Below are 54,729 nucleotides of genomic sequence, written 5' to 3'. Positions count from 1 at the left end.
CATGAGATGCCTGTGTATCGCTTGAACTGAGGATCAGAAAGCTTGTTTGAATCGATGTATTTCATCCGCAGATTATGCACGAATGCTAAGAAATCCGGAGTGCAAATATTAACCAAAAAGAAGATCGGTTTTTGATTTATGAAAGAGATCTATTAAATTCTTTAATTCACTTTGACATTTTTAATTTTTTAAAGTTAGAAAAAATACAAGCTAGGCTGTTATATCAATTTTTCACGTTTCCTAGCCATTAACCAATCAATTTCCATTGATCTATTTAATCTGAATTAACCTGAAGGAAAAAATAAATGCCTGAATAGTGATTAAGTTCGCATCCTCTAAGAAAGATATGTTTTAAAAGGTTATCCAAGATTAAAAAATTGCGTTTAAACCTATAAACTCTAACAAATTTTTTGAGTTAAAGAGAAAGATCAGTTGGAACAGTTTAATTTTATTCAGAATATTCGAGATTGGGCCGATCAGTACCCTTGGCTGGAAATGTTATCTTCACTGAGTATTGTGATTTTACTGGCCATCCTTGCCAATGTGTTTGCCAAACAGATTGTCGTACGTGGCATCCGTCAACTGATTTCCAAAATGCCCTTTGCCAATAATCAGATTTTTGCTGAACATAGCGTAATTCGCCGGATTTCCAATATTGTTCCAGCAGTCGTGATTATGAACGGGATTACCACAGTTCCGCATTTATCCGACAAGGTGCAAACCTTTGTGCAAATGGGTGCCCAGGCGTTTATTTTCCTGACCATTGCTCTGGCACTCGGTGAGTTACTGAATATCTTTAACCTGATTTATCAGCGTAATCCCAAGTCACGCAACAAGCCGATTAAAGGTTATTTACAGCTGGTCAAGCTGATCATCTTCATTGTTTGTGGCTTGATGATTTTAGGCACTTTCCTGAAAAAAGATGTATTCACCTTGCTCGCTGGCTTTGGTGCGATGGCCGCTGTCCTGATGCTGGTCTTTCAAAATACGATTCTGTCACTGGTGGCTTCGGTTCAGATTTCATCTTATGACATGGTGCGTATTGGTGACTGGATTGAAATGCCGACCCTAAACGCCGATGGTGATGTCATTGATATGTCATTACATACCGTGACTGTGCAGAACTTTGACAAAACAGTGACCACGATTCCGACCAATAAACTGGTGACCGATACCTTTAAAAACTGGCGCGGCATGCAGGAAGCGGGTGCCCGCCGGATCAAACGTTCAATTCATATTGACCAAACCAGCGTGCATTTCATGACGGCTGAAGAACAGAACAAGCTGAAAAATTTTATCCTGCTGGATCAATATCTGAATACCAAATCAGAAGAACTAGAGAAGTTTAACCAGCAGCTCCAGCACCATTCACAATACAACCAGCGCCGTCTGACCAATTTAGGCACGTTCCGCGCTTATCTGGAATTTTATCTGCAACAGCATCCTGGTATTGCTAAAGATTTTTCATTGATGGTACGTCAATTACAACCGACTAGCGAAGGCTTGCCACTGGAAATTTATGCTTTCACCAATACGACGGTTTGGGCAGAGTATGAAAATATCCAGTCAGATATCATGGACCATATTCTGGCGATTATTCCGGAATTTGGACTGAAAGTGTATCAGGCTCCTTCTGGGAGTGATTTTAAAGAATCTTTTAACGCGAGTTCTTCATCTCCGATTATCACTTAAACTAACCTCTTAACTTAAGCCCGAAATAATCTCTTATTTCGGGCTTTTTATTCAGTATTTAAAATGAATTCAATCTCTTATTTTTGGTCTTCATATTATTTGGTATAAATCTGGCATGAGTTTTTGCTCTGCAACCTAAAGTTTGATTTAGTTAAACATTTGTGGCAATTTCACTCAAATTCAGACTTCAAAAAGCAGAATCCTTTATAATTTCCGCAAAGAAAATACATGATAAGAGTACGTGAATGTTTCGATGGCTTGAACGGCTGGTAGACCCCTATCCCACCAAAAACCTGAATCAACCTTTACCTACCAGGTTTTTCCCCTTTGTCTGGCAGGCAGCTTATGGGGTACGCCGTTATTTGCTGATTCTAGTATTGTGTACCGCAGGTGCAGCCAGTTTTGAGGCCTTACTGTATTCAAAAATTGGCGATCTGGTGAACTGGTTGAGTCAAAGTCAGCCAGACACTTTTTTAGATCAACATGCCAGCAATCTAACCTTATTGAGTATTATCTTGCTGGCAAATATCCTGTTTGCTAGTGCTCAGTCCCTGATCAAGCATCAGATTTTATATAGTAATTTCCCGATGCGTCTGCGTTGGCGCTTCCATAATTTATTGCTCAAACAGAGTTTGGACTTCTTCCATAATGATTTTGCCGGACGTTTATCGGCCAAAGTCATGCAAACGGCGCTGGCGATCCGAGAATTCTGGGTCATTTTGGGCGATATGCTGGCCTATGTGCTGATTTATTTCATCACAATCAATATTGTCTTGGGTGCCATTTCACCCTTACTTATTTTGCCGCTTATGGTCTGGCTATTACTGTTTATCTGTGCTGCCTGCTATTTTATTCCAAGATTAAGCAAGATTTCGTCCTTACAAGCGGATGCACGTGCAGTCATGACCGGACGTGTGACTGATGCCTATACCAATATTCAAACCGTAAAACTGTTTGCGCATGCAGGTCGCGAAAGTCAGTATGCCAAATCCTCCATGCAGGAATTTATGGTTACGGTGTATAAACAGATGCGTCTGGGCGCTCAATACGAAATCAGCATTCTGATGCTGAGTGTTGTGCTATATACAGGTGTGCTGGGAACTGCGATCTGGCTCTGGATGCAAGGTCAGGCGCAGCTCGGGATTATTGCAGCCACCACAGCGATGGTATTAAAGCTGAATAGTATTGCCGAGTTTATGATGTGGCAGACCTCTGCCCTGTTTGAAAATGTCGGTACTATTCAGGACGGAATGAAAACTCTAGGTCGTCGAATCAATATTCAAGACAAAGAAGATGCGAAAGAACTGGAGCTAAAACACGGTGAGATTAAATTCGATAATGTCACTTTTGCCTATAATGAAAAACCGGTGATTGACCAGTTTAATCTGACCATTCGTCCGGGTGAAAAAATCGGGATCGTGGGGCGTTCTGGAGCTGGTAAATCGACCCTGATTCAATTGCTATTGCATTTCTATCATCTGAATCAGGGCCGTATTCTGATTGATGATCAGGATATTGCCGATGTCACTCAGGACAGTTTGCGTAAAAATATTGCGCTGGTCACTCAGGATACGTCTTTGCTGCATCGTACCGTAGCTGAAAATATCAAATACGGTCGTCCGGATGCAACTGATGAAGAGATGTTTGAAGCTGTACGCAAGGCCAAAGCAGAAGAATTTATTCCGAATCTGACTGATTTGCGTGGCCGTAGAGGCTATGACGCCTATGTAGGTGAACGTGGCGTGAAGCTTTCTGGTGGACAGCGCCAACGTATTGCCATTTCCCGGGTATTCTTGAAAGATGCGCCGATTCTGATTCTGGATGAAGCCACCAGCGCTCTAGATTCCGAAGTCGAAGCGGCTATTCAGAATAGTCTGGATGATTTGATGCAAGGTAAAACAGTTATTGCCATTGCGCATCGTCTTTCTACCATTGCGCAGATGGATCGTCTGATTGTGATGGATCAAGGTAAAATTGCCGAGCAAGGTACGCATGATGAACTGGTGGCCTTAAACGGAATCTATGCGCAGCTATGGCAGCGTCAAACCGGCGGGTTCTTGGTACAGCAACATGCCAAATCTGACAGCTTGCATGAAGCATAATTGCTCTCTATTCAGTAGTAGCTAAGCTCTACAACAGAAACCGAAGCATTCTATTTTAGTCACTTGAATAGTAATGCTTCGGTTTGCTTTTATGGGAATATCAACTATTCCACAAGCATTTTTAAATTCCAGATTATTCAAAAAATAGCCCTATTCTGAATTAATAGAAATCTGTAGGCTTAAAATTAAATCCCTAAAATATCTCTGGTTTACATTGATTTCCAACTTTAAATTGAGCTAATCTGCTTGAAGTTAATTGAAATCTTCTTGTGGAAATTGCCACCGCTTTGTCCAACAATTTTTATCAAGAAAATGGCTTTTTCATGCCAATATGAAGTGAAAATAAAAAAATTTGAATGAGTGCAACGGATCGCGCATGAAAACAATAGCTCCACGCCAAGACCAAGGTATTCCAGGTGTATACGGTCTCTTGCTTCTCGATGTCATTTCCCGCTGGGGGTATAATAATGAGTCGCTTTTTAAGCCTTTTGGCCTGACCAGTGAACAGTTGGCAGATCCTGATTACCGTATTCCGACCCCTGTGGCCAATGAACTGGTCAAGCATGCCTTGAAGCTCACTGGTGAACCGACATTGGGTTATCACTTAGGTACCCAGATGCGGATTTCAATTCATGGCTTTATCGGTTATGCCATCATGACGGCGAATAATATTACCGAAGCCCTGGTGCTGGCGAACCGATTCATTCAGTTACGTTTACCCTTCTTGCAGTTATTTTTCTCGACCTTTGGCGCTAAGGCAACCGTACAGCTGCAAACTGATATTCAGCTTGAACCGCTTCGTACCGAAATTTCAATTGCTCTGATGATTGGCCTGATCAGTATGGCAAAAGCCATCACCGGGGTTAACGATGCGACTGGAGAAATCGACTTTGATTTCAAAAAGCCGGAAGGTTTTGAACGCTTCATGGCGAAATTTCCTACACATCAGTTCCGTTTTGAACAGCCGCATTTAATTTTAAGCTTTGATAAAAGCTACCTGATGAACAAACTGGTACATGCTGATCCAATTGCCAGCCAGATTGCGATTAACCAGTGTGAAGCTGAATTATCGGCACTTGGTGAACGGCACCGGATTGCCATGCGGGTGCGAGATATTCTGACTCATTCCGAACAGCATTATCTGAGTATTGAAAGCGTAGCTGAACGCCTGCATATGTCGGATCGAACCTTAAAGCGTCAGTTGGCCGCTGAAGGTACTTCTTTCTCTACGCTGGTGGATGAAGTGCGCTACCGGCATGCCACTTCCTTATTATCCCGTACAGACTTTACTCTGGAGCAGATCGCTGATGAACTTGGCTATAGTGATGTGGCCAATTTTAGTCGAGCGTTTAAGCGCTGGAGTGGTCGTAGCCCGAGCAACTGGCGCAAAGATCCTTATTTATAAGCACGGATAAACCTTTTGTTTTGACCAAAAAGAATGTATAAAACATATCAAAAATGATCTTAAGATTTTTAGGGAGTTATCAATGAATCATCCTTCAGAATTAAAGTACGCAAGTACACATGAATGGGTACGCATTGAGGGTGATCTTGTTGTGACCGGTATTTCCGACCATGCACAGGATGCATTAGGTGATCTGGTTTATGTAGAAGCACCAGATCTTGACTCACATATTACTGCGGGCGAACAGGCTGGCGTGGTTGAATCAGTAAAAACCGCTTCTGATATTCATGCACCTGTCTCTGGTACAGTGGTTGAAATCAATGCTGCGCTTGAGGATGATCCTGACTTCATTAATGATGACCCGTACGGCAAAGGCTGGATCTATAAAATCAAACCGGACAATATGGCAGATGTAGAAAAGCTATTGTCTAATACAGAATATGAAGCTGGCCTATAAGCTACTTCGATTTAGTATGGAAAAATAAGAATCAGCCTGTGGGCTGATTTTTTACGCATTGAAAACTTCTTATTTAAAGCTCTCCATCAAATACAATGTATTCATATCGGAATTTTATTGTATTTTTCACACATTTTTCTTAAAGTCTTTGCTGTGCCTGCTATTGCTCGCATCAGATAGCTCAGGCTGCTTTATAAAAATAATACTCATGCTCACCGCAGCATTTCCCTATAGATCAATTTAGGAAAATTATGAAATCCAATCTATTGCCTTTATGGACCAAGCCTTTTATGCTGTGTCTGGCCAATAACCTGTTTTTATTTATTTTCTATTTTGCACAAACCACGATTTTACCGATTTATATCCTGAAAGAATTAGGCGGAAACTTAGCCCAAGCCGGTCTGGCCATGACCTTGTTCATGATTTCAGCGATTGCAGTACGTCCTTTTAGTGGCCTGATTATTGAGAAATTGGGTATCCGTAAAACCCTGATTATTTCTGGAATCTTTTTCAGTCTATTTTCCCTAGCCTACCTGCTTGCCGATCAGCTTACGACCTTATTTATCATCCGTTTTTTGCATGGGATCTGGTTTAGTATTTTGACTACAGTCTGTGTTCCTGTAGTGAATCAGTTTATTCCAGAACAGCGTAAAGGCGAAGGCATGGGCTATTACGTCATGTCAGTCAATCTGGGTATTGTGCTAGGACCATTGATTGGCTTAAGTCTGATTGAATACTGGTCTTATTTTCAGATCACAACATTGCTGATTGCATTAGTTTTTATCGGATTTGCTTTCTGCTTAATGATTCCGGTCAAGAAGCCTGAGCCCATCATTCAAACTATTCCTGAGAAAAAAGGACTGGCGTTGTCTGATGTTGTGGAAAAGAAAGCGCTGCCTGTTGCGGTACTCGCTGCTCTGATTTCCTTCTCTTATGCCAGCATCATGTCTTTTATTGCGCCTTTTGCTGCCAGTAAAAATCTGATGACTTATGCCAGTTTATTCTTTGTTGTATTTGCCATTTCCATGATGAGTTTGCGTCCAATTACCGGAAAAATTTATGATCGTAAAGGCCCACAATATGTGATTTATCCTGCGCTACTCATCTTTAGCTTAGGACTCTTTTTACTCAGTCAGATTCAGACATTGGGGGGATTCCTGCTGGCTGCGGTATTGATTGGTATCGGTTTTGGCAGCGCACAACCCTGCATCCAGACACTGGCCATTCAACGTGCACCGAAACACCGGATTGGTTATGCGACTTCGACCTTTTATACCTTCTATGATGTAGGAATTGCGGTCGGCTCGCTCCTGATTGGGGCGCTTATTGCGACTTATAGTTATCAGTTCGCCTTTATTCTCTGTAGTTTACTCACCTTATGCAGTATTGTTTACTTTAAACTGGTCGTTCAAGTTAAGACCGCCTAATACAAGTTAATATCTAAATATAATAAAAAACAGGCAGATGAACTGCCTATTTTAATTCTGACACGAAGATGTATTTATTCAGATGCTGAAGTATTTTCCTGTTCTTTTTCTTCAGCTTTCGGTTCTTGCATCATCGTGAATTGTGTTGCTTCTCCAGCAGCAGGATTATCCTGGCGGTTGCTTTTCAGCTTGATCTGTAAACGTAATTCATTAGTCGAATCAGCATTACGTAATGCTTCCTCATAAGAAATCGCACCCTCGTTATACAGGTCAAATAGGGCCTGATCGAAAGTCTGCATGCCCAGTTCACGAGATTTGCCCATAATGGCTTTCAGCTCATGAAACTCACCTTTTAGAATCAGATCAGAAATCAAAGGTGTATTTAACATGATTTCAATTGCAGCCCGACGCCCTTTTCCATCCTGAGTACGAATCAGACGCTGGGAAATAATCGCCTTCATATTCGAAGATAAGTCCATCAATAACTGATTACGGCGTTCTTCCGGGAAGAAGTTAATAATCCGGTCCAAAGTCTGGTTAGCATTATTGGAATGCAGTGTACCCAGACATAAATGTCCGGTTTCAGCAAAGGCAATTGCGTGTTCCATGGTTTCGGTATCCCGAATCTCACCGATCAGAATTACATCGGGGGCCTGACGCAAGGTATTTTTCAGCGCATTGTGCCAGGAATGGCAATCGACTCCAACTTCACGGTGAGTAATCATGGATTTCTTGTGTTTATGTACATATTCCACCGGATCTTCCACGGTAATGATATGCCCCGCCGAATTTTCATTGCGGTAGTCAATCATCGCTGCCAGAGAGGTCGATTTACCTGAACCCGTTCCTCCTACAACCAGTACCAGACCGCGTTTTTCCATAATCACGTGTTTCAATGATTCTGGTAATTTCAGTTTCTGGAAATTTGGAATTTCTGCCGTAATGGTCCGGATTACCATCCCGACCTGAAGCTGTTGTACAAAAACATTTACCCGGAAGCGCGATACGCCCGGCACGGTAATCGCGAAGTTACATTCCAGTTCAGCTTCAAACTCTTGACGCTGTTTGTCATTCATCAAGCTATAAGCGAACAGTTTGGTTTTTTCAGCAGTTAAGGTCTGTTGTCCAAAGGGCTTCATTAAGCCCTGATGTTTAATACTCGGTGGAAAATCTGCGGTAATAAATAAGTCTGAGCCCCCATATTCCACTACTTTGGTCAGCATGTGATGCATGAATTTTTTTGCTTCGTCCAACAGTTCTGCCGTGAACATTCTCTCCCCCTGGAAATACACAATTACATGAATTTAAATGCTTGATTCATGCCAATATCATTTGATTTTTATTGTGCAGCGTTTTTTTTAAAGCCTCAAATAGATTTGATTTATAAAGAAAATATTTTTGGAATATTATGTGATGAAGTTCAATAAAATATCAATTAACTAGGCAAAATTTGCATTTTAAAAACTACTTCATTTTAAAAGAATATTACGATGAAAAAGATCATATTCAGGATATAAATGCAGACAAGGTTAAATTAAATTCGTCAGGCAAGTAAGGATAGAATTGAATATCTAGATAGGTGGCTGAAAGCTGCCTTGCTTAAAAGCCACCATTAAAGAAGATTTATGACTCAGTTCTATTGAGCTGAATGGCAGTCTGTTTATTAAAAAGCAAAGATTAGTCAGGTGAAAGTGCACGCGATCTGGACTGTTCAAGAAGTGAAATCTGGGCATTTTCTACCTGTAAAACAGGATTGATACGACTACTCTTTAATTTGATTTATAAACGTAATTCATTACTGGAGTCTGCATTACGCAAGGCTTCTTCATAAGAAATAATGCCTTGGTTATATAAATCAAATAACGCCTGATCAAAGGTTTGCATGCCCAGTTCCCGCGAACGAGCCATAATCGTTTTAAGCTCATGGAATTCACCTTTACGAATCAGGTCAGAAACTAAAGGTGTATTTTGCAGAATTTCTACCGCCGCACGACGACCTTTACCATCTTCAGTGCGAATTAGCCGCTGAGAAATCACGGCTTTGATATTAGCTGATAAATCTAGCAGTAACTGATTACGGCGTTCTTCTGGAAAGAAGTTAATAATCCGGTCCAGTGCCTGATCGGCATTATTAGAATGAAGTGTGGCAAGGCATAGATGGCCGGATTCAGCAAAGGCAATTGCATGTTCCATACTGTCTGTATCCCTGATTTCGCCAATCACGATAATGTCAGGTGCCTGCCGCATGGTATTAATCAGTGCATTGTGCCAGGAAACGCAATCTACACCAATTTCACGCTGGGTGATCATCGACTTTTTATGCTGATAGACATATTCCACCGGGTCTTCGATCGTAATAATATGCCCCTCAGTATGCGTATTACGGTAATCAATCATAGCTGCTAATGTAGTCGATTTCCCGACACCCGTTGCACCAACTACCAGTACCAGACCACGTTTCTGCATGATGACCTGTTGCAATGAAGCTGGTAAGCCTAACTGCTCAAAGCTTGGAATATCTGTCGTAATGACCCGAATCACCATGCCTACATTGTGCTGTTGCTGGAAGACATTAACCTGGAAACGCGACACGCCCGGGATGCTAATACTAAAATTGCATTCCATCACCGATTCAAATTCCTGAATCTGTCGCTCATTCGTCAAGGCATAAGCAAACAAACGGGTCTTATCGGCTGTGAGTTTCTGCTGGCCAAACGGTTTCATTAACCCTTGCTGTTTGATACTGGGCGGGAAATCAGCTGTAATAAAAAGATCGGAACCACCATATTCAACGACTTTGGTCAGCATATGGTGCATAAATTTACGTGCTTCATCGAGCAATTCAGTTGTATACATAGCAAGCTTCCTAGGATCATGACTCATCCGCTGTTAAAAAACAGTGTCAGGCTGATCTCTAATAAATTATTGTTATTTTTTTGTTTTTTAAATTAATTATTTTTTATTCAATTTTTAAAATCGTTTTAATACTCATTGTTTTAATTTTCAAAATATCGAATTGTTGCTTTCAGCATTTAGAAAAATACTTCTGAACAACCATATCCGATCATAATATCTTTCCTCAACGAATTGAGGAAAGATAAGATCGTGAGTTTAAGCGCTACGCTTTAAACTTTCGCATCGCAGTGAATCAGCCATATTTAACAATAATTGCTCGGTTTTTGTCCAGCCCAGACATCCATCAGTCACTGACTGGCCGTAAACCATATCTTCAGAGATTTTCTGATTGCCATCGACCAGATGACTTTCGAGCATTACACCCCGCACATTGCTGTGCAAACGTTCAGCGACGATCTGCTCCAGCACTTTAGCTTGTAGCATTGGGTTTTTTGAACTATTACCATGACTGCAATCAATAACCAGAGCCGGCAAATCGGTTGAGTGTTTCGCTTTAATTTTTTCAATTTCAGACAACTGGTAGTTCGGACCACTATTTGAACCACGCAGGATCAAATGTGCTTTTGGATTCCCTTTTGAGCTCAGGATACACGGCAGACCCGATTGGCTCATGCCCATGAACTGATGTGGATTGGAAGCTGACTGAATAGCATCAAGAGCAATTTGAATCGAACCATCTGTCCCATTTTTGAAACCGATGCTGTACGGCATATGGCTGGAAATTTCACGGTGAATTTGTGATTCACTGGTACGCGCGCCAATCGCACCCCAGGCCAATAGATCATCGAAATACGCCGTTGCCATTGGACTTAAGATCTCTGAGGCAATCGGCAGGCCCATGCCAATCAGTTTTAGGTACAGTGCACGAGATTTTTCCAGACCCAATTGCATATTGGATGAGCCATCGAGTTCTGGGTCATACAGGAAGCCTTTCCAACCTACGGTGGTACGTGGTTTTTCAATATAGGCCCGCATAACCAGGAAAATTTGATCAGAAACCTGTTCCTGAAGCTGTTTTAATTTTTCTGCATATTCCAGTGCGGAAGCTTCATCATGAATGGAACATGGTCCGGTAATCACCATTAAACGGTGATCTTTACCCTCTAAAATATTTTGAATAATTTGACGCTGTTCAGCGACTTGTACAGCCAATTGCGGAGACAGTGGCAATTGCTGCTTAAGTTGCTGTGGTAAAGCTAAAATGGTTTCTGTTTGATGTTGTTGTGATGTATTTGCAATATTCATGACTTTAAATCCTGGGACTGGCAATCAGTCCAAACTTTTATTTGAGCGTTATGGGTCTAATCGAAGATGTCGAAAGCGTCATTAGCTGGCTAAAGTAAGACCAATAAAAGTTGCTAAAGTATGAATAGTTAAAGTTTGTCATGGCTGTCTCCAAAAAATTGTTAAATCACATACATAAAAAAACCTGATCAGGGTTGCCGATCAGGTATTAACTGGTGGGCAACCTTTTCATTGCCCAAACGCATTCAGGCAATTATCTAAACTGCCAGAAATAAAAATAAGCGTTTGAAATGATAGGTTGCTTTAACATGTTTATGTCTTTCATAAAAATGTGAATCTGAAATTAAAATACGCGCTCTATCCAGTTTTGACAAGTAGTAAATATAAAAAAATATTTATCAGTATTTATACTTTTACTTATCGCCCTAGAATTCTAACCTTTCAGATATAAATAATGGACAAAGTCGTGACGGTCAGCAGACTTTGCCCATTTCCTTAAAACCAAGAGCATATTAGATCTTGGTTTTGGCATTTGCAATTAACGGGTTACGCGATTCCATGCATCACGTACTGCAAATTTTGCCTGTTCCCAGTTCAGACGTGACTGGCCTTTTGCCTGTTCCCATTTTACTTTCAGATCGCTTTCTACGTCTTCAAAACGGGTATTAGCATCATATGCCCCACGGTTTTCATAACCGACACGATAGGCCGCATCATAGTCACGATCGTAATCTAAATCGCTATACGTGGTACGGGCATCTGAATAATAAGGGGTTTCAACAGCATTATCTCGCCAGAATGCTGCTTCTTCAGTCGGGTTCACAGCTTCGCCTACGCCTTTACCTGCGAGACCACCGACCACTGCCCCGACAACACCACCTACTGCTGCACCGACCGGACCACCTGCTGCACCGACCGCTGCACCTGCAGCTGCGCCACCGGCAGCACCTACGCCTGTGCCAATAGGATGTGCACCTGGCTCGCCGCTAATTGGATCGGCATTTAAATCATCACGGACATCTTTAGGAGAATTTTTAATACGATCAAATCTATCATTCGACATAGAGCTTATCCTTATTCTTTAAAATGATTCTTAAACATGGTTTTAATCGCATCTGTCTATCGATACGCTTCTATTCACTATAAGCATCTGGTATGTAATAACCTTAGAAGCCTTGTGTTTTTTAGGTAAAGCTCTGTGGTGCTTTGATAGGCAAATGTATCTGATATATCTTAATTATTAAAATAAAAAGGCCCGTGTTCACCGGCCTCTTTGAAGTCTAAATCGCTAAATCATTTTCATCAAAATGAATCACGCTGCGGATCGACTTGCCTTCATGCATCAGATCAAAGGCTTCATTGATCTGTTCTAATGGCATCGTATGTGTCACAAATGGTTCTAGTTGAATTTCGCCTTTCATGGCCTGTTCAACCATGCCCGGTAATTGAGAACGGCCTTTAACACCACCAAATGCTGTACCCATCCATTTACGGCCTGTGACTAGCTGGAATGGACGAGTCGAGATTTCTTTACCTGCACCTGCTACGCCAATAATCACAGACTGACCCCAGCCGCGGTGTGCACATTCTAGTGCTGAACGCATTACGTCGACATTACCAATACATTCAAAAGAGTGGTCTACGCCCCAACCGGTCATTTCCACAATCACTTGCTGAATTGGCTTGTCATAGTCTTTTGGATTCACAAAATCAGTAGCGCCAAACTGTTTAGCCAGTTCGAATTTATCTGGATTGGTATCCACGGCAATAATACGGCCGGCTTTGGCCTGACGAGCACCTTGTACAACTGCAAGACCAATACCGCCTAAGCCAAATACAGCGACGCTATCGCCTTCCTGTACTTTAGCAGTGTTATGTACTGCACCAATACCTGTAGTCACGCCACAGCCTAATAAACACACTTGCTCATGGTTAGCTTCAGGGTTAATTTTCGCTAGAGAAACTTCTGCAACGACTGTATATTCAGAGAACGTTGAACAGCCCATATAATGATAAATCGGCTGGCCATTATAAGAAAAACGGGTAGTTCCATCTGGCATTACACCTTTACCCTGAGTCGCACGAACCGCTACACACAGGTTGGTCTTACCCGATTTACAGAACAGACATTCACCACATTCTGCTGTGTAAAGTGGAATCACATGATCACCCGGTTTCAGACTCGTCACGCCTTCACCTACCTCAACGACCACACCCGCGCCTTCATGGCCTAAAATGGCTGGAAATACGCCTTCCGGATCATCACCAGACAAGGTAAATGCATCGGTATGACATACGCCAGTATGGCTAATTTTTACCAGTACTTCACCTGCTTTTGGTGGAGCAACATCTACTTCCACAATTTCTAATGGCTGACCTGGGCCAAATGCAACCGCTGCACGTGATTTCATGTAAAACGATCCTTTTATTACTGATTTACAGATGGTTAACAGTAACCTCTTTCTATTCGGAGATTCAACCATTAACATCACAAGTTGAGGAATAAAACCCCTATAACTAATGGAACATCAATGACTAAGCCCTCGTCAATTACATGTTTAAGTATTTTTGTTTTTAGCCTGACTATTTCTGGCTGTGAATTAGCTCCCAATACAGCAAAAGAAGAAGCTATTACTCCAGTACAATCGACCCACTGGATCAGAGAGGAACAACTGCCACATATTCAGGAAGGGAAAACGGCTTATCTGCCTTTATATGACGGTTTTATGAGTATGGCGGCAAGGTTATATCTGATTAATCAAGCCAAATACCATCTCGACCTGCAATATTACATCTGGAAAGATGACTATATTGGCAACATGATCCTCTCCCAATTATTAAAAGCCGCAGACCGTGGCGTGAAGGTTCGGGTTCAGATTGATGACCAGAACGGGACTCAACTGGATGATAAGTTGCTGGCCTTAGCCCAGCATCCTAATTTCGAAGTCCGACTATTTAATCCTTATAAATTCCGTCAATTGCGTGCCCTGGATTACGGATTCCGTATGAAATATATTAATCCGCGTATGCATAACAAACTGATTATTGCGGATGGTACGGCAGCGGTCACAGGTGGTCGGAATATCAGTAGTGAATATTTTGATGCCAGTAAGGATTTTCAGTTTAGCGATGTTGATATTTTCTTTGCCGGAAAGCCAGCACACGATGCGAATCAAACCTTTATCAAATTCTGGAACGATGATCTAAGCTATGATATCCGACAAGTTCTAAATGATTCGGGTAATCCACAACTTTTAAAACGACTAAGAACTGAATTTAAAGAAGATGAAGTCGATAAAAATGAATTGAAACGCCGAGTCGGTATTGCGGAGCAGCAGATTGATGAACAACTGAGAAAGCGCCCGATCAAATGGGGAAATGCCTATTTTGTTGCCGATGCCCCTTCCAAGGTTCGTCGTAGCGCCCAGAATGGCGATTATATTTATACCCATATGCTGGAACTCATGGGTGAACCCAAAGACCACCTGGAATTGGTTTCTTCTTATTTCATTCCTACTCAGGAAGGTGCGGATTATTTAAGTAAACGTTCCCAACAGGGGGTCAAAATCAGAATTTTAACCAATTCTTTCCAAGCGAATGATGTAGCTTTAGTACATGCCTATTATCAGCAATACCGTAAACAGCTCCTCAAGAATGGAATCGAGCTCTGGGAATTCAAACCTTATATTGAACGGCCAAAACGGACCTGGTATGAAATTATGACCGGTAATATTATTCCGGCCAAAAATAAGAACAGTTCCAGTCTGCATGCCAAATTTTTTGATCTAGATGGCATGGTATTTATTGGTTCCTTTAACTTTGATCCACGTTCTGCCTATTTAAACACTGAAGTCGGTCTGGTGATTGAATCTGATCAGCTCCAAGATGAAATTACCAAGTCCTTAAACCAGTATTTACCGAGAATGGCTTATCAGCTGAAGTTAAATAAACAGGGCGAGATCATTTGGCTGGAACATCAAAAAAATGGTTCAGTGATTCAGCATAATCATGACCCTGAGACAACACAATTCCAGCGTTATATGATGAATCTGGTGACAAAATTCCCGGGAGAATGGTTAATGTAATGACAGATACATTGCGATCAAATTACATTTAATGTGATTTTTCCTTAATTGATAGTTGGCTTTGGATATTTTAAATCTTTATTGGTGATAAGCTGAACAATATAAAATTGACTAAATCTCTAAATCGGGTTTTTATACTTATATTTTTCAGCTTATTTCTTATACATTAATCAGATCAATACCTACAAAGGTTTTACCTATTCCGTTGATTGCTCTAAAATTACACTTTTCCAGTATTTTGCGAATTTTCGCTTTCCACTCCCATGCAATTTTTTGATTTAAGTCGTCAGTTTAAACTCAGTGATATTCTCACCCCTGTTAAGACCTTGCAGGATCTGTCTCAACAAGAATGGTTTTTAGCCAAAATACGGGTTGAACATGACTGCCTGTCTAATTCGGACTTGGTCGAAGGTCAGGTCGTACTTAAATCTAATCAGAATATCCAGGTCGAACTGGAATGGCTGATTCAGGATACCGGTTATGAATTACAGGTGCTATTCAAAGGTGTTGAAACCGAAGCTTTTGAAGAAACACTGGTGATGGTTAAAGGCGCGCAACTGGTCGATGAACAACAGCAACTGATTTCTGCACAAGCTTTAAGTTTATGGATTGACGGGACATTACTCCCGATGTTGCCGAATATCCGCAAAGAAATTAAAGCGCGCTTAAACCTGTGGGATTATGTGGAATATGATGGTTAATTCATTTTTCCATTTCTAAAATTTGAAAGAGCCATATCGGCTCTTTTTCGTTTACAGGGAATTTACCTAATATATTTAATTGGTTAAATTGCCCTTGCCTGAATATTTTTATGGCAATGCCTATTTTAGACATACAGATTAAGCTTGATTAAAATAATAAAGAGAAAACATCATGATTTCCCCTTCTGAATGGCAAAATATCCGTCAAGTTGTTGCAGATGCGCAGCGTGCAGCAATGCATTGTTCGATCGCAACCGTCAATCCCCAAGGCTTTCCTAGTATTACTCCGATCGGAACTGTCTTTCTGGATCAGCAGTCTAGTACAGGTTTCTTTTTTGATACTTACTCCACCACCTTCTCTGAAAATTTACAGCATCAGCCACTTGCCTGCATTCAGGCTGTGAATAGCAGCAAACTGTTCTGGTTAAGTTCCATGTTCAAGGGAAAATTTAAGCATTATCCCGGTGTACGTTTATATGCAGAGATTGGCTCTTTACGTCCTGCAACAGCGGAAGAGATTGAGAAAGTTGAATCTCGTATCTCTACATTAAAATGGAGTAAAGGTAGCAAATTGATCTGGTCCAGATTTCATCATGTTCGGGGTATTAAAGTTAAGGATTATCGCTGGGTCGAATATCCTAATATGCAGGTAGAAAATACTTAAATACTTTCTAAAAGTAAGCTTATTTCATAAATATACTTAATATTTATATTTATTCATAACTCAAATTAGACCGACATGCTCGAACATCATCCGGTAACTATCTGCTTTCTTATCCAGAGCCAAAGGATAAGCCCGGGATGAAGATGGCATCCGGTATAGATACAAATCACGGCCAATAAAATGTGCCTGAGTAGGCTCGCCTATACTTGGTTTCAACGTACCTTCAGGCATCGATAGCATCAGGGTATCTGTAGCCTTGTCACCTGTGGTCATAATATGGTTGCAGTCTGGCATTTTCCCCAATAGATCCTGCAAATTGGTTGGCACTACAATTTCCAGAAATTTATCGGAAGCATTTCCCTTCAGGCGTCGGATCTGATAAGCACTGTCAAAAATCGCGATTCCCGTTTCCGTTAAAAATTCTCGGATTAGATGTTCCTGAAATTTTTTATTAGGTAAGTCTAAAAAGTAATCTTTATTTTTAAAGAAAATTAACCCAAATATCCGCCACATATCATTTTGATAATTCGGATAATAAAAATTCATTTTCCAGCGCGTTGCGGGTGGCGGAAAGCTGCCCAACATCAGTAATTTGGCATTGGGCGGTAAAAATGGCGGTAATGGATGGGTTTCAATATCCAACATAAACTGTTCCAGATTCAGGTATTTCAGTTATTTTAGAATGCCTGACGGATCTTGCTAGCGACTTCTTGTCCCCAAAGTGTATAAACTTCCTTACTTGGATGAAAACCATCTTTGGCCATTTGTAAATTCATGGCCCGATATTTTTCAATATCGTATTCAATCCATTGCATGTTGATCTGCTTGTTCACAAATTTTTCCAGTTGTTGGTTCATGTGTTTGGCATATTGACCAAATAACCAGGCCAAAGGATTCGGTAAAGCTGGGAACATGTTCATTGGAGGGACACCGGCTGCAATGACCAGTTTTGGATTAAACTTTTGCTGGATTTTGCCATAAAACTGTTCCTGCTTCTTGATCCAGACATCGGCAGGCATGAGCTTAGTCACATCATTCACGCCGACTGAAGTCACGACCACATCATAGGATTTAGCTTCAATCTGGTCTAAAGTACGAATGACCTTTGAGGTGGTATCGCCCGTTTTTGCCTGTAACTTCCATTCAATTTCAAAGTCATTTTTTAGCTCATTCAGAATCGCGCCAAGTAAGGCATCATTCTGATGATCTACCCCGACCCCTGCTGCTGCTGAATCACCCACAATCAGTAATGAAAGTTTTTTGCCTGTTCCTGTTTGACCTTCACGTGCACCCTCTGGTTCTGGAAGTTTTATCGTATTTTTTTTGACACGGTTACCCTGAATTACGAGCGCGGGAATTAAGGCGATAGTGGCAGCTTTGAGCAACATAATGGACTAATTTATATAAAGATATGATTAATTTTACTGCAATTTATGGATTACGAGTAATACGTCAGCAGTCATTTTTAATGAATATTCACGTAACTTTAACTAGCAAAATAAAAAAATCCCGGCGTTTAACGGGATTTTTTAATGTGGCTGATATATCAAACTTTATGATCATTCCAGCGGTTCATGCGCTTGAACGTCCCAATATCATTAAAGCGTACACCCACTTCTTTCATGACTTTATGCGCCGTTTTAGAGGTCAACTGACGTATATAAAAGGGTTCTTTGACCACAAAATGATGGATCGCATGAGTTGAACCGAAATTACAGCAAAATAACTGGAATGGCATCATCCACCATGGATTCAGTACCTGAGTCTGCTTGATGACATCGCGTGGATCAATATCACCATAATAATGCATATTGGAGCTAACGAATTGCAGGCTAAAAGAACGGATAAAATTCGGAATGATCCAAATTACTGCCAAGAAATTCACGAGCGGTATAGCTTCGATGATACTTTCCGACCAAAGCATTTCATAACCAAAGATTGGTGCAACGGCATTGCCTACATGAAAGACTACAAATAAATAGCACAGACCATAATAAATCAAGCTTAATGGCAAGAAGCCTAATAGCTGAGAAATCATGGCAACTTTACGTTCTTTTTCAGGCTGTTTTTCCATAAAAAGATGAATCATTTTAAACATCTGAAAAGGACGCAAATACACTGACATCAACTGGTCACTGATCACTAGAATGCGGCGAATCCCCCATGGCATACCATTACTGATGCCACGTTCTTCAAGATCATATTCAGTGCCTGAATATTTATGATGATGCAAATGCATGCGTCGGCGAGCCCATGGACTAATCGTATTTGGACGAGCCAGCCACACTAAAGCCAACATTAAATGATGTGCCCAAGGCGTTTTTTTGAAATACATATAATGAATCAGATCATGTTCCAATTCATGTGTCAGTGAAGCAAAAATTGCAATCAATGGAATGGTGAACCAAGCAGAAAGATAACCATATCCATATGCCAATGCACATGCAATCATCCCCGTCCAGGCAAAACCTAAAATACTCGCACCAATGAAATTCTGATGTTTGAGTATAGGATAACGGGTACGTATTTCTTCCCCGGCCTGTGTAACGATATTTCTGACCTTAGAGATTCGCTGTTGGTCAGTCATATCCGAAGATGTAGACATATGGACAACCTTTGATTTCTGAACAGTTGTACATTAAAGGAATTTATAAAAAAGAGAAGTTATCTTTCCACTTTCGCAGTGAGTATGTCCAAGTTTTGGGCAGTTTTAGTAATTTTTTTAAGATCAAGAATAAAGCAGAAAAATAAGGAGATATTTTCTATAAAATTTATCGTCTAAAAATTCTTTTCTTAAAAATTTAATCATCTCTATTCTAATAGAATTTTTATTTTTATAGTAAAATAAAATTTATTCATCATCAAAGTGTTAATGACTTTTAGAGATTTAACTAATTATCTTAGTAATTTATAACGTTTTTAAATCCGATACCAGAATTATCCTACCTACTTTTATCCAAAATTTTGAATACTAAAAAGTAAAAAAGCCCCGAATGGAGCTTTTTAAATTGAGGTTTTAACCTAATTTATTGACTAATTTTAGCGGTAATACTTTCATTGCCAAACCGAGGGGCAACCAAGGCCATTTCGGCACATAAGCTTTGACTGGTGCTTTCTCAATTTCTTCTGCCAATAAACGTGAACCAGTTTTCTCATCCACTTCAAATGGTAATTTTTTCGCGCCTTCATTAATTTCAGTACGAATATAGCCTGGGAAAATGGTCGTGACTTTAATTGGTGTATCAATTAGCTCAGCACGAATGCCTTCAGCCAGATGTGCAACCCCAGCCTTACTTGCGCCATAAGCAGTCAAGTGTTTTGGCATACCACGCATTGCGCTCATCGATGAAATCATCACCAGATGACCGGAGTTTTGTGCGCGGAAAATTTCCACTGCAGCTTCACATTGTGCCAATGCAGAAATAAAGTTGGTTTCAACAGTAGCTTTATTGATCGCAAAATTACCTTTACCAATCCGGCGGCCTTCACCTACACCGGCATTGACAATAATCCGGTCAATGGTGCCAAAGTCTTCTTTAAAGGCACGGAAAACTTCAAAAACCTGATCATAATTGGTCACATCCAGTGTTTTGGCAATGACTTTAATATCATATTGGCTCTCGAGTTCCTGCTTCAAAGTTTCCAGACGTTCCAGACGACGTGCACAAATCGCCAGGTTATACCCTTTTTTTGCAAATTCACGTGCCATACCGGCACCAATCCCTGAACTTGCACCAGTAATTAAAATCGTTTTAGCCATATTTTTACCCTATCCCTTTATTTTATAAGGTGTTTTATCTTCAATAATTTTTAAATCCAGGTTAGCAGGTCTGGACGCTGTGCTTTAATAAAATGATGTTCATTCAAACTGAGTAGCTGGGGTTCATTTCCGACCAGACGTAATGTAGTAATGCTGGTATTGGTAATTGCCCAGTTTAAAGCGAAAGTTTTCTCTGGACTCAGACCCAGGATTTTGCCTACTGCCACAGAGATGACACCACCCGAGGTATACACGATTGCATAGCGCGGTTTAGTTTGCGCAAGCTGATCACATAAGTTCTGCAAACCGGTTTCTACGCGGCTTTTAAAATTTGGCCAGGATTCATCATATTCATGGTGATAATCATCACAGGTCCAGCGAGCAATCGCTCCACTAAAGATCTTGCTCAGATAATCCCGTGGATTGGCATGTTCTGAGACATCCTGCTTAAGCAGTTCAGGCTGATTAAAACGCGGTTCATAACGGGCAAAGACCTGCTGATGATTAAACTCATTCCAGGCACTATCGGTCAAAATCTCGCTTTCAGGAAAACATTCATCTAAAGATAACTGTGCCGTCTGTTGATGACGTTGCATGGAACCAGCCACTACATACGGTGCTTCTTTCAGAATTTCATCAAAATAACGACCGAGCAATTTTGCCTGTAGTTCCCCATTTGGCGAAAGCTGATCATAACTGGCTGCCCCGAAAGATGCCTGTCCATGCCGGATCAAGTAAATGGTGGTCATTTTGGCATTAACTCTTTAAATTTCAGGATATATTTTTGTGCAATGTCATTGGCTTCAAGCTTTTGTAGACCAATCAGTTTTAAGGCACGAATATGCAAGGCATGAATGACTACCCAAAAATCCTTAAAGGCTGGATTGTTGGTTTGTTTGTGGTAATAACGGTAATAGATCTGCTGAGCAATTACCGAGAGACGGAAAATCCCAAACACTTCATAGAATGTCCAGTTTTCCGGTTGCAGACCGGTTTTCTCCAAATAGTAATCGACCACTTCTTTACGGGTAAACATACCTTTTAAATTGGTCGGCTGGCGACGTGTTGCTTTAAAAATGGCATTGTCCGTATCTTCTACCCAATAAGCCAAGGCAGAACCCAAGTCCATCAGCGGATCACCCAGGGTGGCCATTTCCCAGTCCAGCACCCCAATAACTTCAGTTGGATTTTCTGGATCCAAAATGACATTATCAAAACGCCAGTCATTGTGAATGACACAGGTTTTAGAATCAGATGGAATATTATCTTTCAGCCAGTTACGCACGTATTTAAAAGATGGAACATTTAATGTTTTGGCTTTTTCGTAACGTGCATCCCAGCCTTCTACCTGACGACGGCAATAGCCTTCACCTTTGCCTAACTTTTCCAGTTCTGTACCAGTGTAAGGAACTTGGTGTAGTTCGATCAGCTTATCAATCACATTAATACATAGAGTCTGGATATCTGGTTCAGTCAGTTGTAATTCAGGCGGCAGCTTGGCACGCGGAATAATACCTTCAATGCGTTTCATCACATAAAAATCACAGCCAATGACTGATTCATCCTGACAAAGTGCCACCATTTCAGGTACGACTGGATAGTGTTCAGCCAAAGCTTTTTGTACATGATATTCACGTGCCATGTCATGCGCAGATTTAGCTTTAGTCCCTTGAGGCGGACGACGTAGAATCAAATCGGCATTGGCATATTGCAAACGATAAGTCCAGTTTGAAGCTCCACCGGAATATTGAGTAAGCTCTAAAGGACCTTCTACATTTACTCCTTGTTGATTTAACCAATCTGTGATGGCCTGTACATCCAGTTCCTCACCTTCACGAACTGATCCACCTACATCAATGACCGCCATAATTTTTCCTTAAAATCTTCTAATACGTTTCAATGTTCTGTATATAAAGCCAGCTTATTTTTTACGACGTGTGCTATAACCACGTTTTGCCAGTTCCAGCTTGGCAATCATACCTTTATGCACTTCATCCGGACCATCAGCCAGACGTAAGGCACGGGCTTGGGCAAAGAATCCGGTCAGCGGTGTATCACGAGAAACACCCGCACCACCGTGGATCTGAATCGCCATATCCACAACTTTTTCCAGTACACTTGGCGCAACGACTTTAATTGCAGAAATTTCAGTCAGTGCTGCCATATTCCCTAAAGTATCCATTTTATAGGCAGCATACAAGGTTAATAATCGAGCCTGATCGATCGCCACACGTGCTTCTGCGACACGTTCCAGGTTACCACCCAGTTTTAAAATCTCTTTACCAAATGCGGTACGGCTCATACCCCGGTCAATCATAAGTTCTAATGATTTTTCAGCAGCACCGATGCAACGCATACAATGGTGAATACGGCCTGGCCCTAAACGCCCTTGGGCAATTTCAAAGCCTTGACCTGCACCCCCAATAAAATTCGAAACTGGAACACGAACATTATCGAAGCTGACTTCGCCGTGGCCATGTGGTGCATCATAATCACCAAAGACTGGAAGCATCCGTTCAATTTTCACGCCTGCAGTATCGACTGGAACTAAAACCATGGAATGCTGATGATGACGGTCTTTGGATTCATCCGGCGTATGTGCCATAAAAATAATAATTTTGGCATTTGGATCACCCAAACCTGAAGACCACCATTTACGACCATTCAAAACAATTTCATCACCTTCAACCACCGCTGTCGCCTGCATATTGGTAGCATCACTAGAAGCCACTGCAGGTTCAGTCATACAGAACACTGAACGGATTTTCCCTTCCAGAAGTGGCATCAACCATTGCTGTTTTTGTTCTTCAGAACCATAGCGCCACAATACTTCCATATTGCCACTATCTGGCGCATTGCAGTTAAAGACCGTAGGTGCAATCAGGCTTCGTCCAGAAAGTTCAGCGATATGTGCATATTCCTGAACGGATAATCCCTGTCCTAATTCTGGACAAGGCAAAAACATATTCCAGAGACCTGCTGCTTTGGCTTTATCTTTCAATGTTTCAAGTTCTGCCGGCCATTGCCATTTGGTCCAGTCGCCACCTTGGTTCAGTTGATGCACCTGATGCCAGAAACCAGCCTCGACAGGTTCAATTTCATCAGTAATAAACTTTTTTGTTCTATTTAAATAATCCTGTGCTCGTGCAGACAACTCAAACATTGCTTTATCCCTCTGAATATTCTAATTCATACGCTTTACAACACCTTAACCCAAAATATATTATGAATAAAATGATTTAATTCCATATAGTAGTATGCATAGTATTCATTCAAAAACCCTGATGGACCTACGAAATTTTCATCGTATTGATATTAATCTTTATCCACTTTTTATTGCCATTTACGAACAAAACAGTATTTCTAAAGCCGCGCAAATTCTATCGATAAGCCAGTCAGCGGCCAGTCATGCTTTACAACGTTTAAGACAGCATTTACAGGATGATTTATTTGTGCGAACGGGTAGCAAGATGCAGCCCACACCGTTTGCGGATCAGATCTATCCTGAAATTAAAAATGCACTTTTTGCGATTCAGAATATTTCGATGCAGCATCAGCAATTCAGACCGGAATTGATTCATAGCTTAAAAATCGCTGTACATGATGAAATTGAACCCATGATATTTCCAAAACTGGTTCAACATTTTCAAAAAATTAACCTGGATCTTCAGCTGAGTAGCATGAAACTCGACCGTAAAAATATTGCTGCAGATCTCGCCTCTCAACAGGTCGATTTTGTCATTGATCTTGAGCAAAGTAGTAGTGAAAAAATTCAGTTTGAACGACTGGTACAAGATGAATTTGTGGTCTGTACACAACAAACAGAAATGAATGAACAGGTTTATCTGGCTTCACCTCATATTGGTGTTTCCTCACGCCGTACGGGAGTTTTAGTTGAAGATATATATCTAAGTCGAAAACATTATTCCCGACAGATTTTTTTACGTTGCCAACACTATTCTACAGCTCTACAAATTCTGGAACAGCAAAAAACTGCCATGCTGACAATTCCTAAAAATGTATTGACACATCTACAGTTAGCAAACTGTCTGAATATTTTTGACGTTCCTGTACAACTGCCGAAAATTAATATAGGGATGTATTGGCATAAAGATTTGCAAGAAAATAAAAGACATCAATTTTTGAGAAATGAAATTTATAAAATTTTTGCTTAGGCTATTTTTATTATCAGGTTTTAGGATTGAGATTGGCCTAATTTGATAGTGTTTAGGCTATTTTATCGGTACAAAACTAAACACTGATTGATGGCTTTTTAAGCCCTATGCGGAGTGGCTTTGATCTAAAATGGCTCAACTTTTAGCTGTGTTTATGCGGCTGTTTTTGCTGATTTGGATCTTGCCCTTGTTACATCTCTCCACCACCTGGCAAATTGTGCTGGGCTTCGTACTTCTGTGTTTTTCTTATTATTTGCTGCATAAAATTACGGTGTATTTAAAAGACCTATTTCGCCCCTTTAAGAAAGGTAAGAAATATTGGTGCCGGGTAAGTGCGGTCAGTGATGGTGACACCCTCACCTGCTACCGTTTTAATATCCGTCGCTCTGAGACCAAATTACGTTTTGCCTATGTCGATGCACCTGAATCTTCACAGGCCTATGGTAAGGAATCACTACGCCTGGTTCAAAGTATGGTTAAAAATAAAATGATTCGGGTACAAATTACGGATATTGACCGTTATGGTCGCTGTGTCGGTGTGGTCTATCGTTATCGCAAGAATATCAATGAAGAGATTGTGAAACGTGGTGCGGCATGGGTTTATGAGGAATATATCCGGGATAAAAACCATTTACGCTATATGATGGAACTACAGAATAAAGCCAAAAAGCAGAAAAAAGGGTTATGGAAAAACAGCCGCCCTGTCCGTCCAAGTGTGTATCGTAAACAGATCAAAGCCTCATCATGATTTTAAATATCTAAAATTTAGCCTATAAAAAGGGATTTGTAATAACAAATCCCTTTTCTTTATTCAGTTTATATTATGACCTAATAGGCCAAATGCACCAGAAAGCGGAATGCTCCTGCAATAAGTGCCAGTGTCAAAAAACCTGCAAGCCATAAGCCTACAAACCATACTATCTGTTTGCGTGTCATACCTGCTCCTTAATGATAACCATCATCACCAACACGCACCTTGTGCCGGAATACCCAATAGGACATGCAGGTATAAATCACGATAATCGGAATCAGGATTAAGGCTCCAATCAAAGCAAATAACTGGCTATTTTCATGTGCCGCTGCCTGCCAGATCGTGACTGATGGCGGAATAATATATGGCCACAGACTAATCAGAAAACCGGTATATGCCAGGAATACCAGCACCAGCATATAGGAAAATGGACCTAGTTCACTGCGTCTTTTACAAGCGCGTAAGGCTAGCCAAGTAAACAATATGACTAAGATCGGTACGGGCATAAAGTAGGTGAATTGTGGCTGACTGAACCAGCGCTCCGCAATTTGCGGATGGGTCAACGGCGTATAAACACTGACAGCACCTAGAATAATCAGTAAGGCTATAATCAGCTTCGGCATCAGTTTAAACATGCGATCCTGTAAATCATCACCGGTTTTATAAATGAGCCATCCACAGCCTAATGCTGCATATAGCACCACGACACTGACTCCGGTAAAGATACTGAATGGACTAAGCCAGTCCAGACCACCACCCACATAGACACCATTTCGCGTTTCAATTCCCTGAATATATGCACCCAGAATCATTCCTTGCAAGAAACTGGTGACGATCGACCCACCTATAAAGGCTTTATCCCACCAGTGTTTGCTTTTATTCGCCTTAAAACGAAACTCAAAAGCGACACCACGAAAAATCAAGGCGATCACCATCAGGATAATGGGCATATATAGCGCTGAGAGTACCGTCGAATAAGCCAATGGAAAGGCAGCAAATAATCCGGCGCCCCCTAGAACCATCCAAGTTTCATTACCATCCCAGACCGGAGCGACCGTATTCATCATGACATCGCGTTCATCCTGATGCGGGAAGAATGGAAATAGAATGCCAATGCCCAGATCGAAACCATCGAGAATGGTATAGACCAGTACACCCAAGCCAATAATCGCAATCCAAATTAATGATAAATCAATCATTTTTTATCCTCCTGATCCGGATGTTCAGGAACCTCTTCAATACGTTCGCGAATACTGCTCAATGGTCGACGGGAAGCCTGAACCACATCGCTATCCGATTCATGGTGTGGTCTGGAATGAATAAATTCTGGACCTCTATGCATTAGGCGCAACATGTAGAAAATTCCTACGCCAAAAACAACACAGTACACCACCACAAAGATAATCAAGGTTAGACCGACCTGTTCAGCAGACACTGGTGATAATGCATCTTTGGTCCGCATAATGCCGTAGACTACCCAAGGCTGACGGCCGACTTCTGTGGTAAACCATCCTGCCAGCATGGCAAGAAATCCGGATGGGCCCATGATGAGTGCAAAACGATGCAGACCACGTGACTCATAAAAACGTCCTCGGGTACGTGACCATAGCCCCCATAGTGCAAGCAAGAGCATCAACATACCCAGCCCGACCATAATCCTGAAACTCCAGAACACGACCAGTGAATTGGGCCGATCTTCAGGCGCAAAATCTTTAAGCCCCGTGACTTTTCCGTCCATAGAGTGCGTCAGAATCAGGCTACCCAATTTAGGAATACCAATGGCATATTTGGTTTCTTCAGCTTGCATGTCTGGAATCCCAAACAGGTATAAAGGCATTCCTTCATCATGATTGGTTTCCCAATGGCCTTCCATCGCGGCCAGTTTGGCTGGCTGATGTTCAAGCGTATTCAGACCATGCATATCCCCTACAAAAATCTGTAAAGGTGCAAGTGCCAGAATTAGCCACATAGCCATGGAAAATGAAGTTTTGACTAAAGGATCGCGACGACCCTTGATCAGATGCCATGCCGCTGTTGAGGCTACAAGTAAGGCCGAAACCAGAAAGGCGGCCATTGCCATATGGGCCAGACGATAAGGAAAAGACGGGTTAAATACGATCGCTACCCAGTCTTGCGGGACGATCAGGCCATTTTCAATCGCAAAACCTTGAGGGGTCTGCATCCAGCTATTGGAAGATAAAATCCAGAACATGGAAATACAGGTGCCGATTGCCACCATTAAAGTGGAGAAAAAGTGCGCTCGTGGGCCAACCCGATCCCAGCCAAAGAGCATGATGCCCAGGAATCCGGCTTCTAAAAAGAACGCAGTTAAAACTTCATAAGCCAGCAAAGGCCCAGTCACACTTCCAGCGACTCGGGAAAACTCACTCCAGTTAGTTCCGAACTGGTAACTCATCACCACACCGGATACGACGCCCATACCAAATGCGACGGCGAAAATTTTGACCCAAAACTTGAACAGATCCTGAAAAATCGGATTTTTAGTCTTTAACCAACGCCATTCAAGAATAGCCAGAAAACTTGCTAATCCGATTGAAATTGCAGGAAAGATAATATGGAAAGATACAGTAAAGGCGAACTGTATGCGTGCTAACTCTAATGCAGTTAAACCCAGAGTCATAAACTTCACCTATGCAGTGTTATTTGGCATATCTGCCCTTCAGTTATTAAGTGATGGATTTTTCTAGTGCTTAGGTAGCTTAGGCTGAATCATTCTTAAAAGTATGTAGCCTTTTGTTGATTGTTTTTTTAATCAGGTTAAGGACTTGTAACAACTTAGTCAAAAGGACGTTAACCATGCAAAAATTTTCAAAATTCCCCTCTTGTTTAATTGAATAAAGAGACGTAGATTAGGCACAATTTAGTTAGCCAGGTTAACTATATGTTTCAACCCTCTTCCAGATTTCGTTCACTGTTGCTGCGTTGCGCACGACTCATGAGTGATGAAATCAATACTATTTTATTATCCTCCCAACTTAATTATTCCTTATGGCAAGTGCTCTACACCATTCAATCCCAACAGCAATGCACGCTGGTTGATATTTCAAGCTATTTAAATGTTTCAAAACCAAGCATAACCAAACGTATCCAGCATTTAAGTGAACTCGACTTAATCTGCCAGATCGAAACCGAAGATAAACGTCAAAAATTATTTAAACTCAGCGAGCAAGGGGTTCAAACCTTTAACCTGTGTTCTAAACAGATTGATGCTTTTGAAGATCAGTTACTGCAACAGATTGACTCAGATGATCTGCAAAGCAGTAAAAACACTTTGGTACAGCTGATTCAGCAACTACACCCTTCATCTCAGGAAACACCACAATGAGCCAAGATCAAGCCCGCTTATGGACCCCTAATTTCGTCCTGGTCAGTCTGGTTAATTTCCAGCTCGTTCTAGTGTTTTACCTGCTGGTGATTGTGATTGTCGGTTTCTCGGTCGCTGAACTAGGAGCATCGACTGCACAAGCCGGTCTGGTATCCGGTCTATTTATTGTCGGAACGCTAATTGGACGCTTATTTATCGGGAAATTGCTGAATCGTCTAGGGCTGAAAAATACCCTGGTGATTGGCCTGACTGGCTTTTTGCTATTTTCCGGACTTTATATGATTCCGGCCAAACTAGAAGTGTTATTGGGTATTCGTCTGATACATGGCTTTATGATGGGTATGGCATCTACCGTACTCGGCACAGTAATTGCGCAAACCATTCCGGCAACACGACGTGGTGAAGGTATTGGTTATTTCAGTATGAGCAGTACGCTCGGTACAGCGATTGGTCCTTTTGTCGGGATCTGGCTGATGACGAATTTTAATTATCAGGTGATTTTTATCTTTACTACTCTTGTTGCGCTCAGCTGCCTGATTTGCGGTCTGTTTATCCAGCCACCGCGTCTTAAAGCGAGTGGTACATCGACTTCATCCGTTCCGCAATCTGCCAGTAAACTCGCTCAATATGTAGAGCCGAATGCCTTGCCGATTGCTATCATTGTCCTGCTGGTGGCTACCTGTTATTCAGGCGTATTGTCCTTTATCCACTTCTATGCCAAAGACATCAATCTGGTCGAAGCAGCCTCTTTCTTCTTCCTGATGTATGCTTTTGCCATTCTGCTGTCGCGTCCTTTTACTGGTCCATTAATGGACCGTAAAGGTGAAAACATCATTATCTACCCTGCAATCGTGATTATGGCAGTAGGTATTCTGATGCTGAGTCAGGCACAAAACTCTGTGATGTTACTGGCGAGTGCCGCGTTATTAGGTTTTGGTTTCGGTAATATTCAGTCAGTGTGTCAGACTATTGCCGTGAAAAGTACCACCTTGCAACGGATGGGTCTGGCGACCTCGACTTTCTTTATTGCACTAGATGCTGGTCTTGGTTTCGGACCTTATTTCCTCGGTATGCTGCTGGATCAGGTGGGTTATCGTCAGCTTTATTTGTTCTCCGCAGTGCTTACTTTTAGCTGTCTGATCTGGTATTACCTGCTGCATGGCCGCAAGGTTAAATCGACTTCAGTCAAAGCTTAAACGAGTTGATTCGATACTTTTTTAAACGGGCATCAAGCCCGTTTTTTTATATCTCAATCTTTTAAATAACACTTATTTTTATCATTATGAAATATATAGTTTACATAATGTTAAATATATATTACATTTTGAATGATGTTGGAGTAAAGACATGTTAAAGAATGACATCATCGTGTTCCGTGCTAAAAAACGTTGGACACAACAACAGCTTGCTGATGCAGTGGCAGTCAGCCGCCAAACGATTGCCGCATTAGAAAAAGAGAAGTACAACCCTTCCTTGATTCTGGCATTCAAGTTAGCAAATGCACTTGAAACCACGATTGAGGAACTGTTTAGTTATGCTGAGGAAGAAACATGACACTATATTGGTTATTGATGGCTAGTATTTTAAGTATTGTGGTTGCTGTGATCTGCTGTGAAATATATAAAATACGCTTTGAATGCTCATAGGAATCCAAAGACGAAAGAGGAACAATGATTTTATTAAAGCAAAAATCATTATCCTATAACATTTTATTTTTGGGGATTAGTTCAGCCTTTTTGAGCATCATCGGATTTGAAGGTTTCGGACTAAAATGGTTAGAACGTGAAATTTTCATTTACTGGATTATGTTCACCGGCTTCCTGCAAAGCATCGCATCAACCATTTATACGCATTATTTACGTAAAGACGTCTTTAGCTAATATGTATGCCAAGAGAGCTTTTCGAATCTCTCTTTTTGTCAAAATCTAGAAACGTCGACTAAAACGACGGCGATATTCTAAGGGTGTTAACCCTGTTTTTTTATAAAATAAACGCCGAAATGAACTTGGATCCTGATAGCCGACATTTTGCATAATTACATCAATAGCCTGATCGGTTTCCTCAAGCCGTTTGCGTGCCGCTTCAATACGAATGGCTTGCAGATACTGATTCGGTGCAATATTTAGCGCCTGCTTAAAATGCCGGATTAAAGTACGAGTGGTGACATTAAAACGTTCTGCCAGCGCATTTAAAGTAAACTCTTCATGAAAATGCTGCTCTAACCAGTCCTGAACCTTTTGCACCAGTTCATCATGATGTGGTTGACCAATCTTCATTAAGGAATAAGACAATTGGCTATCGCGTCGATAATCAATCACAAAGGATTTGGCAGATTGCATGGCAACTTCAAAACCATAGAAACGTTCGATCAGGTGCAAGCCTAGGTCAAACCAGGCCAAGCCTCCACCTGCACAGTAAATATTCTGATCCCGGCTAATCATCAGATCGGCATTGAGTTTGACCTGAGAATAACGTGCACGAAACATGTCCTGAAAGCCCCAATGCGTTGTCGCCACACGACCATCTAAAATACCAGCTTCTGCCAGAAAGAAATTCCCGGTGCAGTTTCCAGCGATTAAGGTGGATTGTGAATGAGCAGAAGTTAAAAACTGAATCAGGTCTGGATTTTCATCCAGTACCTCTTGTATAGGTGCGGCGATGGTCGGCACTACCAGAATATTTACTGTTTGAATTTCTTGATATGAACAATGAGCTGGTAATTCCAGGCCGTTAATACAACGAATTGGTTGTCCATCTGGACTGGCGATCCTGACTTTAAACAGGCGTTGCACATTTTGCTGCTGAATCCGATTCCAGCTGACGCCAGCCATGGCGAATAAGTCGACGACACCTGTAATTGCTGAAGCCAAAGCACCATCAAAGCCTAAAATCACTACCTGTTGCATATTGTTCTATTTGTCGTTTTTCACCCGTTTCATGTCATTATTGACAATCCTCCTTGATAAATGCAACTGCTAGTCTTGATGCTATCTCAAGGATTACATATTCAGGACCGTACCGTGACTCAGCTGATTAATGATAAAAACCTCAATTTTCTGCTTTATGATGTCTTCAAACTTGAAGCTTTAACTGAACTGGAACGCTATCAGGACCATGACAAAAATACTTTTGATAGCATCCTAGAAACGGCAAAAGGCATCGCGACCGATTATTTTGCGCCGCATAATGCCAAGGCTGATCACCAAGAACCGAGCTTTGATGGCAAACAGGTGAAGACCATTGATGAAGTGAAAATAGCATGGCAACAATTTGCTGATGCTGGTCTACTCTGCGCCCAGCATGATTACGCAGACGGCGGCATGCAATTGCCGACTTTGGTGAATATGGCCTGCAATGCCTATTTCATGTCGGCCAATCCTTCGACTGTTGCCTACTCTTTTCTGACAGCCGCTGCAGCAAATCTGATTCAAGCCTTTGCCTCTCCAGAACAAAAACAAATGTTCTTGCCGCATATGCTAAGTGGCCGCTTTGCTGGAACTATGGCGATGACCGAGCCGAATGTGGGTTCCTCTTTGGGAGATCTGACCACTAAAGCGATTCCTCAGTCAGATGGAAGCTACAAAATTAAAGGCCAGAAAATGTTTATTTCTGGTGGTGATCAGGACATTACTGAAAATATTGTGCATCTGGTTCTGGCTCGTATCCAAGACGCTCCGCAAGGGGTAAAAGGTATTTCCCTATTCATCGTGCCGAAATTCAAAACCAATACAGATGGAACTGTAGGTGAATCCAATGATGTCCATCTGGCTGGCCTGCTACACAAAATGGGCTATCGCGGCACAACTTCAACAGTTCTAAGCTTTGGGGAAAACGATCGTTGCTTAGGCTATTTAATTGGTGAAGTGGGACAAGGTTTAAAATATATGTTCAAGATGATGAATGAAGCGCGCGTCGGTGTCGGTCTAGGGGCAGCCATGATTGGTTATCGCGGCTATCTGGAATCTATGGACTATGCCAAGAACCGTCCTCAAGGCCGTTCGGTTCATGAAAAAACACCTGACGCTAAACCTGTGAATATCATTGAGCATACGGATGTCAAACGTATGCTACTGGCACAAAAATCTTATGTTGAAGCTGCTTTAGCGCTGTGCTTATTTGCAGCTCGTTTAATTGATGAACATCAGGCTGCACAAGATGAAGAGAGTGCCATTTTGCTGGATCTCATTACACCAGTGGTCAAGTCCTTCCCTTCTGCCTATGGTCCTAAAGCCAATGATCTGGCGATCCAGGTCTTGGGTGGTGCGGGCTATACGCGTGAATATCCGGTTGAGCAATGCTATCGGGATAACCGCCTTAATCCGATTCATGAAGGCACTTATGGGATTCAGTCTCTGGATCTACTAGGTCGTAAACTCTGGCAGCACAATGGCAAAGGCCTGACCCTGCTCATGCAACGCATCCAGAAAACCTTGTCTGAAATTCAGGATGGCAAGTTAACAGAACTGGCAGATGTCTATAAACAGCATCTTGTTACTGTGCAAAAGACCACTCAGGTTTTAGGTCAGGCTCTGCATCAAGGCAAAGTTAGTGAAACTTTGGCCAATTCTGGCCTATATCTGGATATGATGGGCAAAACTATTATTGCGTGGTTGTGGCTGGAAATGGCTAATCAGGCTCAACTTAAGTTTGGAACATCTTCTCAACAGGAAGATCAAGCCTTTCTGGCGGGTAAAATTCAGGCAGCTCAATATTTTATTCATTGGGAACTGCCTGAAATTGAACATCAGGCTAAGTTACTGATGAACTTCGATGACACCTGTCTAAATATGCAAAGTGACTGGTTCTAAATAAAAATCAATAAAAAATGCGCCTCGAATGGCGCATTTTTTATTTGTTTACATCATCAAGCCGCAGTGTCTTTTAGACCAAATTTCTTAAGCAGCTTGGCACGTTTCGAAGGCAGAATATTCGCTTTAGCCAGATCGCCTTGATAATGTTGATACACACGTTGATCCATCATCTTGTACCACAATGGTGGAATCAGTGCCGGTATCAGCATGGTGGCATAACCACTTGGTAATTCTGGTGCTTCATCAAAATGTCGCAATGCCTGAAATGGTCGGCTTGGATAGGCATGATGATCCGAATGGCGTTGTAACTGGTACAGGAACAGGTTGGTCACGATGTTGTTATTGTTCCAGCTATGTTCGGGCAAGGTTCGCTCATAGGTACCATCTGCTTTTTGCCCGCGTTTCAATCCATAGTGTTCGATATAATTCACGATCTCAAACAGGCTGATGCCGTAAAAGGCTTGGGTCAGCGTATAAGGAATGATTTTCTTGCCATACGTTTTCAGCATTAAGGCATGGTAACCTGCGCTCATCGCCCAGCCATGAAATAACTCATTTTCCAGACTAAAAAATTTTAAGCCTTTACGTTCCAAACGTCTTTTTTCTATCTGAATTGCTGATTTCAAGCCACCCAATACAGTACGTGGCCAGAAACGGTAAAAGGATTCTCCCATTTTCGAAGATGCCGGGTCTTCTGGCGTCGCTACCCGTTTATGATGTCCATAAGGATGCTCAATCCGGAAATGGTTATAGGCCAGTGGCATCAGGCTGGCATGCGACCAGTAATGGTCTTTTTTCTGAGGGCGATGGCTCAGCTCATGTGCAGTATTCACACCGATTCCATTGATCGCCCCCATAGAAACGCCAAGTAGAACCTGATCGACCAGAGAAACATTTGGACGGGATACGACATAGCCTGCAAAAGCATTGGCAGCCATTTGCAAAGGAATAAACACCTTCACGATCCGGTCATAATAAGGATCTTTGACCAATGCCTGAATCTGCTCATCATTTGGATTATTGGCATCATCACCAATTAAAGCATCTAATGTTGGGATAATCACATGCAATAATAAAGGCCCACCCATCGCAAAGACTTTTTTAGTGGCTTTGGGACCAAAATGATAGCCAGCCAGAATTCCCATACCGATCACAGGCAAACCGGGACTGAGCAGCCAGCCAAAACGTTTTTTATCCAGTTGTAAACCGTTCAGTGCTGACGCATCCTGCGTGAACTGAGCTTTGCTAATTTGTGCAGGGGCATTCATTGCGACCCTCCTTTTTATGTTACTCTGCACATATAGTTGAATATTTCAGCATTAGCGAACAGTATTAAACGTCCAGAAAAACTATGTCAGCGTCTTTGGCGCAATAGGCCAAGTCTTGGCCTTAAATCACAAGACTGGGCTATTTAAATTTAATTAAATGAATTAAAACAAAAGAATAGAGTCAGGCATGGATGCTTTAAGTAAAATTTTTGATGATATTCATCTGGAAAAATCCGAATATCTCTACCTCAATGTGTTTCATCCAGGCGGGTTTGATTATCAGTATGAACCGTCCATGCTGGCTTATGTATTATTACAGGGTCAAGCGCGATTAATATTCAAAGATGGCGATTTGCTTGAGCTGCAACAAGGTGATCTGGTGTTATTGCCTGCTGGTTCTGCCCATCGGATTTCTAGTCCCGGCAATGCGGATTTTTCTGAACATCATTCGATCAATTCTTATTTTCAGACTCATGCACAGCAATGTGTGGATCTCAATATCACCCATTCAGCAGAACGTAGTTTTATTTTGGCGATTCGTTCCAATCTGGATATCCAGATGGCGAAACCGCTATTGAGTGCTTTACCTAAATATCTGCACATCCAGCATATACTGGGAGATACAGCACCAGAATGGTTACAAGTTGGTTTGCAATTTCTGGCATTGGAAACCCAGCAACTTCGTCCGGGACGAGACAAAATTCTGGATCATCTGGTCAGTATTTTACTGATTGAATGCGTACGAGATTATATTTTGAATCTGGAAAATGCTTCAAGCTGGCTAAATGCCCTTTCCCATCCTGAACTGTCCAATGCATTGGCGGCAATTCATGGAAAACCCGAACAGCCTTGGACCGTTGAAAGTCTGGCTGAGCAATGCCATATGTCGCGTTCAAAATTTGCCCAGCTCTTTACCCAGATTGTTGGTGAGCCGCCATTGGCTTATCTGCAACAGCATCGGCTTCGACTGGCAGCACAATATCTCAGAAATAGCGGATTTAGCATCCAGCAGATCGCGTATCTGGTGGGCTATTCTTCGGAAACGGCGTTTAGTCAAAGCTTTAAAAAACAGTTTGAACACACCCCGACTCAATATCGTATTGCCTGTCAGAAAAGCAAGACTCCTTTATTGGACTAAGTCTAGTACCGCTTTGACAGGATCTTCACTGTTGCCGGAAAGCAGCTGCTTATGCATGGTGAGATGCTGCATCACTTGAATTTGAGCTGCTTCAATATCCATCAATTTTTCAATTTCAGCAGCCAGATTTTCAGGCGTTGCTTCAGACTGAATCAATTCCTGAATGACTTTTTTGCCAGCAATGATATTTGGCAATGAGAAATAAGGAATTTTGACCAGCAATTTGGCAATCTGATAAGTCAGCCAGTGCAATTTATAAAAGGTCACCATCGGACGGTGCAATAGCATGGCTTCCAGTGTCGCAGTGCCTGAAGCTAAGGCAATGATATTGGAAGCATTCATGACTTGGCGGCCAATTTTTGACTCGCTACTGGTATTTTCCATCAGACGGATATGTGCTTTTAAACTGTCTGAATATTGTGCCAGCAAGTTTTCAATCTGCTGTTTGCGCATCTCATTAATGGCAGGAATCAGAAACGTATAATCCGGATATTTCTGATGCAGAATTTTAGCTGCATCCAGTACCAAGGGTCCTAAGCGTTCAATTTCACCACGGCGGCTTCCCGGCAGCAGTGCAATATATTTTTGTGCAGGATCTAAACCCAGTTCTGCCTGCGCTTCAGCCACATCATTGTTGAGGGGTAACTGGCTTGCCAATGGATGACCGACAAAAGCTGCCGGAACATCCCATTTCTTGAAAAATGCTTTTTCAAATGGAAAGAGACACAGCACCAGGTCAATACTGGCCTTGATACCATGTACCCGGCCTTGACGCCATGCCCAGACCGAAGGACTGACATATTGCACGGTCTTAATCGGTAACTGTTTTTGCTTCAGGGTTTTGGAAAGACGCAAATTAAAATCAGGCGCATCAATACCGATAAACACATCGACTGGATCTTTCGTCCAGGTCTCGACCAGACCATCACGAACCGCAAACAGTTTTTTAATATCTTTCAGGACTTCAACAATGCCCATGACCGAGAGAATATCCATTGGATAGTAGCTCTTGAAGCCTTCAGCCAGCATTTGCGGCCCGCCAATCCCTTCAAATTCTGCATCAATACCCTGCTCTCGAAAACTACGGATGAGCTTCGCACCAAGCGTATCTCCCGATACCTCTCCCACCACGATTCCGATTTTAAGCTTCCGATTTTGCAAGTGTATTCCCTCAAATGAGACCAATTAATTCCGTTCAGATTCTATCATAAAGCGTGATTTGAGCATGACTAAGTGTTGAACTCACAAATCGTGGCTATCTCAAATCATAAAACTCTGGAATCTGGATAACGCGCGCGCCTTAGCCTAGCTTAAAAATTAAAATAAATTTAAAGCGGCTGATCTTTAAACAAACAAATAAATAGGCATTTCTGCAGAATCTTTATCAATTTTCATACTTAGCAATAGAAAGGTGTTCTAGATGATTCAAATTAAAATATAAATCAGGATGAATTACTTTAAATTTTATGGTCTTTATCTCTTTTTAGAATAAGCAAATCAATAATCAAGACAACGACTTATATTTAAAAGTCATAAGATATGCTCGTTTTTTGATTTTGGCATATATGCATGTTTGGTCCGATTGAATTTATTTTAGCAGGTGTATTGGTTGGTTTCTGTGTGGGGATTACCGGCGTCGGTGGCGGTTCATTGATGACCCCAATCCTGATTACACTGCTTCGGGTTGAACCGCATATCGCGATTGGTACAGACCTTCTTTATGCCGCAATTTCTAAATTCTGTGGTTCATTGGTTCATGCCAAGAAAATGAATATTGTCTGGCCCATTGTGATCTGGCTGGCCATCGGTAGTATCCCTGCCTCATTTGCGACCCATTGGATCCTTGAGAATTACCTCAGTCAATCGACACATTATAAAGCGACACTGACCATGGTATTGGGCTTTATGCTGACCCTTACTGGTGCATCTATTGTATTCCGCAATTCTATTGAAAAGTTCTTTAATAAATACCGCAAACAAGAACTACCTGACATGACTCAGGATTTAGACAAAGTTGACTTTAAATCTGGCAATAAACGTGTCTTGATCGTGATCATGGGTATTGTACTGGGCGTGTTTGTGACCCTGTCATCTGTCGGTGCCGGTGCTTTCGGTATTATGGCCTTGATCCTGATGTTCCCAAATCTGCCAATGATCCGTATTATCGGTTCGGATGTGGTACATGCCGTACTTCTAACTTTAGTCGCAGGTCTGGGCCATATGAGTGCAGGTAATGTAGACTTTACTTTATTAGGCTGGTTACTTTGCGGTTCTATTCCAGCGATTGTGATTGGTACGTTGATCAGTTCACGTATGCCAGAGAAAATTATCCGTAAAATTCTTGGGATTACCCTGTTCTGTCTTGGCGTGAATTTTATTGTGAATCCAGTCAAGTCAAAACCGGTACAATCCGCCCAACCTGAATTGATAACAACAGCAGAAAAAGCTCCTGCTGTTTAAACTAAATCATGGATTCATCACTTTTTTTTCAAAGAAGTATTCATCTTTTTTATAACAAAGTGACGCATCATTCATGTTATATTCAGGCTATTAAACAACCTTTTGTATGATCAAACCAGTGACGGCAATGAATACACTACAGTCAAAACCTATTTCAGCATCAGATATTGATGACGTGAATATCCAAAGCATGATTCCTTTGGTAACACCTGCTCAGTTGAAAGCAGAGTTACCTTTGACTGAAACTGCTTATCAAACCGTACTGCATGGTCGTGAAACGATTCGTAATATCCTGGATGGCAAGGATAAGCGTATTTTTGTAGTGATTGGTCCATGTTCAATTCATGATCCAGCGGCTGCGCATGAATATGCTGAACGTTTAAAAGCTTTAAGCGAAAAAGTAAAAGATAGCCTGTATATCGTAATGCGTGTTTATTTTGAAAAACCGCGTACAACTGTAGGCTGGAAAGGTCTGATCAATGACCCTGATATGAATGACTCTTTCAATATTGAGAAAGGTCTGCGTATCGGTCGTAAACTGTTACTGGAGCTGAATGAACTTGGCCTGCCATGTGCAACAGAAGCACTGGATCCAAACTCTCCACAGTACTATCAGGATTTAATTTCATGGTCAGCGATCGGTGCACGTACTACCGAGAGCCAAACTCACCGTGAAATGTCTTCTGGCCTGTCTTCACCAGTCGGCTTCAAAAATGGTACAGACGGCGGCTTAACTGTTGCGACCAATGCAATGCAATCTGTTAAACATGGTCACAGCTTCCTGGGTCTAAATGACCAAGGTCAGGTTGCGGTGATTCGTACTTCAGGGAATCCATATGCACACGTGGTTCTACGTGGCGGTAATGGCAAACCTAACTACGATGCAGGTTCAGTTGCAGATGCTGAGGCAGCGCTTGCGAAAGCCAAAGTCAGCGGCAAGATCATGATTGATGCCAGCCACGCAAACTCAAATAAAGACCCGTACTTACAACCGCTTGTCTTAAAAAATATTACTGAACAAATTCTTGATGGAAACAAGTCAATTGTTGGTATTATGGTAGAAAGTCACCTGAAAGGTGGCCGTCAGGATATTCCTGCCAATCTTTGTGATCTGGAATATGGAAAATCAGTGACTGATGGCTGTATCGATTGGGAGACCACAGAAAAAGTGTTGCTTGACATGCATGAGGCATTGAAGGACGTTTTACCTAATCGTTAAACGAACTGACAAACGCCATCGACAAGATGGCGTTTTCATTTCTGAACAAGGAAAATTTTATCTGATGAATGAAATTGAAACTGCATTAAGTCAAATTGAAAATTTTCAGTTCATCCATGACCATCTGTTCAGCTCTGGTCAGCCGACAACTGAACAACTGAGGTTGATTAAAGAATACGGCGTATCCACCGTAATCAATGTGGCATTAACAGATAGCGATCATCATCTGTTACATGAAGATAAAATTTGTCTTGATCTTGGCCTGAACTATATCCAGTTGCCGATCTCCTGGGAAACCCCTTCGGATAGCCAATGCCTGCTGGTACTGGATCTGATTGATCATCTGGTCAAAGAACAAATGGTCTGGGTACATTGTACGCAGAATTATCATGTCAGCTGCCTGATGTATTTATATCGACAATACTATATGGATATGGACATGCCGACTGCACAGGAATATCTGCATCAGCTCTGGGAACCGAATGAAACCTGGACCGGTTTAATTCATGCGGTTGCCCTACAGCTGCAAGGCCGTAAAGCAACACAGGAACTGGAATTATCCCTGATTCATCCTAATAACTTCGGTTGATGTTATTTGTAATGACTGATCAGAACAGTTGCCATAGACAGAATACCTTCCTGACGACCAGTAAATCCTAATTTTTCAGTGGTTGTGGCTTTAATACTGATTTGAGTCACATCCACATCCAGAACATCGGCAATGCTCTGACGCATTTCCAGATTATGTTTAGCCAGCTTTGGACGTTCACAGGCCACCGTAATATCGGCATTATTCAGGCGATAACCACGATCCAGTATCAGCTGATAGACATGCTTTAATAAAACCTTGCTGTCTGCACCTTTAAACTGCGGATCGGTATCTGGAAAATGCTGGCCAATATCGCCCAGTGCTAAAGCCCCTAGCAAAGCATCACAGAGTGCATGCAAAACCACATCACCATCAGAGTGTGCTTTCAAGCCATGCGTATGTGGAATCTGAATACCTGCCAGAGTGACAAAATCACCTTCTTCAAATGCATGTACATCCAGTCCCTGACCAATACGAATTTGTGCAATCACTTTTATATCCTTTAGAAATAACTGATTGAAATCTTGTACACGACGTTTCTATTTCGCTATAGTTAGACCTAGCGTAACACAGTGAAAGTATAAGCGATCATGCTACTGAAAACTGATATAAATATGATGAAAATAATGGGACTTTTACTCGGGACAGGCCTTTTTGCTAGCAGCATTCATGCTGAATCGCTAGACTGTAGCAGTCATCATAACAATAACGCAGCCATGAAAAAGATCTGCTCAGCCTCTCTGGATGAACCGCGTGAAAAACTGACTGATCAATATTTTACCGCCTTTCTGATTACAGATGCGCCTGTTCGCTTGTTGCAAGATACTCAGCAACTATGGAGTACACGCTTACAGCAATGTAAGACACTGGACTGTTTTAAACAGCAATTTGACCAGCGTCTGGATGACCTCAATATTTATATTTCTTTGAATCAGAGCCTGACTCAGCACTATCTCAAGTTTGAACAAGGACAAATGGCCAAACAGCCCATCCATCTGAAGATTCATCAGCTGACGAAAGACCGCATCAAAATTGAAGGGACCGCCTACCGCAATCCGAACAATCGTGCAGAAACCCAGACCATTCCTTTTTTGGCCTATACCACGACGGAAACTAAAAGCCAGATTACGGATAATGAGCATGACTGCAAATATAACTTTAACTATAGCAAGGCAATCTTGACGGTCAGTACTGAGCAAAAGGGTTGTGAACGTTTTAGTGGTATTTATCGTTTATATGATTAAACAGCCGACTTTTATTTTTATCTATCAATGGTCTAAATATATATTTAAAAATTTAACCTAGAAATTCCCTCTCCTTATAGGAGAGGTTTTTATAAAGATTTCCTTTACCCTAACCTTCTTCCTTAGATAGAAGGAACTTAATTAATAAATGATCATTTTTTAATATCTTCAAAATAGCCCGCAAGCGGGCTATTTACTTATGCCGGATAATGCTGAGCTATTTCCTGACTGATCATCGCTGCGGTTGCTGCTGATAGTGTCCAGCCTAAATGTCCATGGCCGGTGTTATAAAAGACACGTTCCTGTCTACCACGGCGCACCACTGGCATCATGTTCGGCATCATAGGACGCAGACCTGCCCATGGAACCACATGTTCAGTACACAGATCGAAATTGCGTTGTGTCCAGTCAATTAAAGGCTGAATCCGGTCAACGCGAATATCCCGATTATAGCCATTAAATTCCGCGGTTCCTGCAACACGTAAGCGGTCTTTACCTAAACGTGACAAGACGATCTTGGCACTCTCATCGAGCAGACTGACCCAAGGAGCATTTTGCTGGCTTCGCTCATCATTCAGCTGTACCGTAATTGAATAGCCTTTCACCGGATAGACATTCACCCGCTCACCCAACAGATCTGCCAACTGATAACTACTGACACCGGCACATACCACAATGGCATCTGCCTGAATCTCGAGCACATCTTCAGCATTGGCACGCACATTTTCAGGGCTTGGTCTGCATTTAACCGTAATATGCTGTGCTTGGTGATCGACCGCAAATACATCCTGACCAAATTCGAAGTTCACCCCTTTTTTCATACAGGCATTTGCCAGTCCAGTACTGAATTTATGAATATCTCCAGTCGCATCACTCTGGCAATAAAACCCCGCGTAATAATCCCCAGTTAATGCAGGTTCAATCTGCTTGATTTCCTCATTGGTAATTGCATTACGTTCCAGACCACCACTGCATAGGAGATCATTGACCTTAATCGCGACATCATAATCAGCTTTATTATGATAAAAATGCAGAATCCCGCGCTTTTCCAGATCAAAATCAATTTGCTCAATTTCGGCGATTTCAAATAGGCGTTTTCTGGCCAGTAACGCGAGTCTTACCGTTTCCCGGGTATTGGCCTCATAATTTTTAATATAACCTAGAAATTCCATCAGCCAGCTATATTTATGCAGACTAAAAGAAGGATTAAGCAATAGTGGTGCGGTTTTTTGTGACATCCACTTGATGCCTTTCAACACGGTCGCTTTTTGATTCCAGACCTCTGCATTACAGGCAGAAAGTTGCCCGCCATTAGCAAAAGAGGTTTCCATCGCGGGATAAAGATGACGGTCAACCACCGTGACCTGATAACCGAGTAAAGCGAGCTCATAAGCTGTTGTTACACCGGTAATGCCTGCCCCCACCACAATAACATGACGCATAGACACCTCCTCAATATATGATGTCTTTCCCATCTGTCATGTGTACCTGAGAGCTTCGGTGACTACATCATAGCTGTATGCAGCAACCTTCCCCCTTCGGTGAGTGATTCAACACTTCTCTCCAGAGTTTAATATATTATTGCAGTCCTTTTGCCTGAGAGTTTCCTGGGACCTTGCTCCTTCGGCGAATGCAGTAGCATTTCTCTCCTGCAATAATATTTTTATTATCCTGAGCAATTTATATACCATCTTATCGGGGGCTACAGTTTTTTATTTATGTTAATTCACGTGATTTAAGTGGTAACGATACTTGCAATAAATTTAGAAGAAATAACACTATCTATTTCAAATGAATTTTAAGTTTTTAATTTTGATTTTTGCTTCATTTTCCTTCGTTATGCTCCAATGAAAGGCATTTAAGAAAAGCAATAGAGTTAATATTTGCTTAGGCTATTTACAGGATTGATTTACGAGAATACTCTCAATCTATGATCGACTCTCAGATCCTAAAATTAAATTAACCAGGAAAGAATCAGCATGAGAGATCCTGCCGCGACTACTGTTTGCATACTGATAATACTGGCCATGAACTGGCTATCTCCGCCATAGACACGCGTCAGTACATAGGAAGCTGAAGCAGTAGGTAAAGCAAAAAACAACACCAGTACCTGGGTGGTTAAAGGATCAATATCAAATAATTGGCAGACAAAGAAAGCAGCAAGCGGCATTCCTAATAAACGCCCAAAAGTCGCCAGACCTAATGGGAAGATATCCCGCTGGAAGCCCTGGAATTGTAAAGCAGCCCCCACACACATCAAGCCAAGCGGCAAACTGCATAAGGCAATCTGTTTTAAGAATAATTCAAACCCAGCCCAGAGTGATAAGCCTGAAAGATTAAATAACCCTCCAACAAGAGAACCTAGAATTAAAGGGTTCTTTAACAGATCAACCAGAATTTTGAAAATCTGCATATCTGAACTACGGGTAAAGGCCAGTACAGATAAGATATTGACCAGTGGAATACATAACACCATCACTACAGCGAAAATGGTCATGCCCTGCTGATGAAATAAAGCATTTACTGCTGCAAGTCCGATATAGGTGTTAAAGCGCAGAAGTGCCTGTACATAAACCCCAAAGCGTGCATAGCCAATCTGATAAATCTTGCGCAGCATATATAGAACAATACTGACCACCGCCATAAGGCTAAAGACCACCAAAACCACATCTTTGATGACTGCCATTTCAATCTTGGCTACGGCCAGATTTAAAAACAGCATGACTGGAAACAGGACAAAATAATTGAGTTTTTCTGCCCCACGCCAGAAACTATCTTCCAGCCATTTCCTTTGTTTTAATACATAGCCCAAAGTAATCAGGCCAATAAGCGGAAACAGTACAGTGAAGATAGTCTGAAACATTGAACAACTCATGGTATGGGTTTTGCGGCAATCGCATCCAATTCAATTGCCTGTCAATGAGCAAGGATACAACAAGCGACTCGTTTCAGGATAAAAATAGTGGAAAATTCAATGGATAATAAATAAAAAACACTCTGGCTGGCTTTAATTAAAATACGCTTTAAATCCAACTTTCATCTTTTGCAATATTTAATACATCAACTTTAAGCCTTTCTAACTCATCAAAAACTTTGACATCAAGTTTTGGATGAAGTTTTTTAAATTTAACTTTTAACAAATCTAGGCTTCTTAAGAGCATCCTAAAAATAAGTTTCTCTCGGCCTAAATCATCTGTTGCCTTAAAAGTTGTTGGATCAATCCTTAAACGGAAATCCATATTTCTACGTTTAAATGAATAAAAAATACGTTCATCAAAACTATCATTTCCCATTATAATTTCAATGCACTTCCATTTATCTATCGGAATATCATACGACTTATTTTGTAGTTGAGCATTTAAGGCATTTTCTACTGCGTTACGTGCTTTATTTTCGAGATCAAGATGATCTTCTGTTAACACTTCCCTACTTAATTCAGCACTTAACCATACTTCCATTCATACATCCTGTCATTATTCTTATTAAACACACTTAGAATCAAACATAGATTCAAATAACTTCATCAATCTTTTCGAGACTCTTTTCTAAAATCACCAGATTTAAATCTACTAAAGGCTGTCCAACATCTGCATCCAGTGGATAACTGTCTAACTGTCTGTTTCGCCGGTTTGGTGATAACCACGACGCTCATAATACGCGATTAATTCAATACGAACATTAAGAACAGACATTCTAAGTTTTTTGAAAGGTATTTTTTCTCTAGAGTATTGCTCAGCGAATTCTAACAATATTCGACCATAACCTGAATTTTGCCGGACTAGGTCAATAGCAAAACTGCCGATTTCAAAACAATCTGGGAAGTGTGTCAAACCAATGCAACCCACCAGTTGATCATCATTTTCCAAGACATAAAGTTCAACATCAGGCCGTGCTAAAAGCTCACTTAACTGAGCCTCATTAATTCGATCACCTAAAAAAATGTCATGTTCATGCGTCCAGCCCAAATTAGATCGATAAGCTGTATTGATCAACTTAACAATGCTTTGAATGTCCGTAGCTTGGGCTAAACGAATATTGTTATTTTTCATTTTATAAATATAAAAAAGCCAGACCGAAGCCTGACTTTAATTTCATTTGCTTCTATAAAGCAAATTATTTAGGTTCAATTGGCTCAAACGGCGCAACGACATCGGCATTTTGTGCACGATGGCGCATGAAGTGATCCATCAAAACAATTGCTAGCATCGCTTCAGCAATTGGGGTTGCACGTACACCCACGCAAGGATCATGACGGCCTTTGGTCAGGACATCCGTATCTTCACGATTAATGGTAATGGTTTTACCCGGAGTTGTGATGGAAGCCGTTGGTTTCAACGCAATCGAAACACGAATATCCTGACCGCTAGAAATACCACCCAAGATACCGCCAGCATGGTTCGCCAGGAAGCCATCTGTTGTGAGTTCATCACGGGTTTCATGACCGAACTGCTCAGCGACACTAAACCCATCACCGATTTCGACACCTTTAACAGCATTAATCGACATCATGGCATGGGCAATATCAGCATCTAAACGATCAAATACTGGTTCACCCCAACCCACTGGCACTTTAGAAGCAATGATCTCAAGGCGTGCGCCACAACTTGTGCCCTGTTCACGTAATGAAGTCACGAGTGCTTCAAAACGTGGAACGGCATCGACATCACCACAGAAGAACGGGTTATTTGGAACTTCATTCCAGTCCAGTTTTTCTGCTTTTTCAGTACCGATCTGAGTCACATGACCACGGATTTCAATACCGAATTTTTCAAACAGGAATTTCTTGGCAATCGCGCCCGCTGCAACACGCATCGCAGTTTCTCGCGCACTTGAACGCCCACCACCACGATAATCACGGAAACCATACTTCTGGGTATAGGTATAATCTGCATGACCCGGGCGGAAAGTTTGCGCGATATTGCCATAATCTTTCGATTTCTGATCCGTATTGCGGATTAAAAGACCGATTGAAGTTCCGGTGGTTTTACCCTCAAACACACCTGAAATAATTTCAACTTCATCTGGTTCTTTACGCTGTGTTGCAAATTTCGATGTACCCGGCTTACGACGGTCCAGATCCTTTTGCAAATCGGCTTCAGACAGTTTAATCCCTGGTGGAACCCCATCAATAATGGCCATTAAGCCAACACCATGAGATTCACCACAAGTCGTTACACGGAAGAGTTGCCCTATACTATTACCTGCCATGTCAACGACTCCTTATGAATTAACAGTTTGAATGAATAAATCACGATATTGACGGCATTGGGCTGCAGTCAGTGCAAAGATACCTGAACCACCACGTTGGAACTGCAACCAGTGGAAATCAACGGTATTGAAGTTTTGCTTCATCGCCCATTCAGAGTTACCCACTTCAATCACGATTAAACCGTCTTCAGTCAGATAATCAGCTGCTTGAGCCAGCATCTTGCGAACTAGATCCAGACCGTCTTGACCAGCAGCCAATGCCAGTTCTGGCTCATGATGGAATTCATCAGGAAGATCAGCCATATCCTCTGCATCGACATATGGAGGATTAGATACGATTAGATCATATTGGTTTTCAGCTGGAATTTTAGCGAACAGATCAGATTCAAGTAACGCTACTTGGTACTGCTTACTGTGATGTTCACAGTTAATCTGCGCCACTTCCAAAGCTTCTTTAGAAATATCGGTTGCATCCACTTCTGAATCCGGGAAAGCATAGGCCAATGCAATCGCGATACAGCCAGAACCGGTACACATATCCAGAATGCGTTGTGGAGTTTTTGGATTCGGGTTTTCTGGCAGGTTATTTACTGCTGCGCCCATTTCACCATTTTCAGTCAGGCAATAAGGAGCAAAGCGGTTTTCAATCAGCTCAACAATTGGCGAACGTGGAATCAGAACACGCTCATCAACATAGAATGGCTTGCCGAAGAAATAAGCCAGATTCAATAAATAAGAGGTTGGAACACGTTCATTAATACGGCGTTCCAGCAAGTTCAAGAACTCAGCCACTTCGCTTGGCAATAATTTAGAGTCCAGAATTTCAGGATCTGCATTCCAGTCCAGTGACAAGGTTTGTAGAACGAGCGCTGAACTTTCAGCAAAATAATCTTCTGTACCTTGACCTAAGTGCGCATCGTATTGACGTAATGCTGTAACTCCAAAACGAATAAAATCACGAATGGTAGTTAAATTTTCAGCGGCTTCCTGCAAATGTTCAGGGCTAATAGTCGGTCGATCCACTTAAGGCGTCTCCAAGGTCATTTTTTAAAACGCCTTATGATACCTTGTTTTGAGGTCTTTTATAATGCCAAAACCATGAAAAACCCGAATTCTCCATGGTTTATCAATGACAGATCTTCTGGATTTCAGACAGATTAGAATCCTGCTTTTTAAGATTTATCGCTATTTCCAGAAGGATTTATTAACTTAAAATCAATTTAAGCACCGGCATGATAAGAACGCGATTGATACAAATTCGCCTGATCTTTTACTATCTCTAGCGCACATTGACCCTGTTTAATCTGGGCATATTGGGTATTCATGGTCAGCTTGCATTGCTGTGATAGTTTACGTTGCCACACTGTATGCTGATCACGAATATTATTACGATAGCCAGCATTCAATTCCAGATAAGTCTTATAGTTTTTCTTCAGACGTTTATTCTGTGCTTTTAATTCTTTTTTCACACATTTTTGCAGTTTAGCTGTATTGCCATAACTAAAGTTCATGCACTGGAGATATTCCTGAGAATAACCTGTAGCCGCCTGAACTTGTAATGCCACCGTCCCCAAACAACCTGCCATTAATAAACATGCAAAACGCATAATATCCCCTTTACCAAAAACTGGCTTGTTTCCAATCAATATTGAATAATGAATCTTGTTTAAATTATTGCCTGATACTAACTTAGTCCTCGATAAAATCCTATATTTTTCTCGCTTAAAAAGATGTCACAGTTCTTTGGTTGAAACTTGATTTTATGGCCGCATATAATTCGGCAATGATGTCCAAACGAGCCCAGATCTTATGAGCTATAAGCACAACAATCTTATGGCCATGCGCCAGAACTACTGGAATGACCAGTTATCCAGTCAGGTGCAGCAGGAAAAGGTATTTTTACAGACCACGTTAATGCAGCAAGGTGTATTTAATAGTGCGACTTTGGAAGATGCCAAATACCTGTTTTTCAGTTTGCCAAGCATCATTATTGTGAAGGGTTATGCGCTGGGTTTTATGCATGAAACAGTCCAGAACCTAATTCATCAACATATTCAAACAAATAAACAACAGTTACAACAACGATCTGAATTAAAAATTCAATTTCAAATGTCATAATATTCACCCTACACTGGTCAAAACGGCAAGCGATATGCTCTTGCCGAGATTTTCACCGTGAATTCAGCGGCTTAAACTTTTTTAATACGTGCAGACACGGTAATATCCACTACAATGATTTATTCCGCTTTATGCTGATAAAAGGATTGAGTTTACATGTCAGATCAGAACGATAAGCTTAAACAATTGAAAACTTCCTCAATGGATCGACGCTTATCGATCGCAAAGGCATCTTTGCTGGCAGGTACGCGCTGGGCAGCATCCAGTGCGGGTTCTATGTTCTCGAGTGAAGAAGAAAAAGAAAGGAGACGCAAAAAAGCCATGAAAGAACAGGCCGATTATCTGGTTGCAGAAATTGGCAAGCTTAAAGGTTCAATTGTCAAAATTGGCCAGATGATGGCCCTGTATGGCGAACATTTTCTGCCAGAAGAAGTTACTCAAGCCTTAAATACTTTAAATAATAAAACAGTCGCTTTGGCTTGGCCGGCGATCAAAGCCCAATTACAGCAGCAATTAGGTTCCAAGCTAGATGATCTGACAGTTGATCATGAGCCCTTAGGTACCGCCTCTTTGGCTCAGGTGCATCGTGCGGTGCGTAAGTCAGACGGTATGGAGCTGGTGCTTAAAATCCAGTACCCTGGTGTAGCTGAAGCTATTGATTCTGATATGAGCCTGTTTAAGAACATGCTCAAATTGACCCGTATGGTGCCGCAAACCCGTGAATTCGATCAATGGTTCGATGAAGTTCGTGAGATGATGCATCGTGAGGTCAATTATAAAATTGAGGCGGATACGACCCGTCGTTTCTGTAAACGTCTGCAAAATGATCCACGATATATCGTACCGACCATCATCGATAACTATTGTACTGACCGTGTTCTGTGTATGACCTTTGAACGTGGTGTACCCATCAATAGTCCAGTAATGCTGTCTCTACCACAGGAACGTCGTAATAAACTGGGTGAGGCTTCCCTTGAAATCGCAGTACGTGAGATTTTTGAATGGGGTGAGATGCAGACTGACCCGAATTTCGGCAATTATTTGGTACGTCTAGGGGATGGCGAAAATATTCAGGACAAGATTGTGCTTCTCGACTTCGGTGCAATCCGTCAATTTGACCAGCATCTACTCAATGTAGCGCGTAACCTGATCCAGGCCGGTTATCATCATGATTCAGACATGATGGTGAAAGCCATGACCGGTTATGAATTCTTTGATTCTATTCCGCCTAGCATCAAACCGGATATGGCGAAAGTCTTCCTGTTAGCCACAGAAGCCTTCAGCTCGCCAATGAACAATAAAGACCTGCCTCCAGGCGTGATGGATGAACATGACCGCTATAACTGGAAAAAAAGCCAGCTTCATAGCCGGGTAATGCAGCAAGCTTCTAAATCCATGGCTTCACGTTATTTCAGTGTACCGCCTAAAGAATTTATGTTTATCAGCCGTAAGTTCATCGGCGCTTATACCTTCATGACAGTGATTGATGCGAAAACTAATGTACGTGCAATGATTAAACGTCATCTCTAATCGACTAAGTTATTATTAGCCTTATATAAGACCCGGATGATTTTGTCATTCGGGTCAATTTTTGATCAAAACCAAATTTTTCTTATTTTATTTTTCTATTTATTTTCAATATCTTAAATTTTTAAATCCCCTCTTTATTTTAATTATAAATTGACAATGAATCATGTCATTGATGACATGGTTTTTTCTAGAGCTGCATGTCAACATCAGGCAGATAAGATAACACCCCGTAGGATAATTAGAATGAACAATATGGTGAACAAAGCACAAGGATTTGGCTTGTCCATCCTGACCAAAGTGGCAGGAAGTGATTTACTCGACCAATTAAAGCTGCGTAAATTTTTAGAAAAATCGCTTTATCAAAGCTCCAAAGCAGGTTTTAAAACACTCAGCCAGACTCAGAAAATTCTGAAATCTGGTCAGAAAATTCAAAGACAACGTTTGCCACATCAGTCTAAATCCCTGTTCGATCTGAATCTGACTGAAGAACAGCAAATGACCTGTGAGGCGATGCAGCAGTTTGCCAGTGAAGTCCTTTATCCTTTGGCACATGATGCAGATCATCATGAAATCTTCCCAAAGGAACTCTGGCAATATTCAACTGATCTGGGTCTTAATTTTTATGCGCTGCCTGAAGCTTTAGGTGGTGTAGCTGCAGAACAGAATATCGTCAGCAATGTCCTGATGGCTCAACAGTTGGCTCAAGGTGATTTCAGTCTGACTGCTGGTCTGCTTTCTACCTTTAGTGTGATTAATGCGATTACCCGTTGGGGTTCAGAACAGGTTCAGACTGAGTATTTGACTGCATTTGCCGATGATCCGCATCTTAAAGCCACCTTCGCAGTACAGGAAGCAACAGCTGCCTTTAATCCTTATCAGTTAAAAACTAAAGCAACCTCGAATGGAGATCACTATTTAATTAATGGTGAAAAAACCTTGGTGATGCTCGGAGAAACTGCTGATATCTATCTGGTCAGTGCAGATCTGAATGGCAAAACCGAAGTGTTTATTGTGCAACGCAATAATACCATTACTGCACAAAAATCTCCGGCTATGGGCTTGAAAGCCACTCAAACTGTGAATCTCAAATTTAATAACACACCGGCACAACGCTTGGGAGATGACGATTTTGATTACACCGCTTTTCTTGATCTGGGCAATTTAATGTGGTGTGCCATGGCGGTCGGTACCTGTGAAGCGGTTAAAAAATACTGTGTGCAATATGCCAATGAACGCACAGCCTTTGGTGAACCAATTTCCCATCGGCAAAGTGTAGCTTTTATGATTGCAGATATGGCGATTGAAATTGATGCCATGCAAATGCTGATCCTGAATGCCGCCAGTCTGGCAGAATCCGGGCAGGATTTTCATCGAGAAGCTTATCTGGCCCGTCTGCTCTGTGCAGAAAAATCCATGAAAATTGGCACAGATGGCGTACAGATTCTCGGCGGACATGGCTTCACCAAAGAACATCCGGTAGAACGCTGGTATCGGGACTTAAGAGCAACAGCAATCGTACATTCTGGCCTTCATGCCTGAGCAAAGAATAAGGAAAAAAATAAATGAACTTGCAAAATCCTAAAAAATTCAAATTGCTGATTGATCAGGCACATGAAGTTGCTCTGAATGTACTCCGCCCTATTTCACGCAAGTATGACAAAGCTGAACATGCTTATCCGAAAGAGTTGGATATGCTTGCCTCTGTCGTCGATGGTATGAACCAAGGCAGCGAAGGCATGAATGCAGGAGCTGCGGTCAATAAACGCGGTGATAGCGATGAAAGCAATAAAAATGGCGTCAATATGTCGACAGCACTTAGTATTGTCGAAATGTGTTATGGTGATACCGGACTGCTTTTATCCATGCCGCGTCAAGGTCTAGGAAATTCAGCCATTGCTGCTGTTGCTAATGATGAACAGTTACAACGCTTTCATGGCATCTGGGCAGCGATGGCAATCACTGAACCAGGCTGTGGATCCGATTCAGCTGCCATTCGTACTACTGCCATTAAAGATGGTGATGCCTATATTCTCAATGGTGAGAAAATCTTTGTCACCTCCGGCGAACGTGCAGATGCAGTTGTGGTCTGGGCGACTTTAGATAAAAAACTTGGCCGTGCTGCAATTAAATCCTTTGTCGTACCCAAAGGCACACCCGGCATGAAAATCGAGCGTCTGGAACATAAGCTAGGCATTAAAGCCTCGGATACGGCTGCAATTAGTTTTATTGATTGTCGTATACCTGCTGCTAATTTGCTTGGACATGCTGAAATTGATGTGGCCAAGGGTTTTGCTGGGGTCATGGAAACTTTTGATAATACCCGCCCACTCGTTGCAGCGATGGCAATTGGTTGCTCTAAAGCTTCTTTAGAGAGAACCAAGGAAATTTTTAAGGATCAGCTAGATTCTGAGTACCATACACCTTACTTACAAACATCGAATATTGCAGCGCAGATTTATCGTATGGAAGCCGAATGGGAATCTGCCCGTTTATTAATGTTAAAAGCTGCGTGGATGGCGGATAATCGTAAGCCTAATTCCCGTGAAGCTTCTATTGCTAAAGCCAAGGCGGGTCGTATCGCGAATGAAATCACTTTGAAATGTGTCGAATTAACAGCATCTATAGGCTATAACGAGGCAGAACTTTTAGAAAAATGGGCACGTGACTCCAAGATTCTGGATATTTTCGAAGGAACTCAACAGATCCAGCAACTGATTATTGCTCGACGTGAACTAGGTAAATCTTCAAGTGAATTAAAATAATAAAAAACTGGAAATACCGCTTCATTAAAGAATGAATCAACAAAAAGGATGGATTTTTTATGGTTTTCGGACTATAAAATTTCCATCCTTTTTTATGTCATAACCTATGTATTCTATTCGTCCTATACAACCTCAAGATAATGCTCAAATTGCCAAGATTATTCGTGAAGTTTCCGTAGAATTCGGGCTTGCAGCAGAGTCCGGCTTTGCTGTCGGTGATTCAATTTTGGATAACCTGTATGAAGTATATCAGCAGCCAAATGCAGCTTATTGGGTCATTATCGATGAGCAGGATCAAGTCTTTGGTGGCGGAGGTATTGCGCCATTACAGGGTGATCAGAGTATTCTAGAAATACAGAAAATGTATTTCTTACCCATTATTCGTCGTTATGGATTTGCAAAAAAGATTTTAAATCTGACCTTTGACTTTGCTCATGAGCAGAACTTTAAACGAATCTATCTTGAGACTACTGCAAGTCTTTGGCAGGCAGTGAAGCTTTACGAAAAATTAGGTTTTGAACATCTCGATCATCCCGAAGGCAATACGGGTCATAGTGCAGCTTGTGAAATCTGGATGCTAAAGACTTTAGACTAAGCCATCTCATACATCTAGATACTTTTATTCTAAAGAAAAGCCAGAGATACAAATTCGACTGTTAACTGGCTTTTCTTTAAGCAATTCTTCATAAAAAATTCATTATTCAACAAAATCTAAGTTGTCTTTGTAAACAAATCATCTAATTTCTTGACGATTTTCATACATCTTCCTAAGATCAATCTAATTTTAAAAATACAGGGAAGCTGAAAGTTGTTGGGCAAATTTTCTGGCAAAAACTATTCATTATTAAAGGTCTTAAATCCTACTACTTTAAAAATTGGGATACTTGGTTTAAGTACAATATTAATAAGTGCTTGCTCCTCACTAGGAGGTAATTCCTTAGAAAAACGCTCTGCTAAACTGTCTCAAGGAATTCAGACTGCATATGCTGTGCCTGCGATAACTGCTACTCGCGTTTCACCTTTAATTATTCAAAATGCCGAAAGACATAGTCTAGATCCCTTGCTAGTAGCAGCCGTGATTCGACAGGAATCTACCTATCGCAGTCAGGTCGCTTCACCTGCAGGTGCTGTGGGTCTTATGCAAATTGTTCCGCGTTATTGGCAATCTACATGTGGACCTGATTTATTTAATGAAGCAATAAATATTGGATGTGGGAGTTATATTCTGTCACGTTATCAGGAATCTAGTGGCAGCCTAGAAAAAGCGCTGGGCTATTATAATGTAGGCCCTACTGCCTATGAGAAAGATCGGAAAATGCGTAAACAAGGCAAAAAATATGCAAAAGAAGTTTTAACGCACCAGAAGCAACTTAAAAAATCGATGTAATTAGAACGTACTAATGATTAATTAAATGAATTCCAGAAATATTAATCCATAAATAAAAAGGCTTAAATTTATTTAAGCCTTTTTCTATTTCATCTTTATTTTTTCTATAAAAAAAGCCCCCTGCTTATGCAGAGGGCTTTTAGGAATAATGAGCTGGCGATGACTTACTCTCACATGGGAGACCCCACACTACCATCAGCGCTAAGAGGTTTCACTTCTGAGTTCGGGAAGGGATCAGGTGGTTCACTCTTGCTATGGTCGCCAGCACA

Annotated in this window: 50 protein-coding genes, 1 rRNA gene, 2 pseudogenes and 1 riboswitch; of the genes and pseudogenes, 26 read left to right on the top strand and 27 right to left on the bottom strand. The window is 41.5% G+C overall.

The window, feature by feature from the left end; translation table 11 throughout:
• Window positions 1-432 precede the first annotated feature (432 nt).
• The 5 genes from FTV31_RS10700 to FTV31_RS10680 all read left to right on the top strand — a co-directional run bounded on the left by FTV31_RS10700 (window position 433) and on the right by FTV31_RS10680 (window position 7,083).
• Window positions 433-1,692, top strand: coding sequence for a mechanosensitive ion channel family protein (locus tag FTV31_RS10700; protein WP_175967720.1), 1,260 nt, complete (start codon window positions 433-435; stop codon window positions 1,690-1,692).
• Window positions 1,693-1,937: 245 nt separating this feature from the next.
• Window positions 1,938-3,794 (top strand): ABC transporter ATP-binding protein, encoded by a 1,857-nt coding sequence (locus tag FTV31_RS10695; RefSeq protein ID WP_180014777.1) that lies wholly within the window; start codon window positions 1,938-1,940, stop codon window positions 3,792-3,794.
• A 376-nt stretch (window positions 3,795-4,170) separates the two neighbouring features.
• Window positions 4,171-5,199: an AraC family transcriptional regulator gene (locus FTV31_RS10690; protein WP_104426084.1), complete on the top strand. Its 1,029-nt coding sequence runs from the start codon at window positions 4,171-4,173 to the stop codon at window positions 5,197-5,199.
• A gap of 82 nt (window positions 5,200-5,281) precedes the next feature.
• Window positions 5,282-5,656 (top strand): glycine cleavage system protein GcvH, encoded by a 375-nt coding sequence (gcvH, locus tag FTV31_RS10685; protein ID WP_104426083.1) that lies wholly within the window; start codon window positions 5,282-5,284, stop codon window positions 5,654-5,656.
• Window positions 5,657-5,907: 251 nt separating this feature from the next.
• A complete protein-coding gene (locus FTV31_RS10680; protein ID WP_180014775.1) occupies window positions 5,908-7,083 on the top strand; it encodes an MFS transporter in 1,176 nt (391 codons plus the stop codon).
• Window positions 7,084-7,157: 74 nt separating this feature from the next.
• Here the strand turns inward: FTV31_RS10680 and FTV31_RS10675 are convergent, their stop codons facing one another.
• From FTV31_RS10675 to FTV31_RS10655, 5 genes and pseudogenes are all read right to left on the bottom strand, one after another.
• The gene (locus tag FTV31_RS10675) at window positions 7,158-8,354 is read right to left on the bottom strand and encodes a PilT/PilU family type 4a pilus ATPase (RefSeq protein WP_005235842.1); all 1,197 of its coding nucleotides are present in this window, start codon (window positions 8,352-8,354) and stop codon (window positions 7,158-7,160) included.
• Window positions 8,355-8,760: 406 nt separating this feature from the next.
• Window positions 8,761-9,939, bottom strand: a pseudogene (locus tag FTV31_RS10670) (PilT/PilU family type 4a pilus ATPase).
• A gap of 255 nt (window positions 9,940-10,194) precedes the next feature.
• Window positions 10,195-11,244 carry a 3-deoxy-7-phosphoheptulonate synthase gene (locus FTV31_RS10665; RefSeq protein WP_180014773.1) on the bottom strand — a complete coding sequence of 350 codons (1,050 nt, stop codon included), beginning with the start codon at window positions 11,242-11,244 and terminating at the stop codon, window positions 10,195-10,197.
• A gap of 538 nt (window positions 11,245-11,782) precedes the next feature.
• On the bottom strand, window positions 11,783-12,307 hold the full coding sequence (locus FTV31_RS10660; RefSeq protein WP_159122907.1) for a hypothetical protein: 525 nt from the start codon (window positions 12,305-12,307) through the stop codon (window positions 11,783-11,785).
• A 217-nt stretch (window positions 12,308-12,524) separates the two neighbouring features.
• Complete coding sequence (locus FTV31_RS10655) at window positions 12,525-13,655, bottom strand: S-(hydroxymethyl)glutathione dehydrogenase/class III alcohol dehydrogenase (RefSeq protein WP_180014771.1); 1,131 nt, start codon at window positions 13,653-13,655, stop codon at window positions 12,525-12,527.
• A gap of 120 nt (window positions 13,656-13,775) precedes the next feature.
• Here FTV31_RS10655 and FTV31_RS10650 point away from each other — a divergent pair, with 120 nt between their 5' ends.
• From FTV31_RS10650 to FTV31_RS10640, 3 genes are all read left to right on the top strand, one after another.
• Window positions 13,776-15,329: a phospholipase D family protein gene (locus FTV31_RS10650; RefSeq protein WP_180014769.1), complete on the top strand. Its 1,554-nt coding sequence runs from the start codon at window positions 13,776-13,778 to the stop codon at window positions 15,327-15,329.
• Between the two features lie 263 nt (window positions 15,330-15,592).
• Complete coding sequence (locus FTV31_RS10645; protein ID WP_180014767.1) at window positions 15,593-16,030, top strand: hypothetical protein; 438 nt, start codon at window positions 15,593-15,595, stop codon at window positions 16,028-16,030.
• 172 nt (window positions 16,031-16,202) lie between these two features.
• The gene (locus FTV31_RS10640) at window positions 16,203-16,694 is read left to right on the top strand and encodes a pyridoxamine 5'-phosphate oxidase family protein (RefSeq protein WP_180014765.1); all 492 of its coding nucleotides are present in this window, start codon (window positions 16,203-16,205) and stop codon (window positions 16,692-16,694) included.
• Between the two features lie 60 nt (window positions 16,695-16,754).
• Here the strand turns inward: FTV31_RS10640 and FTV31_RS10635 are convergent, their stop codons facing one another.
• The 7 genes from FTV31_RS10635 to FTV31_RS10605 all read right to left on the bottom strand — a co-directional run bounded on the left by FTV31_RS10635 (window position 16,755) and on the right by FTV31_RS10605 (window position 23,617).
• Window positions 16,755-17,339, bottom strand: coding sequence for a uracil-DNA glycosylase family protein (locus tag FTV31_RS10635; RefSeq protein WP_180014764.1), 585 nt, complete (start codon window positions 17,337-17,339; stop codon window positions 16,755-16,757).
• A 32-nt stretch (window positions 17,340-17,371) separates the two neighbouring features.
• Window positions 17,372-18,082 carry an SGNH/GDSL hydrolase family protein gene (locus FTV31_RS10630; RefSeq protein WP_159122902.1) on the bottom strand — a complete coding sequence of 237 codons (711 nt, stop codon included), beginning with the start codon at window positions 18,080-18,082 and terminating at the stop codon, window positions 17,372-17,374.
• 158 nt (window positions 18,083-18,240) lie between these two features.
• Window positions 18,241-19,299 carry a fatty acid desaturase gene (locus tag FTV31_RS10625; protein ID WP_180014761.1) on the bottom strand — a complete coding sequence of 353 codons (1,059 nt, stop codon included), beginning with the start codon at window positions 19,297-19,299 and terminating at the stop codon, window positions 18,241-18,243.
• A 411-nt stretch (window positions 19,300-19,710) separates the two neighbouring features.
• The gene (locus FTV31_RS10620) at window positions 19,711-20,454 is read right to left on the bottom strand and encodes an SDR family oxidoreductase (protein ID WP_004785546.1); all 744 of its coding nucleotides are present in this window, start codon (window positions 20,452-20,454) and stop codon (window positions 19,711-19,713) included.
• Between the two features lie 50 nt (window positions 20,455-20,504).
• Entirely contained in the window at window positions 20,505-21,203 is a 699-nt protein-coding gene (locus FTV31_RS10615) for a histidine phosphatase family protein (RefSeq protein ID WP_034702771.1), read from the bottom strand.
• A complete protein-coding gene (locus FTV31_RS10610) occupies window positions 21,200-22,321 on the bottom strand; it encodes a phosphotransferase family protein (RefSeq protein WP_125278629.1) in 1,122 nt (373 codons plus the stop codon). The genes FTV31_RS10615 and FTV31_RS10610 overlap by 4 nt, the downstream gene beginning before the upstream one ends.
• 54 nt (window positions 22,322-22,375) lie before the next feature.
• Window positions 22,376-23,617 carry an acyl-CoA dehydrogenase family protein gene (locus FTV31_RS10605; protein WP_180014759.1) on the bottom strand — a complete coding sequence of 414 codons (1,242 nt, stop codon included), beginning with the start codon at window positions 23,615-23,617 and terminating at the stop codon, window positions 22,376-22,378.
• A gap of 94 nt (window positions 23,618-23,711) precedes the next feature.
• Here FTV31_RS10605 and FTV31_RS10600 point away from each other — a divergent pair, with 94 nt between their 5' ends.
• Window positions 23,712-24,629 (top strand): LysR family transcriptional regulator, encoded by a 918-nt coding sequence (locus tag FTV31_RS10600; RefSeq protein ID WP_180014757.1) that lies wholly within the window; start codon window positions 23,712-23,714, stop codon window positions 24,627-24,629.
• 130 nt (window positions 24,630-24,759) lie between these two features.
• Window positions 24,760-25,377 (top strand): thermonuclease family protein, encoded by a 618-nt coding sequence (locus tag FTV31_RS10595; protein WP_004785537.1) that lies wholly within the window; start codon window positions 24,760-24,762, stop codon window positions 25,375-25,377.
• Between the two features lie 80 nt (window positions 25,378-25,457).
• Here FTV31_RS10595 and FTV31_RS10590 read toward each other — a convergent pair whose 3' ends face one another.
• From FTV31_RS10590 to FTV31_RS10580, 3 genes are read right to left on the bottom strand one after another with little or no spacing between them, the layout of a single operon-like run.
• Window positions 25,458-25,565, bottom strand: coding sequence for a DUF2474 domain-containing protein (locus tag FTV31_RS10590; protein WP_104426067.1), 108 nt, complete (start codon window positions 25,563-25,565; stop codon window positions 25,458-25,460).
• 9 nt (window positions 25,566-25,574) lie between these two features.
• The gene (gene cydB, locus FTV31_RS10585; RefSeq protein ID WP_034702762.1) at window positions 25,575-26,579 is read right to left on the bottom strand and encodes a cytochrome d ubiquinol oxidase subunit II; all 1,005 of its coding nucleotides are present in this window, start codon (window positions 26,577-26,579) and stop codon (window positions 25,575-25,577) included.
• Window positions 26,576-28,021: a cytochrome ubiquinol oxidase subunit I gene (locus FTV31_RS10580; protein WP_159122896.1), complete on the bottom strand. Its 1,446-nt coding sequence runs from the start codon at window positions 28,019-28,021 to the stop codon at window positions 26,576-26,578. Before FTV31_RS10580 ends, cydB begins: the two co-directional genes overlap by 4 nt.
• Window positions 28,022-28,282: 261 nt before the next feature.
• Between FTV31_RS10580 and FTV31_RS10575 the strand changes: the two genes are divergently transcribed.
• The 4 genes from FTV31_RS10575 (at window position 28,283) to FTV31_RS10560 (ending at window position 30,606) form a co-directional block, all read left to right on the top strand.
• Complete coding sequence (locus tag FTV31_RS10575) at window positions 28,283-28,726, top strand: MarR family winged helix-turn-helix transcriptional regulator (protein WP_180014755.1); 444 nt, start codon at window positions 28,283-28,285, stop codon at window positions 28,724-28,726.
• Window positions 28,723-29,922, top strand: coding sequence for an MFS transporter (locus FTV31_RS10570; protein WP_180014753.1), 1,200 nt, complete (start codon window positions 28,723-28,725; stop codon window positions 29,920-29,922). The genes FTV31_RS10575 and FTV31_RS10570 overlap by 4 nt, the downstream gene beginning before the upstream one ends.
• Before the next feature lie 151 nt (window positions 29,923-30,073).
• Window positions 30,074-30,280, top strand: coding sequence for a helix-turn-helix transcriptional regulator (locus FTV31_RS10565; protein ID WP_180014751.1), 207 nt, complete (start codon window positions 30,074-30,076; stop codon window positions 30,278-30,280).
• Between the two features lie 116 nt (window positions 30,281-30,396).
• Entirely contained in the window at window positions 30,397-30,606 is a 210-nt protein-coding gene (locus FTV31_RS10560) for a hypothetical protein (RefSeq protein ID WP_180014749.1), read from the top strand.
• A 45-nt stretch (window positions 30,607-30,651) separates the two neighbouring features.
• Here FTV31_RS10560 and FTV31_RS10555 read toward each other — a convergent pair whose 3' ends face one another.
• A complete protein-coding gene (locus FTV31_RS10555; RefSeq protein WP_180014747.1) occupies window positions 30,652-31,632 on the bottom strand; it encodes a GlxA family transcriptional regulator in 981 nt (326 codons plus the stop codon).
• A gap of 78 nt (window positions 31,633-31,710) precedes the next feature.
• Here FTV31_RS10555 and FTV31_RS10550 point away from each other — a divergent pair, with 78 nt between their 5' ends.
• On the top strand, window positions 31,711-33,534 hold the full coding sequence (locus FTV31_RS10550; RefSeq protein WP_180014745.1) for an acyl-CoA dehydrogenase: 1,824 nt from the start codon (window positions 31,711-31,713) through the stop codon (window positions 33,532-33,534).
• A gap of 56 nt (window positions 33,535-33,590) precedes the next feature.
• Here FTV31_RS10550 and FTV31_RS10545 read toward each other — a convergent pair whose 3' ends face one another.
• The gene (locus tag FTV31_RS10545) at window positions 33,591-34,805 is read right to left on the bottom strand and encodes an alkane 1-monooxygenase (RefSeq protein WP_180014743.1); all 1,215 of its coding nucleotides are present in this window, start codon (window positions 34,803-34,805) and stop codon (window positions 33,591-33,593) included.
• 187 nt (window positions 34,806-34,992) lie between these two features.
• Here FTV31_RS10545 and FTV31_RS10540 point away from each other — a divergent pair, with 187 nt between their 5' ends.
• Window positions 34,993-35,943, top strand: coding sequence for an AraC family transcriptional regulator (locus FTV31_RS10540; protein ID WP_180014741.1), 951 nt, complete (start codon window positions 34,993-34,995; stop codon window positions 35,941-35,943).
• On the opposite strand, the gene lpxB is transcribed toward FTV31_RS10540, so the two are convergent.
• Entirely contained in the window at window positions 35,932-37,104 is a 1,173-nt protein-coding gene (gene lpxB / locus FTV31_RS10535) for a lipid-A-disaccharide synthase (RefSeq protein WP_180014739.1), read from the bottom strand. The genes FTV31_RS10540 and lpxB overlap by 12 nt on opposite strands.
• 408 nt (window positions 37,105-37,512) lie before the next feature.
• Here lpxB and FTV31_RS10530 point away from each other — a divergent pair, with 408 nt between their 5' ends.
• From FTV31_RS10530 to FTV31_RS10520, 3 genes are all read left to right on the top strand, one after another.
• Window positions 37,513-38,403, top strand: coding sequence for a sulfite exporter TauE/SafE family protein (locus FTV31_RS10530; protein WP_180014737.1), 891 nt, complete (start codon window positions 37,513-37,515; stop codon window positions 38,401-38,403).
• 127 nt (window positions 38,404-38,530) lie between these two features.
• Complete coding sequence (locus FTV31_RS10525; RefSeq protein ID WP_125278643.1) at window positions 38,531-39,622, top strand: 3-deoxy-7-phosphoheptulonate synthase; 1,092 nt, start codon at window positions 38,531-38,533, stop codon at window positions 39,620-39,622.
• 64 nt (window positions 39,623-39,686) lie between these two features.
• Window positions 39,687-40,211 carry a protein tyrosine phosphatase family protein gene (locus FTV31_RS10520; RefSeq protein ID WP_125278644.1) on the top strand — a complete coding sequence of 175 codons (525 nt, stop codon included), beginning with the start codon at window positions 39,687-39,689 and terminating at the stop codon, window positions 40,209-40,211.
• Between the two features lie 2 nt (window positions 40,212-40,213).
• On the opposite strand, the gene ispF is transcribed toward FTV31_RS10520, so the two are convergent.
• A complete protein-coding gene (ispF, locus tag FTV31_RS10515; RefSeq protein WP_034171374.1) occupies window positions 40,214-40,702 on the bottom strand; it encodes a 2-C-methyl-D-erythritol 2,4-cyclodiphosphate synthase in 489 nt (162 codons plus the stop codon).
• Between the two features lie 99 nt (window positions 40,703-40,801).
• Here ispF and FTV31_RS10510 point away from each other — a divergent pair, with 99 nt between their 5' ends.
• Window positions 40,802-41,455 carry a hypothetical protein gene (locus FTV31_RS10510; protein WP_180014736.1) on the top strand — a complete coding sequence of 218 codons (654 nt, stop codon included), beginning with the start codon at window positions 40,802-40,804 and terminating at the stop codon, window positions 41,453-41,455.
• A 197-nt stretch (window positions 41,456-41,652) separates the two neighbouring features.
• Here FTV31_RS10510 and FTV31_RS10505 read toward each other — a convergent pair whose 3' ends face one another.
• The 7 genes and pseudogenes from FTV31_RS10505 to FTV31_RS10475 all read right to left on the bottom strand — a co-directional run bounded on the left by FTV31_RS10505 (window position 41,653) and on the right by FTV31_RS10475 (window position 48,270).
• Window positions 41,653-42,897: a D-amino acid dehydrogenase gene (locus FTV31_RS10505; RefSeq protein WP_180014734.1), complete on the bottom strand. Its 1,245-nt coding sequence runs from the start codon at window positions 42,895-42,897 to the stop codon at window positions 41,653-41,655.
• 132 nt (window positions 42,898-43,029) lie between these two features.
• Window positions 43,030-43,117: riboswitch (glycine riboswitch) on the bottom strand.
• Window positions 43,118-43,409: 292 nt separating this feature from the next.
• Window positions 43,410-44,318 carry an AEC family transporter gene (locus tag FTV31_RS10500; RefSeq protein WP_180014732.1) on the bottom strand — a complete coding sequence of 303 codons (909 nt, stop codon included), beginning with the start codon at window positions 44,316-44,318 and terminating at the stop codon, window positions 43,410-43,412.
• A 160-nt stretch (window positions 44,319-44,478) separates the two neighbouring features.
• On the bottom strand, window positions 44,479-44,913 hold the full coding sequence (locus FTV31_RS10495) for an Imm44 family immunity protein (protein WP_180014730.1): 435 nt from the start codon (window positions 44,911-44,913) through the stop codon (window positions 44,479-44,481).
• A 52-nt stretch (window positions 44,914-44,965) separates the two neighbouring features.
• Window positions 44,966-45,504: pseudogene (locus FTV31_RS10490) on the bottom strand (GNAT family N-acetyltransferase).
• Between the two features lie 64 nt (window positions 45,505-45,568).
• A complete protein-coding gene (gene aroC / locus FTV31_RS10485; RefSeq protein ID WP_180014728.1) occupies window positions 45,569-46,663 on the bottom strand; it encodes a chorismate synthase in 1,095 nt (364 codons plus the stop codon).
• 12 nt (window positions 46,664-46,675) lie between these two features.
• Window positions 46,676-47,686, bottom strand: coding sequence for a 50S ribosomal protein L3 N(5)-glutamine methyltransferase (gene prmB, locus FTV31_RS10480; protein WP_180014727.1), 1,011 nt, complete (start codon window positions 47,684-47,686; stop codon window positions 46,676-46,678).
• A gap of 197 nt (window positions 47,687-47,883) precedes the next feature.
• Window positions 47,884-48,270 (bottom strand): DUF1311 domain-containing protein, encoded by a 387-nt coding sequence (locus FTV31_RS10475; protein WP_180014725.1) that lies wholly within the window; start codon window positions 48,268-48,270, stop codon window positions 47,884-47,886.
• 202 nt (window positions 48,271-48,472) lie between these two features.
• Here FTV31_RS10475 and FTV31_RS10470 point away from each other — a divergent pair, with 202 nt between their 5' ends.
• From FTV31_RS10470 to FTV31_RS10445, 6 genes are all read left to right on the top strand, one after another.
• Window positions 48,473-48,781, top strand: coding sequence for a hypothetical protein (locus FTV31_RS10470; RefSeq protein ID WP_166138211.1), 309 nt, complete (start codon window positions 48,473-48,475; stop codon window positions 48,779-48,781).
• A 156-nt stretch (window positions 48,782-48,937) separates the two neighbouring features.
• Complete coding sequence (locus tag FTV31_RS10465) at window positions 48,938-50,311, top strand: AarF/ABC1/UbiB kinase family protein (protein ID WP_005235905.1); 1,374 nt, start codon at window positions 48,938-48,940, stop codon at window positions 50,309-50,311.
• 252 nt (window positions 50,312-50,563) lie between these two features.
• A complete protein-coding gene (locus tag FTV31_RS10460) occupies window positions 50,564-51,850 on the top strand; it encodes an acyl-CoA dehydrogenase family protein (RefSeq protein WP_180014779.1) in 1,287 nt (428 codons plus the stop codon).
• Window positions 51,851-51,873: 23 nt separating this feature from the next.
• Window positions 51,874-53,073, top strand: coding sequence for an acyl-CoA dehydrogenase family protein (locus tag FTV31_RS10455; protein ID WP_180014723.1), 1,200 nt, complete (start codon window positions 51,874-51,876; stop codon window positions 53,071-53,073).
• A 106-nt stretch (window positions 53,074-53,179) separates the two neighbouring features.
• The gene (locus FTV31_RS10450; protein ID WP_180014721.1) at window positions 53,180-53,668 is read left to right on the top strand and encodes a GNAT family N-acetyltransferase; all 489 of its coding nucleotides are present in this window, start codon (window positions 53,180-53,182) and stop codon (window positions 53,666-53,668) included.
• A 213-nt stretch (window positions 53,669-53,881) separates the two neighbouring features.
• Window positions 53,882-54,460, top strand: a complete 579-nt coding sequence (locus FTV31_RS10445; RefSeq protein ID WP_166138226.1) for a lytic transglycosylase domain-containing protein — start codon at window positions 53,882-53,884, stop codon at window positions 54,458-54,460.
• 151 nt (window positions 54,461-54,611) lie between these two features.
• Here the strand turns inward: FTV31_RS10445 and rrf are convergent.
• Window positions 54,612-54,726: ribosomal RNA gene (gene rrf / locus FTV31_RS10440) — 5S ribosomal RNA — on the bottom strand.
• Window positions 54,727-54,729: the final 3 nt, after the last annotated feature.

This window comes from Acinetobacter sp. YH16031 (genome assembly GCF_013417335.1).
GTDB lineage: Bacteria > Pseudomonadota > Gammaproteobacteria > Pseudomonadales > Moraxellaceae > Acinetobacter.
This window is presented reverse-complemented; position numbering and strand designations above follow the sequence as displayed.

Excerpts from the sequence above, each read along its gene's own strand:
- FTV31_RS10695 (WP_180014777.1), top strand. The coding sequence starts at position 1,938 with ATGTTTCGATGGCTTGAACGGCTGGTAGACCCCTATCCCACCAAAAAC.
- FTV31_RS10690 (WP_104426084.1), top strand. The coding sequence starts at position 4,171 with ATGAAAACAATAGCTCCACGCCAAGACCAAGGTATTCCAGGTGTATAC.
- gcvH (WP_104426083.1), top strand. The coding sequence starts at position 5,282 with ATGAATCATCCTTCAGAATTAAAGTACGCAAGTACACATGAATGGGTA.
- FTV31_RS10680 (WP_180014775.1), top strand. The coding sequence starts at position 5,908 with ATGAAATCCAATCTATTGCCTTTATGGACCAAGCCTTTTATGCTGTGT.
- FTV31_RS10675 (WP_005235842.1), bottom strand. The coding sequence starts at position 8,354 with ATGTTCACGGCAGAACTGTTGGACGAAGCAAAAAAATTCATGCATCAC.
- FTV31_RS10665 (WP_180014773.1), bottom strand. The coding sequence starts at position 11,244 with ATGAATATTGCAAATACATCACAACAACATCAAACAGAAACCATTTTA.
- FTV31_RS10660 (WP_159122907.1), bottom strand. The coding sequence starts at position 12,307 with ATGTCGAATGATAGATTTGATCGTATTAAAAATTCTCCTAAAGATGTC.
- FTV31_RS10655 (WP_180014771.1), bottom strand. The coding sequence starts at position 13,655 with ATGAAATCACGTGCAGCGGTTGCATTTGGCCCAGGTCAGCCATTAGAA.
- FTV31_RS10650 (WP_180014769.1), top strand. The coding sequence starts at position 13,776 with ATGACTAAGCCCTCGTCAATTACATGTTTAAGTATTTTTGTTTTTAGC.
- FTV31_RS10645 (WP_180014767.1), top strand. The coding sequence starts at position 15,593 with ATGCAATTTTTTGATTTAAGTCGTCAGTTTAAACTCAGTGATATTCTC.
- FTV31_RS10640 (WP_180014765.1), top strand. The coding sequence starts at position 16,203 with ATGATTTCCCCTTCTGAATGGCAAAATATCCGTCAAGTTGTTGCAGAT.
- FTV31_RS10635 (WP_180014764.1), bottom strand. The coding sequence starts at position 17,339 with ATGTTGGATATTGAAACCCATCCATTACCGCCATTTTTACCGCCCAAT.
- FTV31_RS10630 (WP_159122902.1), bottom strand. The coding sequence starts at position 18,082 with ATGTTGCTCAAAGCTGCCACTATCGCCTTAATTCCCGCGCTCGTAATT.
- FTV31_RS10625 (WP_180014761.1), bottom strand. The coding sequence starts at position 19,299 with ATGTCTACATCTTCGGATATGACTGACCAACAGCGAATCTCTAAGGTC.
- FTV31_RS10620 (WP_004785546.1), bottom strand. The coding sequence starts at position 20,454 with ATGGCTAAAACGATTTTAATTACTGGTGCAAGTTCAGGGATTGGTGCC.
- FTV31_RS10615 (WP_034702771.1), bottom strand. The coding sequence starts at position 21,203 with ATGACCACCATTTACTTGATCCGGCATGGACAGGCATCTTTCGGGGCA.
- FTV31_RS10610 (WP_125278629.1), bottom strand. The coding sequence starts at position 22,321 with ATGGCGGTCATTGATGTAGGTGGATCAGTTCGTGAAGGTGAGGAACTG.
- FTV31_RS10605 (WP_180014759.1), bottom strand. The coding sequence starts at position 23,617 with ATGTTTGAGTTGTCTGCACGAGCACAGGATTATTTAAATAGAACAAAA.
- FTV31_RS10600 (WP_180014757.1), top strand. The coding sequence starts at position 23,712 with ATGCATAGTATTCATTCAAAAACCCTGATGGACCTACGAAATTTTCAT.
- FTV31_RS10595 (WP_004785537.1), top strand. The coding sequence starts at position 24,760 with ATGGCTCAACTTTTAGCTGTGTTTATGCGGCTGTTTTTGCTGATTTGG.
- FTV31_RS10590 (WP_104426067.1), bottom strand. The coding sequence starts at position 25,565 with ATGACACGCAAACAGATAGTATGGTTTGTAGGCTTATGGCTTGCAGGT.
- cydB (WP_034702762.1), bottom strand. The coding sequence starts at position 26,579 with ATGATTGATTTATCATTAATTTGGATTGCGATTATTGGCTTGGGTGTA.
- FTV31_RS10580 (WP_159122896.1), bottom strand. The coding sequence starts at position 28,021 with ATGACTCTGGGTTTAACTGCATTAGAGTTAGCACGCATACAGTTCGCC.
- FTV31_RS10575 (WP_180014755.1), top strand. The coding sequence starts at position 28,283 with ATGTTTCAACCCTCTTCCAGATTTCGTTCACTGTTGCTGCGTTGCGCA.
- FTV31_RS10570 (WP_180014753.1), top strand. The coding sequence starts at position 28,723 with ATGAGCCAAGATCAAGCCCGCTTATGGACCCCTAATTTCGTCCTGGTC.
- FTV31_RS10565 (WP_180014751.1), top strand. The coding sequence starts at position 30,074 with ATGTTAAAGAATGACATCATCGTGTTCCGTGCTAAAAAACGTTGGACA.
- FTV31_RS10560 (WP_180014749.1), top strand. The coding sequence starts at position 30,397 with ATGATTTTATTAAAGCAAAAATCATTATCCTATAACATTTTATTTTTG.
- FTV31_RS10555 (WP_180014747.1), bottom strand. The coding sequence starts at position 31,632 with ATGCAACAGGTAGTGATTTTAGGCTTTGATGGTGCTTTGGCTTCAGCA.
- FTV31_RS10550 (WP_180014745.1), top strand. The coding sequence starts at position 31,711 with ATGCTATCTCAAGGATTACATATTCAGGACCGTACCGTGACTCAGCTG.
- FTV31_RS10545 (WP_180014743.1), bottom strand. The coding sequence starts at position 34,805 with ATGAATGCCCCTGCACAAATTAGCAAAGCTCAGTTCACGCAGGATGCG.
- FTV31_RS10540 (WP_180014741.1), top strand. The coding sequence starts at position 34,993 with ATGGATGCTTTAAGTAAAATTTTTGATGATATTCATCTGGAAAAATCC.
- FTV31_RS10530 (WP_180014737.1), top strand. The coding sequence starts at position 37,513 with ATGTTTGGTCCGATTGAATTTATTTTAGCAGGTGTATTGGTTGGTTTC.
- FTV31_RS10525 (WP_125278643.1), top strand. The coding sequence starts at position 38,531 with ATGAATACACTACAGTCAAAACCTATTTCAGCATCAGATATTGATGAC.
- FTV31_RS10520 (WP_125278644.1), top strand. The coding sequence starts at position 39,687 with ATGAATGAAATTGAAACTGCATTAAGTCAAATTGAAAATTTTCAGTTC.
- FTV31_RS10510 (WP_180014736.1), top strand. The coding sequence starts at position 40,802 with ATGCTACTGAAAACTGATATAAATATGATGAAAATAATGGGACTTTTA.
- FTV31_RS10505 (WP_180014734.1), bottom strand. The coding sequence starts at position 42,897 with ATGCGTCATGTTATTGTGGTGGGGGCAGGCATTACCGGTGTAACAACA.
- FTV31_RS10500 (WP_180014732.1), bottom strand. The coding sequence starts at position 44,318 with ATGTTTCAGACTATCTTCACTGTACTGTTTCCGCTTATTGGCCTGATT.
- FTV31_RS10495 (WP_180014730.1), bottom strand. The coding sequence starts at position 44,913 with ATGGAAGTATGGTTAAGTGCTGAATTAAGTAGGGAAGTGTTAACAGAA.
- aroC (WP_180014728.1), bottom strand. The coding sequence starts at position 46,663 with ATGGCAGGTAATAGTATAGGGCAACTCTTCCGTGTAACGACTTGTGGT.
- FTV31_RS10475 (WP_180014725.1), bottom strand. The coding sequence starts at position 48,270 with ATGCGTTTTGCATGTTTATTAATGGCAGGTTGTTTGGGGACGGTGGCA.
- FTV31_RS10470 (WP_166138211.1), top strand. The coding sequence starts at position 48,473 with ATGAGCTATAAGCACAACAATCTTATGGCCATGCGCCAGAACTACTGG.
- FTV31_RS10465 (WP_005235905.1), top strand. The coding sequence starts at position 48,938 with ATGTCAGATCAGAACGATAAGCTTAAACAATTGAAAACTTCCTCAATG.
- FTV31_RS10460 (WP_180014779.1), top strand. The coding sequence starts at position 50,564 with ATGGTGAACAAAGCACAAGGATTTGGCTTGTCCATCCTGACCAAAGTG.
- FTV31_RS10455 (WP_180014723.1), top strand. The coding sequence starts at position 51,874 with ATGAACTTGCAAAATCCTAAAAAATTCAAATTGCTGATTGATCAGGCA.
- FTV31_RS10450 (WP_180014721.1), top strand. The coding sequence starts at position 53,180 with ATGTATTCTATTCGTCCTATACAACCTCAAGATAATGCTCAAATTGCC.